Source organism: Arthrobacter sp. SIMBA_036 (assembly GCF_046535135.1).
GTDB lineage: Bacteria > Actinomycetota > Actinomycetes > Actinomycetales > Micrococcaceae > Arthrobacter.
The window spans coordinates 114225-170040 of sequence record NZ_JAWRXG010000012.1; the positions used below are offsets into that span (position 1 = coordinate 114225).

Below are 55816 nucleotides of genomic sequence, written 5' to 3' on the forward strand. Positions count from 1 at the left end.
GAGCCTGCTTTCCTCCGGGTTGTGGATGGTGGCCGACGAGTTCGATGTTGTCCGGTCCGTTGAAGCCGTGGCTTCCGAGTCACTCACGATGCTCGCCGCCTCCCGATAGATGTTGTTGTGACTACTAGCCTAACGATTTTCGGAGGCGCTTGGTGCACGGACCTTACCGCCACCATGACACGATGGTGAGTTGTGAACGGGCGGAGCAGCGAAAGACAAACTGGGCAGAGGTGGGGACAAGTCCTCCTCCTGTCCTTGGTGGCACTCCTCGTTCTGGGCACGGGAATGGTTCTGGTTCCGCGTGAATCCGCCGCTCCCGCACCACTCTCCTTCTCCGCTACTGCGCGCATCAGCGCGTTGACGGACGCCGTGCGGCTTCGTGAGTCATCGGCACGTTTAGCCCTCACCGGGAGCCCCGCCGGTGGAGGGAGCGACGCGAAAGAGGTCGCGCTAAAAGATGTTGTGACTTTGCTGACAACCCATGCCAGCGCCCTCCTTGGCCCGGATGGAGACTTGCCGGATGGAGTCAAGCCGGATGGGCGTTCGCCGAGCGGAGCTTCGACGGGCACTGCCACTGGCCCAGGTGCCCCCGCTGCTACCACGGCGGACCTCGTGTCGGACCTGGCCGCCAGCGGCCGACGTCGGATGGACGACGCACGCAAGGCCGACGGCGGGATCGCGCGGCTGTTGGCCGCCGTCGGATCCGCGCAGCTACTGGAGTCCGGCAAACTGGCTACCCTTTGGCAGTTGCCGGCCCCGTCCCTGGCGCCATCGTCGTCGACGTCGTTGTCGACGGCGGCGCCCAATGAACCGTCCAGCAGCCCAACCGCCATGGCTTCCTGCCCGTCGGCCACTCCCCCGGCCGAGTCCGCCCATGCGTCCACAGCTGCAGCCTTGGCGGCCAGCGTGGCTGCGGGCCACCGGGCCGTCTACCTGTACCAGGTCGCCCTCAAACGCTTAGGCGGAGCCGATGCGTCATCGGCCGCAAAAGGCTTGCAGGACCACGAATCACAACTCAAACAGGCTGAAGACTTGACCCGCGCGGAGTGCACCGAGGTTCCCATGCCGGAGGCTGGCTACCGCCTTGACGCAGGGTTCAGCAGGGACCCTGCGGCGTCCCTGGGCGCGCTGGAAATTGGGTCCCTGACCGCCTGGGGTGACCTGGTCGCTTTGTCTTCCGGGCCAGCCCGGGATTGGGCCCTGGAAAACTTGCTGGAGACCGCACGGCGAGGACAGCAATGGGGAGCGGCCCTGCCTGAGTTGCCGGGGATAAACCTCCAGCCGGGTTCCTTGCCCACGTTGCCGACAACCTCTGCAAGCCCGTCGCGGTAGGCAGACTCCGGGAGAGACGGGCAAAGATAAGCAAGGGTAAGCGAAAGTAGGCGAGCCTAGCCATGCTGGCCTTGAGGGCTGGCTGGTGCTTGGCTTGATGCATGGCCTCCATCGAAACCACCGCTAAGCATGAGAACGAGCCCCATCGGGATGATTTGGCGCACAGGTTGAACTGGCTGCGTGCCGGCGTCCTCGGCGCCAACGACGGTATCGTTTCCGTCGCCTCCATCCTGGTAGGCGTTGCTGGCGCCACCACGAACACGGGAAACATCTTGGCGGCCGGTGTAGCCGGCTTGGTGGGTGGCGCAATCTCCATGGCTTTGGGCGAATATGTTTCGGTCAGCAGCCAAAGCGATACCCAAAGAGCGCTGATCGAGAAGGAGCGCCGTGAACTCGCCGAGCAACCCGAGGAGGAGCTCGACGAGTTGACGGCCATCTACGAGAGCAAGGGCCTCAGCCCCAAAACAGCCCGCGCCGTGGCAGAGGAACTCACGGAACACGATGCCTTGGCGGCCCACCTCTCAGCGGAACTCAACATCCATGAGGACGACATCGTCAGTCCTTGGAGCGCCGCGTTCGCTTCTGCAGTGGCGTTCACCTTGGGGGCGGTGCTGCCTTTGCTTGCCATGCTCCTGCCACCAGCCGGTATGCGCGTCCCGCTCACATTCGCCGCGGTTTTGATCGCACTGGCTATCACTGGCGCTGTCGGCGCCTGGATCGGCGGGGCACCTCGGCTGCGGGCTGCGGTCCGCGTTGTTCTCGGCGGGGCTTTGGCCCTGGCCGCGACGTTCTCCATCGGAACCCTGCTGGGGGCCAGCGGCGTTTTCTAAGGGCTGTGCGCTGGCCCGGAGTTAGGCTGATCGCGTGAACCTTCGAGTGATCGTGCCCATTCCTGGTGATTTGCATGCCCGCTACAACCGGAGCTCTGCTGGACGGGACTGGTTGGCCAGCCTGCCAGGGCTGATCGCCGGGGCGCTGGATCGCTGGGATCTCAGCATAGACCTCGTCCCCGGCCAAGAGCCGTGGAATGGCCACGGCTCACTCGTAGTTCCGGTGGTCCGCCAAGGCGGTCAACGCGCTGCCTTGAAAATTGCCTTTCCGCACGAGGAAGCGATGGCGGAAAAGCACGCGCTGGCACTGTGGGAAGGACGCGGAGCAGTACGGCTCCTGGCATCGGAAGCCTCAGACTGCTCGGCCGTGCTCGAACGGCTTGACGCCTCGCGCCGGCTCCAAGACACGACCCTGGATGAGGCCCGGGACGTTTGGGGCGCCATTATGCGCCAGCTCTCCATTGAGCCGGATCACCGCCCTGAGTGGGCTGACCTGGATCACGTTGCGGCCACTGCCGAGCGATGGAGCGATGAGTTGCCCGCGGATTGGGAGCGCTTGGACCGGCCGTTTCCCAGGTGGCTTCTCGAAGCGGCGCTGGAAGTGTGCCAGACGCGGGGAGCCGTGGGACGCCGCTCAGGCAGGGACGTGCTCGTTCACACGGACCTTCATTTCATGAACATCCTCGCCACGATGCCTGATGAGCAAGCGCGGCGAGGCGCGTACCTGGCCATCGACCCGCAGCCCCAAATCGGTGAGGCAGAGTTCGCGGTGGCTCCGATTTTGTGGAACCGGATCCGGGAGCTGCCGCGGAACAGTCCTGAGGAGGGTCTCTTGGAGCGCTGCCACGACTTCAGTGTGGCCGCGGGCCTGGACCCCGAAACGGCCCGGCAGTGGACCATTGCCCGGGAAGTGGAAAATGCTGTGGCTTATGCCGGGAAGGCCGGACACGAGGCAGACTTAGCCCGTTCGCTCTGGGTGGCCAGCACATTGGCAGGCAAGACCCTGGACGGGCTTCCGCCGGCCCACGCCCTGCCCGCCCCGGGCGAGGCAGCCTGACCAAACCCGAGGCAGGCCAAACGGCACCAGGATGCCGCCCAACACGTCACTTGGCGACGTTGTCGTTCCAGACGTCAAGGCCAAGTTTGATGATCAGCGCAGCGACCACGATCAAAAACACGATCCGGACAAACTTGCTCCCCTGGGACACCGCCGCCCTGGCGCCCAAATAGCCCCCGGCCATGTTGGCAAGCCCTAGGACCAGCCCCACACCCCACATCAAAGCGCCGTGGGGCAGGAAGAAAATCAGGGCACCGGCGTTAGTGGCCATGTTGACGATTTTGGCCTTGGCGCTGGCCTCCAGGAACGCGTACCCCATGGCCGAAACCAAGGCAATAACCAGGAAGGAACCGGTGCCCGGCCCGATCATTCCGTCATAGAAACCGATCACCGCCCCAATGAGACACGCCACGACATAATGCCTGTGGCCCTCGTGGCGCAACGCTGTGAGCTCGCCGGCGCTGGGCCGAAGGGCAGTGAAAATGGCGACGGCGATCAGGGCCACCACAATGATGGGCTTAAACACGCTCGCGGGCAGCGAAGCGGCCAGGATGGCTCCACAGAAGCTGCCGGCCAACGCGATAACGGCCATCGGAACTGCAGTCTTCAGGTCCGGGCCCACCCGGCGATAGTACGTGGCGGCACTGGTGGTGGTGCCAAAAATCGACCCCATTTTGTTCGTCGCCAGAGCCTGGACGGGCGTGATGCCAGGAACCAACAGCAGGGCGGGGAGCTGGATCAGCCCCCCGCCTCCTACCACGGCGTCAACCCATCCGGCTGCGAATCCTGCCACCACGATGAGGATGAGGGTGGTCAGCTCGATTGATTCGAAGCCGGAAATCAACGGCTTCGAACGGCGTTGACCACGTAGTCCACGGCCTTGTCTACGGCAACGTTCTCGGCTTCGCCGGTGCGGCGGTCCTTGACCTCCACCACACCGTCCACGAGCCCACGCCCAACAGCCAGGATGGTCGGCACACCGACCAGCTCGGCATCACCGAACTTTACCCCGGGTGATACCTTCGGGCGGTCATCGTAAATGACGTCGAGTCCTGCTGCCTCCAGCTCGGCGGAAATCTTCTCAGCCGCCGCAAAGATTTCCTCACCGCGGCCCACTGCCACAACGTGGACGTCCGCAGGGGCGACCGTCCGGGGCCATACGAGGCCGCGATCGTCATGGTTTGCTTCAGCCAAGGCGGCTACCGCGCGCGTTACACCGACGCCGTAGGAGCCCATGGTGACCACCACTTGCTTGCCGTTCTGGTCCAGTACCTTCAAGTCCAGGGCCTCCGCGTACTTGCGGCCCAGCTGGAAGATGTGGCCCATTTCGATGCCGCGGGCGGTTTCCAACGGACCGGAGCCGTCAGGCGCGGGATCCCCTGCCCGGACTTCGGTGCATTCGATGACGCCATCCCACGTGAAGTCACGGCCAGCCACCAACCCAAAGACGTGCTTGCCCCCAGCATTGGCGCCGGTGACCCAGCTGGTACCGGAGACAACCCGGGGGTCCACCAGGTAAAGCACCTTGGACGAGCCTTCAAGGCCCAGAACAGGTTCGGCCAAGGACAGGCCGGGGCCGATGTAGCCCTTGACGAGCCAAGGCAGCTTCTTTAGGTCTTCTTCGTTGGCAGCTTCCAGCCCGATTTCACCGGCAATCGGCAAGAAGGAACCGATGTTGGCCTCTACCCGCTTGAGATCCACCGCACGGTCGCCCGGCACGCCGATAACAACGATCTGGCGCTCACCGGTGGGCAGCGTCACGGCAAGAACCACATTCTTGAGCGTGTCAGCAGCGGCCCAAGCGCCGCCGTCGGACTCGCTGCGCGGAGCCAGGCGGTTCGCCGCATCCACCAGGGTATCGATGGTCGGGGTGTTCGGAGTGTCCATCACCTGGGCGGCGGGCGCGTTGGTGAAGTCGATCTCCGGCGGAACAACAGTGGTGACCGCCTCGACGTTGGCATAGTAGCCACCGGCTGAACGGACGAAGGTATCCTCACCGATCTCGGTCGGGAACAGGAATTCCTCGCTCTTGGATCCACCCATGGCGCCCGCCGTGGCAGCCACGGGAATAACTTCCAGGCCGAGGCGCTCGAAGATCTTCACATAAGCGGCACGGTGGGCAGCGTAGCTGGCGTCCAGGCCGGCGTCGTCGATGTCGAACGAGTAGGAGTCCTTCATGATGAACTCGCGTCCGCGCAGGAGGCCTGCCCGGGGACGGGCTTCGTCGCGGTACTTGTTCTGGATCTGGTAAAGGCTCAGCGGCAGGTCCTTGTAGGACGAGTACAGGTCTTTCACCAGGAGCGTGAACATTTCCTCATGCGTGGGGGCAAGGAGGTAGTCCGCACCCTTGCGGTCCTGCAGACGGAAAAGACCTTCGCCGTACTCGGTCCACCGATTGGTGGCCTCGTAAGGTTCGCGCGGCAGCAACGCCGGGAAGTGGACTTCCTGGGCCCCGATGGCGGCCATTTCCTGGCGGATGATCTCCTCGACCTTCCGCAGGACGCTCAGGCCCAAGGGAAGCCACGTGTAGATGCCGGGCGCGGCGCGGCGAATATAGCCGGCCCGGACCAGGAGCTTGTGGCTTGCGACCTCGGCGTCGACGGGATCTTCGCGCAAGGTGCGCAGGAACAGCTGGGAAAGACGAAGGACCACGTGTTCGTATCCGTTTCTATGGCAAATGTGGCGAAATCAACTGCCTACCAATCTACCGGTTCCGCACGTGGCGCAGACGCCGGCAACAACAGAAGAGCCACGCCGTCGCGTCTGGAAGCCCCTGGCCGCTTCCGGCTGGTCATCCTGCGATGGCGTGGCTCAGCGGCCGATCGGCCGCAGGCTCTGTCGTGTGACTAGTCTTCCGTTCCCTCCAGCGGAACGGAATCACCTGCGACTGGGATGCGTTGGTTACTGCCGAGCTCCAGGATGGTGTGGCTGCCCGCGGCACCCTTCAAGGTCATTGTCATGAATCCCCCATCAACCATCCGCGCCCCAACGACACGGCTTGGGACGAACTTATGTGATTGCGGCCACATTTTCAAGAAGACGATTTCTCGCTGGCTCAACGTCGTCGCATTCCCCTTGACCGTTGCCGCTGGCAGGCATATCTTTTTAATTCATCAGGTGATGAATTACGTGCATTCACGGAGGCCGGCATGTCCCACATCGCACACCACAACGTCCGACCAGCCGAAGCGGCCCCAGGAGCCGGCGTTGGACAGAAGGAAGCCATCGCCGTAGCTGGCCTCCATATCTCGCGCGGACGCACCAAGATCCTCCGCGGGCTGGATTTCACCGTCGACGCCGGGCAGATCACCGGACTTCTCGGCCCGTCGGGAAGCGGCAAGACCACTCTTATGCGCGCCATCGTAGGGGTCCAAAGGATCACCGCCGGATCCATCGATGTGCTCGGCCTTCCGGCAGGGAGCGCCCCGCTCAGGAACGACGTCGGCTACGTCACCCAAGGCGCCAGCGTCTACGGCGACCTCAGCGTCGAAGCCAACGTCAAGTACTTCGGAGCGATGCACGGGGCAACGTCCGCCGATGCTGCCGAGGCGATTGCCGCCGTCGGGCTGGAGTCATTCGCGAAACAGAAAGCGGCGGACCTTTCCGGAGGCCAATTCAGCCGCGTTTCCTTGGCCTGCGCATTGGTTTCCCATCCCAAGCTGCTGGTGCTCGACGAACCCACGGTGGGACTGGACCCGGTTCTTCGCGCCGAACTCTGGGAACGCTTCACCGCCATGGCGGCTGACGGGACCACGCTTTTGGTCTCAAGCCACGTCATGGAGGAAGCATCGCACTGTTCATCATTGCTGCTCCTTCGGGACGGGTTGCTCCTGGCTCACCTGACACCGGCCGAGCTCGCTGAGCGTGGCAGAAGCGATGACCTGGAGAAGGCATTCCTGACCATGATCAAAACCTCCGACCGAACCAACCTCGATGATGGGCACAACGAAAGTCCGGTGGCACGATGAACCCCCGAATGACCCTGGCAACCACCACCCGCGTCTTGGGACAACTCCGGCACGATCACCGCAGCGTGGCACTCATCCTCGTGGTGCCAGCCTTGCTGCTGACTGCCGTCTACTTCCTGTACGAAAACGAGACCCTTCCGCCCGGCGTGCCACGGACATTCGACCGGGTCGGCCTGATGATGCTGGCAATCTTCCCGTTCGTCGTGATGTTCCTGGTCACCTCGATCACCATGCTGCGTGAACGGACGTCCGGCACCCTGGAACGCCTTCTGACGACGCCCATCCACAAGGCAGATCTGCTCTTCGGCTACGCGCTCGCGTTTTCCATCATGGCGGCACTGCAGTCCGTGGTGGCCACCGCCGTGGCCTACTGGGTTTTCAACTTGGATATCCAAGGCAGCCCAGGGCTGGTTGTACTGATCGCGGTGATCAACGCGGTCCTTGGCGTCGCGCTCGGCCTGTTTTGCTCGGCGTTCGCACGCACGGAGTTCCAAGCCGTCCAATTCATGCCAGTGGTGGTGGTGCCCCAGATCCTCCTCTGCGGCCTTTTCGTGGCCCGGGACCACATGAACGACGTCCTGGACGCGATCTCCGGGGTTCTTCCCTTGACGTTCTCGGTAGATGCGCTGAAGGAGATCGCAACCAATTCCGAGGCGACTTCCTCCATGTGGCAAGACACGCTGGTCATGGCCGGAATCGTGCTCGTGGTGCTCGTCCTCGCATCCCTGACCCTGCGTCGGCAAACCAAGTGAGCTTCCAGGGGGTCCGACGAGGCCGTCGCAGCGCCGGCGATCACTCCCGTGACGACATCCTTGCTGCCGCGCGCAAGTTGTTCGCCGAGCAGGGCTTTGACGGCACCAGCCTCCGACAAGTAGCGCGGGAAGCCGCCGTCGATCCGGCCATGGTGCACCACTTCTTCAAGGGGAAGGACGAGTTGTTCGCCTCCAGCGTCGAGTTGCCGGCGGACCCGGCGGTGTTCCTTGCCGACGTCGAAACCTCCAGCCCAAGCAGGCGCGCGGAGGCGATCGTCCGGGCGGTGCTGCTCCTCTGGGAGGGCCCGGCGCACCATGGCCTCATCGCGTTTGTCCGCGGAACGCTGGGCTCCACGGCGAAGACGGCCCTCATGCGGGAGATGGTGAACAGGACCATCCTGACGCGCTTGATGGTGGGGCTTCCAGGCCCTGCCCAAGAGGTGAGGATGCGCGGCAACCTCGTGGCCACGCAGGTGGTGGGCCTGATGCTAGTCCGCTATGTGGTGCGCTTGGAGCCGATCGCCTCCGCAACGCAAGAGGAAGTGATCCGCATGGTGGCCCCAAACATCCAGCGGTACCTCACCGGCGACCTCGACTCCCCCATGTAGCCCGCTTCTCCCATGTAGCCCGCTTCCCCCATGTAGCCCGATGGGCCTAGAAGAGCACCGTCGCGAAGGTACCAACTTGTTCGAAACCAACTCGCTCGTATGCGGCCCGTGCTTTGGCGTTGTAATCGTTCACGTACAGGCTCGTCACCGGGGCGAACGTACGGGAGAGATTCACGACGGCGGCCATGTACCCGGCGCTCCGGCCGTGGCCACGTAATCCGGGATTCATCCATACACCCTGAACTTGGGTGACGTCCGGAGTCACAGCACCGAGCTCGGCTTTGAAGACCACGGTGCCGTCCTGGATATGTACCAACGAGTGCCCTTGCCTGATGAGGCCTGCCACCCGTCGACTGTAAAACTCCTGGCCACCGAGAAACGGCGAGTAGCCGACTTCCTCCTCGAACATCGCCGCACAGGCCGGCAGGAGGCGGTCAAAATCCTCCATGGTAGCAACGGTCAGCGCCGGGTTCGCGCCGATGGCCGGGCTTCCCGATATGGCAAGGAGTGGCTGGCATGACCGGACCTCGTGCGCCGGGTGGCCCAACTGTTCGAAAACGGAGTACAGGGCCAGCACCGACTCAGCGGCCCCGAAGATCGAGGCATAGCGTCGGCCTGTCTGATGGGCCGCGGCTGCCACATGCCGCGCCAACGCCGGGTCCAGCTGGATCGGAACCAAGTTGGCCCCTGCCCAGCAGGCGCCCAGAAGGTTTCCGTCGTCGAACACTCCAAAAATACTTGCGCCGGCGCTGGTTGGAGCCGCCGTCCCGGTACTGTCCAGTTGCGCCAGGATGAAGACGTTCGCCACCGGATCTTCCTGGGCAAGAGCGCGAAGAGCCGGGGTGTCGGCACTGCCGAGCACCCTGACTCCCAAGCCGGTCCCGTTACGAGACGCTAACCACGGGGCCACCTTTGACAGCATCTTCGCCACCGGCCTCCCCAATCTCTTCAGCGATGCGCATGGCTTCTTCGATCAGTGTCTCAACAATCTGGCTCTCGGGCACAGTCTTGATGACTTCGCCCTTGACGAAAATCTGGCCTTTGCCATTTCCGGAGGCGACACCGAGATCAGCTTCACGTGCTTCGCCAGGACCGTTGACAACGCAGCCCATGACAGCGACCCGGAGCGGGACCTCCATGCCTTCCAAACCGGCGGTCACCTGCTCGGCCAACGTGTACACGTCAACCTGCGCGCGGCCACAGGACGGGCAAGAGACGATTTCAAGCTTGCGTGGGCGCAGGTTCAAGGACTGCAGGATCTGGTTGCCAACCTTGATTTCCTCCACCGGCGGAGCTGAGAGCGAAACACGGATGGTGTCGCCGATTCCGCGGGAGAGCAACGCACCGAAGGCGGTGGCGGATTTGATGGTGCCTTGGAACGCCGGCCCCGCTTCCGTGACGCCCAAGTGCAGGGGCCAATCGCCCTTTTCGGCGAGCATCTCGTAAGCGGCCACCATGATCACGGGGTCGTTGTGCTTGACGGAAATCTTGAAATCGTGGAAGCCGTGCTCTTCGAAGAGCGAGGCTTCCCAGACGGCTGATTCAACCAGGGCTTCCGGAGTGGCCTTGCCGTATTTCTTCATGATGCCCGGCTCCAGGGAACCGGCATTGACGCCGATCCGGATGGAGGTGCCGTGATCCTTGGCTGCGGCCGCTATCTCTTTGACTTGGTCATCGAATTTACGGATGTTTCCCGGATTCACGCGGACGGCCGCGCATCCGGCTTCGATGGCGGCAAAGACGTACTTCGGCTGGAAGTGGATGTCCGCAATGACCGGGATCTGGGATTTGCGCGCGATGATCGGCAACGCTTCGGCATCGTCGGCAGAGGGACACGCAACGCGGACAATGTCGCAACCCGAAGCCGTCAGTTCGGCGATCTGCTGCAGTGTTGCGTTGATGTCCGTGGTGGGAGTCGTGGTCATGGACTGCACACTGATGGGTGAGTCTGATCCAACGCCAACGGACCCTACCTTGATTTGGCGAGTCTTGCGGCGCGGTGCCAGGACGGGGGGTGGGGCGGCTGGCATTCCCAGGCTGACCGAGGTCACGTGGACTCCTTGGGTTGGGGTGAATCGTTGTGTGGTGAATCGTTGGGGTGAAGAGCCTTTTAGGAAGCGTGCTCAGCCAGAAGGCCGATGACGGGAGACCACTCGGTGGTACGGATGCCGGCAATGACCCCGGCCTCAGCGAACGGATCCTTCATGAGGAGATCGGTAAGGGCGGCTTCGCCTGCAGACTTGAACACCAGGAGCGCTCCGGCACCGTCACCGTACGGGCCACTGGCCAACAGCTGTCCAGCCTCAGCCAAGTCACCGAGCCAAGCACGGTGGGCTGGCCGGGTCTCATCACGGACGGCATCGGATTCTGCGACGTATACGTACTCAACGGCAAAAACAGTCATGGGACTAGCCTATCCCGCCGCTTTAGCCGAAGATGTTCACGGGCTTGACGATATCGGCATAGATCAGCAACGCGCTCATGGCCATCAGTAATGCGGCCACGACGTAGGTTGCCGGCAACAACTTCGCGATGTCGAACGCGCCAGGGTCCGGTTTGCCTCGCCATTTGGCCACACGACGCCGGGCTCCTTCGTACAGCGCTCCGGCCACATGTCCGCCGTCGAGAGGCAGCAACGGCACCAGGTTGAAGATTGCCAAGGCGAAATTGAGGCCGGCCAGCAACCCCACAAGGGTACCGATGCGGGCCTGCAAGGGCACCTGTTCCATGGCCGCTACCTCGCCGGCAACCCGCCCGACACCCACCACGCTGATAGGGCCGTTTGGATCCCGCGGCTCGGCGCTGAACGCCGCTTTCGCGACTCCCACCACCCGGGCCGGCAGATTGAAGATGACGCCGGATATTTGGGCGATGTTCTGCCCCGCCATGGGCAAGACGGACGACGCCGGTTGCGGCACCAAGGCGCTTTGGGCGCCGATCCCGAGGAAGCCGACCTCCTGGTACTTCAGGGCACCACTGGGATCCTGTTCTTGCCGGCCATCGGCACCAACCACTGGCCTGGAAGACAAAACGGGCGTCACGGACGTCGTGACTTCGGAGCCGTTTCGTTCCACCGTGATGGCGACGGCCTTCCCGGCCGACGCCCGGATCCAGCCGGTGAGCTCGTCCCAACTGGTGACCGGCTTACCGTCGAAGGACTTGATGGTGTCATTGGGTTGAAGTCCCGCCGCCGCAGCGGGCGTAAGTTTGCAGTCGCTGGAATTGGGATCCACCGTTTTCCCGGCAGCCACCTGGCACTTGGAGACGTCGGCGATGGTGGTGGTGGCTGTGGCAACACCAAAACCCATCAAAAGCACGGCCAGCAAGACCAAACCGATGAGCATGTTCATGGCGGGGCCGCCCAACATGATGATGATCTTCTTCCACACGGGAAGTTTGTAGAAAACGCGGGCCTCGTCCGCGGGACCAACTTCCTCGTGTGCCATGGAACGCGCTTCGGTAGCGAGCGTTTGAAACATTCCGGTACTCGAAGGCCTGACACCGCCGTCGTCCTTGTTCGGTGGATACATGCCGATCATGGCGACATAACCGCCCAAAGGCAGTGCCTTGAAGCCGTACTCCGTCTCGCCCCGCTTCGTGGACCAGATGGTGGGGCCGAACCCGATCATGTACTTAGTGACGCGCACCCTGAAGAGTTTCGCGGGCACCAGGTGGCCCACCTCGTGAAGGGCAATGGAAATCGCGACGCCGAGGGCGACGAAGACGACTCCGAGGATGAAAAGAAGGAGGGGATTCATACCGATGGGACTGCTTCCATAAAAAGATGCTGCTAACGGGCGCTGGTGGCTAAACGATCATGGGTCCGGGTGCGTGCCCACTTCTCAGCATCCAGCACGGACTCCACTGTTAGCTCCGAGGAACCTGAATGTTCGCTGAGTACGGACTCCACAGTGTCAACGATGTCCGTGAAGCGAATGTGTCCTCCGTGGAAAGCAGTCACGGCTTCCTCGTTGGCAGCATTGAACACTGCCGGATAGGTGCTGCCTTGCTTCGCGGCATCCTTGGCGAGGTCCACTGCGGGAAACGCGACGCTATCCAACGGCTCGAACGTCCAACTCGTGGCTTGGCTCCAATCGCAGGGCGTCGCAGCGCGGGGAACCCGGTCCGGCCAGCCAAGCCCCAAGGCGATCGGCAACCGCATGTCCGGAGGCGAGGCTTGGGCGATAATGGAGCCGTCCACGAACTGGACCATCGAGTGGACCACTGACTGCGGATGGACTACGACGTCGATCCTGTCCAGGGGAACGTCGAACAGCAAATGCGCCTCGATCACTTCCAAGCCCTTGTTGACCAGGCTTGCCGAGTTGGTGGTGACCATGAGGCCCATGTCCCAGGTGGGGTGGGCGAGCGCCTCCTGCGGTGTGACATCGCGAAGCTGTTCCCGCGAACGCCCCCGGAACGGCCCGCCGGAAGCGGTGAGGATCAGTTTGTCCACTTCCCGGGGGGTGCCTGAACGCAGGCACTGGGCGATCGCCGAATGCTCGGAATCAACGGGGACTATTTGCCCGTCATGTGCCGCAGCTTTAACCAGGGAACCGCCCACTATCAGCGATTCCTTGTTGGCCAAGGCCAACGTGGCACGCGTGCCGAGGGCAGCGAGCGTGGGCGCCAGTCCAATGGAACCGGTGATGCCGTTGAGGACGACGTCGCACTCAATGGCCGCGATCTGCGTGGAGGCGTTGGGGCCGACGAAGATCTCCGGGCGGAAGTTGCGCAAACCTGCTTGGCCAGCGGCGGCGTTGATCAGTTGCTCCAAGCTCCCAGCGTCCCCTTCGGCGATGCCGACGGCCTGAGCCCGTGTGTGGACGGCCTGTTGCGCGATGAGTTCGAGGTTGCCGCCGCCAGCGCTCAGGGCAACCACCTCGAAAAGGTGCGGGCTGGCGTCGACGACGTCGATCGCCTGCGTGCCGATGGAACCGGTGGACCCGAGGATGACGATCTTGCGCGGCTGCATAGTCCAAGTATCCCAGCCTCGGCTCAGGGCTGCGAACGCGCCGTTCAAGCCCGACGGCGGCGGCCCTAGGGGCTCTGCCTAGGCTGGCTGTTCCCCAGCAGGAGGCGCCGTGGAACCGCGAACGACCACTTGCGTGGCAAGTTCCACGCGGTGGGAGTCCAATACTTCCCCCCGAGCTTGGCGCAGCACCGACCGCAGCGCCGCACGACCCATTTCCTCCAACGGTTGGGCGACAGAACTCAGCGGAGGGACTGACTCCTCCCCTTGCCTGGTGCCGTCGAATCCAATGAGGCTAATGTCGCGGGGAATGCTCACGCCTTGCCGCACGGCTTCGCTGAGGACACCCAGGGCGATGCTGTCACTTCCCGCAAAAATTGCCGTTGGGCGCTGTTCCAGCTCCAGCAACTGCTGAAATCCCGCCACACCGCTCTCCCGCCGGAATTTCCCGCCGGAAACAATGTACCGGGGCTCCACGGGAAGGCCCCGCGCCATCAGTGCGGCCATGTATCCGTGCAGTCGGGCCTGATTGCACTCGGCCGCCTCTATGCCACCGATATAGGCGATGCGCCGGTGACCCAAATCCAGCAAATGCTCAGTTGCCGCCTTGCCGCCGGCCCAGTTGGTCGTCCCCACGCTCACCACATCTGCCGAGGGTGGATTGAGCGGGTCTATGACGACCACCGGAATGTGACGACGCCGGAACGCGTGCAGTTGCGCTTCACTGAAGGCGGACGTCACAACGATCATGCCGGCCCTGCCTGCATCGGCGATCCGCTGGGCGCGACGTTCCGGGCTTGGGCGGCCGGAGGGGTCCGTCACGCTCACAAGAATCTCGACGTCGGCGCTCGCCGCAAAGGCGAGGATGCCGGCGAGCACCTCGATCGTGTATCCGGAGTCGAGGACGTCGACGACGACCTCCACGACCGGGGTAAGGTCCGCGACGGATCGGCGCTGTACCGGCGATTGATACCCCACCTGTTCGAGCGCAGCCAGCACACGCGCCCTGGTTTTGGGGGCAACATCGTCACGTCCGTTGACGACCTTGGAAACGGTGGGGGCCGAGACGCCGGCTTCGCGGGCGATGGTCGCCAACGTGGCTTTCGTCCCACTAGCTGCAGTGACCATGAGCGTTCGCAATCTTTCGAGAATTTATCGTGGCTTCATTCTGACGAATTCCCAGAACCGGGTCAACAAGACTCGCCGGGCCCGGCGAGTCTTCGAAAAAACCCTTGACGGTGCGCACCAACCCGATTAGTTTAGGTCGTGATCTAATTCGCTTGTTTCGAAATATTTCGAGAATTTGCCAATAGATGCCAGTCCCCTGAAGCGACTTTCAATTGGAGAAGCAATGAAGCAATCCCAAACATCCCGGCGCTCCTTTCTCGCCCTTGCTGCCCTCGTTCCCCTGGCCGCCGTGACCACCACAGCCTGTGGGACTTCCGGCCCCGGCTCCTCCAGTGGCGGCGGGGCGAGCATGTGGTATTTGACCGGTGAGCCTAACCAGACAATCGAGCAGAAGGCCGTTGACGCTTTCAACTCGGCCAACCCGAACAACAAGATTTCCACCACGTTCTTCCAGAACGATGCTTACAAGACCAAGATCAAGACCGCCATCGGTGCCGGGCAAGCTCCCACCATCATCTATGGCTGGGGCGGCGGCACTCTGAAGGCATACGCCGAGGCCAACCAGGTGGATGACCTAACAAGCTGGTTCGACCAGAACCCGGACGTGAAAAACAAGTTCTTCCCCTCCGTCTTTGGTGCAGCCACGGTCAACGGCAAGATCTACGCCATACCCAACCAATACATTGCCCCCATTGTCCTCTTCTACAACAAGGAGCTCTTCGCCAAAGCCGGCGTTCAGCCTCCCAAAACGTGGGACGACATCATGTCGCTGGTCAAGACCTTCAATGGCATGGGAGTGGCACCATTCGCGTTGGGAGGCCAGTCGCGATGGACATCAATGATGTGGCTGGAGTACCTGTTGGACCGCATCGGCGGCGCGGGCGTGTTCAAGGCCATTTTCGAAGGCAAACCCAACGCATGGATGGACCCGGCAGTGATCGAGACCGGCACCAAAATTCAGGAACTCGTTTCGGCCGATGGATTCATCAAGGGCTTCTCCTCCATCACCGCAGACTCCAACGCCGATCAAGCACTTCTGTTCACTGGCAAGGCAGCAATGATGCTGCACGGTTCCTGGACCTATGGCTCCATGAAAAAGGACGGGCAGAACTTCGTCCAGAACGGAAAGCTGGGCTTCGTCAACTTCCCGACCGTCGCCGGCGGCAAGGGCGACCCCAAGAATGGCGTGGGAAACCCGGCCCAATACATGTCCATCTCGTCCAAGGCCAGCGATGCGGAGAAGGAGTCAGCCAAGAAGTTCTTCAAGGATGGGATCCTGACCGACACGGTCCTCACGGCCTACGTCAACACCGGTTCCGTTCCCATCGTCAACGGCATCGAGGACAAGCTCAGCACTTCGGCGGACAAGGATTTCCTCAACTTCGTCTACGACATGGCCAAGAACGCTCCCAACTTCCAACAGTCTTGGGACCAGGCGCTGAGTCCGACTGCCGCTGAGGCGTTGCTGAACAACATCGATCAACTCTTCCTGAAAGCAATCACGCCGCAGCAATTCGCCCAAAACATGAATGCCACCCTGGGCAAATGAGTAACGCTGTCTCCACTGCAGAAAAGTCCTCCATGGCGGCCGCAGGCGGGCCCGTCCGCACTCGCGGGTACAAAGTTGGCGGCCTTGCCTGGCTGACGTTGCCCGCCCTGGTCGTCTTCATGGTGTTCGCCATCGTTCCACTCGTTGGTGTGATCATCCTCAGTTTCACCAGCTGGGACGGTATCGGCGCTATCGGCTCGGCCGGCCTAAGCAATTGGCTCTCCGTTTTTTCGGATCCGGGCCTCTACAACTCCCTGGGGCTGACCTTCCTCATCATGATCGCTTCATGGCTGGTCCAGACCCCCATCAGCCTGCTGCTGGGAGTCTTCACCGCCGGAAGCCAGCGCTACCGCGCGGCGTTGGCAGTCCTGTATTTCCTTCCGTTGCTCCTCTCTTCTGCTGCCGTAGCCATTGCCTACAAGGCATTGCTCGACCCAAATTTCGGTCTGGCCACGGGCTTGGGGCTGCCGCTCCTCGCCCAGGACTGGCTGGGCGTCCCGCAACTCGCCGTAGGCCTGGTCATCTTCGTCATTGCCTGGCAGTTCGTGCCCTTCCACACGCTCATCTACCAAGGTGGCGTCCGCCAGATCCCGAAGTCCCTGTATGAGGCTGCGCAAATTGACGGGGCAGGAACAGTCAAGCAATTCTTCAGCATCACGCTGCCGCAGCTGAAGTACACCATCATCACTTCCTCAACCCTGATGGTGGTCGGATCCCTGACGTATTTCGACCTAATCTTCGTCCTCACCGGCGGAGGCCCCGGGAACTCCACCCGGATCCTCGCCTTGGACATGTACCTGCGGGGGTTCCGGGCCAACCTGATGGGGCCGGCAAGCGTCATTGCCGTTGTCCTCGTCGTCATAGGCCTTGTCCTGGCCCTGTTCCTGCAGCGCCTTGGAGGCAAGGACAAGCAGAGCAGCCAATTGGAAGGTTTGTAGGATGAGCACCACCCTCACCAGCGCCAAAGAAACCACGCCCACCCCGCCGGCCACAACCCGGCAGGGCCTCGGATTCCGGATGCGGCGGCTGAACATTGTCGGAGGCCTCGGCGGCTGGATGTGGCTCGCCATCATCATCATTCCGGTTTACTACATCGTCATCACCAGCTTGAAGACGCAATCAGGCTACTTCGGCCAGAACCCGCTGGCGCCGCCGTCGTCTCCCACCCTGGAAAATTATCAACTGGTGCTGGATTCGGACTTCGCCAGGTACTTCCTCAACAGTGTCATCGTCACGGCAGGTTCCGTGATCCCCACGGTGCTGGTCTCCTTCATGGCAGCTTTCGCGATCGTCCGAGGCAAGGGCCGATTCCTCAAGCTGGTGAACGGCGTGTTCCTCATGGGCCTGGCAATCCCCCTCCAGGCCACCATCATCCCGATCTACCTGATGATCATCCGGTTCAACTTGTACGACAGCCTTCTGGCGCTCATGCTCCCCTCGATCGCTTTCGCCATTCCGTTGACGGTTCTGATCCTGTCCAACTTCATTCGCGACGTACCAAACGAGCTCTTTGAATCAATGCGTCTGGACGGCTGTAGTGAGTGGCAGACCCTGTGGCGGCTGGCGTTGCCGCTGACCAGGCCCGCAATTGTCACCGTGGCTATCTACAACGGGCTTCAGGTGTGGAACGGGTTCCTCCTCCCCCTCGTGCTGACCCAAAGCCCTGGGCTTCGCGTCCTGCCCCTAGGGTTGTGGACATTCCAAGGCGAGTTCAGCGTCAACATCCCGGCAGTGCTCGCCTCAGTTGTCCTCAGCACCCTGCCCATCCTGGTGCTTTATGTCCTCGGCCGCCGTCAGCTACTGAGTGGCCTGACGGCCGGTTTCAGCAAGTAGTGGCGCCAATAAGAAAGGAGCATGTGATGACTGAATCCAAACACCTCCGTGTCGGCATGGTGGGCTACTCATTCATGGGCGCCGCGCACTCCCATGCTTGGCGCACCGCTCCCCGCTTCTTCGACCTTCCGCTGACACCGCACCTTGCCGCCGTAGCCGGCCGGAACGAAGAAGCCGTCTGGGCGGCGGCCGCCAAGTACGGCTGGGACTCTGTGGAAACGGATTGGCGACGCTTGATTGAGCGGGACGACATCGATCTCATCGATATCTGCACGCCCGGTAACACGCACGCTGAGATCGCGATCGCCGCCCTTGAAGCGGGAAAGCACGTCCTGTGCGAAAAGCCCTTGGCTAACTCCGTTGCCGAAGCTGAGAAAATGACCGCCGTGGCCGAGGCCGCAGCAGCACGGGGCGTGTTGTCCATGTGCGGTTTCAGCTATCGTCGGACTCCGGCGCTGGCCCTTGCCAAGCGGATGGTCGACGACGGCCGCCTGGGTCAGATCCGGCACGTCCGGGCCCAATACCTGCAGGATTGGTTAAGCGACGCCGACGCGCCGTTGACCTGGCGCATGGACAAGTCGAAATCAGGTTCGGGTTCACTGGGCGATATCGGTGCACACAGCATCGACGCCGCCCAATGGATCACCGGGCTGAACATCTCCGGAGTCTCCGCACTGATGGAAACGTTCGTCAAAGAGCGCCCGGTGGGCGGTGACTTCGTGGGACTTGGTGGACGTGGGGGCACGGACGGCCCCAAAGGCCCGGTGACGGTGGACGACGCCGCGTTGTTCACGGCCCGCTTTGAGGCACCGGACGACGCCGGGGCTGCCGGAGGCTCGGGCAGCCCGGCCTCGGGCACCACAGGCTCGGGCACCGCGGGCTCGCCCGCGTCCTCCGGCACAACGCCCACGGGGCCCATCGGCATCTTCGAAGCGACCCGCTTCGCCTTGGGCCGCAAGAACGCCATGCGCCTGGAACTCAATGGCACCAAGGGATCCATCGCTTTCGATTTCGAGGACATGAACTCCTTGCAGTTCTACGAATCCTCGTTGGAACCGGACGCCGGCTTCCGGAAGATCATGGTCACTGAGCCGTCCCACCCTTACACGGGTAACTGGTGGCCTACTGGCCATGGCCTGGGTTATGAGCACGGATTCACGCACCAGGTGGTGGATCTCGTCACTGCCATCGGCGCGGGCGAGCAGCCCTCGCCGTCGTTCGCTGATGCTTTGCAGGTGCAAAAAGTGCTCGCAGCCGTTGAGGCGAGCGCGGAAAACTCAAGTCGCTGGCAGACCGTCTGAAAGGAGACATCATGAACAGACCCATCACGCTCTTCACGGGTCAATGGGCCGATCTTCCCTTCGAGGAAGTGGCACGGCTCGCAGGCGAGTGGGGCTTCGACGGCTTGGAGATCGCTTGTTGGGGCGATCACCTGGATCCGCAGCTCGTTGTTGATGACGACACCTACCTTCAGGGCAAGCTCGACATCCTGGAGAAGTACGAATTGAAGGTCCATGCCATCGCGAACCATCTCACCGGGCAGGCCGTCTGCGACGATCCCATTGATGAGCGGCATCAGGACATTCTCCCGCCCTCCGTGTGGGGTGACGGTAGCCCTGAAGGGGTGCGGCAGCGTGCGGCCGAGGCGATGAAGACAACTGCCCGGGCTGCGGCACGGCTCGGAGTGGAGACCGTCACCGGATTTTCCGGCTCGTCCATTTGGAAGTGCGTCGCCATGTTCCCGCCTGCCTCCGACGCCATGATCGAGCGGGGTTACCAAGACTTCGCCGAGCGCTGGAACCCCATCCTGGATGTCTTTGACGAGGTTGGTGTTCGTTTTGCCTTGGAAGTCCACCCGTCGGAAATCGCCTACGACTACTGGACAACCAAGCAAACCTTGGAAGCCATCGGCCACAGGGAATCATTCGGAGTGAATTTCGACCCCTCCCATTTCATCTGGCAGGACCTGGATCCCGTGATGTTCCTCCAGGACTTCGCGGACAAGATCTTCCACGTCCACGTCAAGGAGTCCGTCCGCCAACTCAACGGACGCAACGGCCGCCTCGGGTCCCACCTACCGTGGGCAGATCCCCGGCGTGGCTGGGACTTCGTCACGGCCGGGCATGGCGATGTGAACTGGGAACCGATTTTCCGCACGCTGAACGCGATCGGATATGCAGGTCCCACCAGCATCGAATGGGAGGACGCAGGAATGGACCGCTTGGTCGGCGCTCCCCAGGCGTTGGACATGGTCCGCAAATTGGCAGCTATCCAACCTCCCGCCGCGGCTTTTGACGCCGCTTTCGCTAGTCGTTGAACTGACGCGCACATAGCCCTGACTCACACCTGAGACGCCCCGAAACGAAGGAAGCAATGACAAGCAACAGCAAGACAGCACTGGTGGTTCGCGGCGGCTGGGACGGACACCAGCCGGTGGAAGCCACCGAACTGTTCCTCCCCTACCTGCGTGAGAACCGTTACGAGGTTCGTGTGGAAGAGTCGCCCAAGATCTACGCCGACGCCGACTACATGGCCGGCGTGGACCTCATTGTGCAGTGCATGACGATGTCCATTATCGAAAAGGACGAGTTCGAGGGGCTCCGCACCGCCGTCGAAAACGGCACGGGCCTTGCAGGCTGGCACGGCGGCATCGCCGATTCCTACCGCAACAACTCGGACTACCTCCACTTGATCGGCGGCCAATTCGCCTGCCACCCGGGCAAGCACCCTGACGAGCTGACGGGTGAGCAGTCGGACAACTACGTTCCGTACACCGTGAATATGCTGCCCGCGGCCGCCGAACACCCCATCACCCGGGGAATAGGCGACTTCGATCTCGTCACCGAGCAGTACTGGGTGTTATCAGACGACTACATCGACGTTCTGGCCACCACCACCCAAAAGGTCCGTGAATGGGACCCATGGAACCGCGAAGTCACCTCACCGGCCATCTGGACCCGGCAATGGGGCAAAGGCAAGATCTTCGTCTCCACCCCCGGACATCGCGTGGAAATCCTCCAGGACCAGAACGTACGCACCATCATCGAAAGGGGAATGCTATGGGCAACGCGCTAAAGGCAGACCAGCCCGTGAACGTGGGCATTATCGGTTGCGGGGCCATCATCGCCCAGTACCTCACCAACTTCCGCCGCCTGGATTCCATCAACTTGGTGGCAGTGGCGGACTTGGACCCGGCCCGTGCCAAGGCAGTTGCGGATTCCTACGACGGCGTTCGCCCGCTTTCTGTGGATGATCTCCTTGCAGCGGACGATGTGGACCTCGTCCTGAACCTCACCATCCCGGCCGCGCATGCCGACGTCGCCCTCAAGGCCATCGCCGCCGGCAAGTCCGTCTACGGTGAGAAGCCATTGGCAGCCACCACGGCGGAAGCCAGGAAGGTCCTCGATGCAGCTGCGGCGGCCGGAGTGGTGGTTGGTTGCGCTCCTGACACTGTTCTGGGTACCGGCATCCAGACGGCCCGCAAGGCGATCGACGACGGCCTGATCGGGGCACCGGTTTCGGCCACCGCCACCATGGCGACTCCGGGACACGAACGCTGGCATCCGAACCCCGATTTCTATTACCAGCCCGGCGGCGGGCCACTCTTGGACATGGGCCCGTATTACGTCTCGGCACTCGTCACACTGCTGGGACCGGTGGTGTCGGTGATCGGCGCAGCAAGCCACACCCGTAACGAGCGGACCATCGGCTCGGGTCCGCGGGAGGGCCAGAAAGTCCCCGTTGACATCGATTCCCACGTCACGGGCGTCCTGGTCCATCAATCGGGGGCACTGTCCACCCTGTTCATGAGCTTCGACGCCGTCAAGACCAAGAGCCCCAATATCGAGGTCCACGGCGAGACCGGTTCGCTGGTGGTCCCGGATCCAAACTATTTCGACGGCGAAGTTCAGCTGTTCGCCCTCGGCGCCGAGGACTGGGAGACACTCCCCGTCTCCGCGGGCTACGTGGATTCGGGACGAGGTTTCGGCATTGCCGACCTTGCGGCCACCCCTCCCGGCGAAGAACCTCGTGCCGGTGGCCAGCTGGCGTTCCACGCCCTTGAGGTCATGGAGTCCGTCTTGGAATCGGCGCGAACAGGCCAAGCCGTAACCATCCAGAGCACAGCGCCGCGGCCCGCAGCCGTTGAACTGACGGAACTCCCGACGACGGTACGCGCCTAGCCCTTCGCGTCCCCGCCGAGGTGTCGGTTAATGCCAGTTAATGCCAGTCTTCCAGCACTTTATGGGCACTAAATGGCATCTCGGCGGCGCGAGCGGGCCTTAGGGTGACAGTTGCCCGGCCCGGAGAAGTACCGATTGGGCGTGCTTGAGGATGGGACCATCGATCATCTGGCCCTTGAATTGGAACACGCCAGTACCGGCTGCGGATGCTGCCGCCAGTAACTCGGTTGCGTGAGCCACTGCCTCCGGAGCCGGGGCGTAAGCTTCCCGCACCACCGCTACTTGCTTCGGATGGATGCACGCCTTCGCGCCGAAGCCACTGGCAACGGCATCCCGGGACTCCTCGGCCAGACCTTCTAGGTCCGGGATGTTCACATACACGGAGTCGATAGCTTCCTTGCCTGCGGCCTTGGCGGCGAGCAGCACAGCGGAGCGTGAATTCAGGGCCACAGCCCGGTACCCGCCGTCGTCGTTCCTGCTGGAGAGGCCACCGAGGGAAGCGAGCAGGTCCTCCGCCCCCCACATCAGTCCAACCACGTTGGGTTCGGCCGCAATAGCCGGAGCGTTCACAACCCCGGCAGCCGTCTCACAAAGAGCTATCACCTGGTACTCCGCCAAAGCACGGAGCTGCTCCGCACCCTCGGCCTTGGCCAACATAACGGTCCGGTAAGGAGTCTTGGCCAGCAATTCGAGATCCTGTGCGAACTCGGGCGTCCCCACTGGATTGACGCGGACTATGGTCCTGCCTGGTTCCAAACCACCGTCGCCGACTTGCTCGAGGATCGCTTGCCGGGCAGCGGATTTATCGCCCGGAGCGACTGCGTCCTCAAGGTCCAGAATCACGGCATCGGCACGGTCGGCCGCCTTCCCGAATCGCTCTGGCCGGTCCGCTGGGCAAAACAAGAGGGCCGGGCCCATAGTGAAAGGCAAGGCTGCCGCCGGGGACGTCGAGTCGGGAGAAAGCATGGGTTTCCTAGCTGCTGGAGTGTCAGGGAAAAAAAGTTCAGGATTGGGCTGCGTGCGCTTCCTTGGTCCACATGAGGCAGGTGCGCTTGGCCAAGGCAACAACGGTCCCATCCTGGTTGCGACCGGTGTGCTCCATGGTCACCACACCTTGGCCCGGCCGGGACGATGACAACCGTTTCCCGGTAATCACCGTCTCCGTGTACAGGGTATCCCCGTGGAACAGCGGGTGCGGAAAGCTGACATCGGTTAGGCCCAACTGCGCAATGATCGTCCCTTGCGTCAGCTGGGTGACCGACTGGCCCACCATGGTGGACAGCGTGAACATGGAATTCATGAGCCGTTGCCCGAACGGTTGCGACGAGCTCCAAGCAGCGTCCAAATGTAGTGCTTGTGTGTTCATGGTCAAGGTGGTGAAAAGGACATTGTCCGTTTCCGTGACCGTACGCCCGGGCTTATGAGCGTAGATCACGCCCTCCTCAAGCTCATCGAAATACAACCCGCGCTGCTCGACAACGCGGGTCATACCGTGAGCTCCTGGTCTTCTTCGAACAACTCGGCACCGGTGGCAGCCACGACGTCGTCGAGGGTCACGTTTGGGGCCAACTCGCGGAGGACCAGCCTCGGGTTGCCGGCATCCTTCACGACGTCGATCACCGCAAGGTCCGTGATGATTCTGTCCACGCACCCCTTTCCCGTCAGCGGCAAGGTACAGTCCTGCACGATTTTCGGTCTGCCGTTTCGGTCCACGTGGTCCATCATGACGATGACCTTCTTGGCCCCGAACACCAGATCCATGGCCCCGCCCATGCCTTTGACCATCTTTCCGGGGATCATCCAGTTGGCAAGGTCCCCGTTGGCGGCAACCTCCATGGCTCCCAGCACGGCAACATCGACATGGCCGCCGCGGATCATGCCGAAGGACGTGGCGGAGTCGAAGAACGCAGCTCCCGCGTTCGTGGTCACGGTTTCCTTCCCCGCGTTGATCAGGTCCGGGTCCACTTTGTCCTCGGCCGGGTAGGGTCCTACCCCGAGGATGCCGTTCTCCGAGTGAAGAATGACCTCCACACCGTCCGGGATGTAATTGGGAATCAAGGTGGGCATTCCGATTCCGAGGTTCACGTACTGCCCGTTGGTGAGTTCCCGGGCAACGCGGGCGGCCAGCTCGTTCCGGGTCCAGCCTTTGGTTTCGTGCTGTTCGACGTCGGCACGCCGGTACTCGTGCCGGACGGCTTCGGGGCGGGGCGGAATGTCTTGGTAGCTGTGGTCGTTCACAGTGCCACCGTCCTCTTCTCGATCCGCTTCTCCGTGGCCGGAGCAACCACTACCCGCTGGACGAAGATACCGGGCGTGTGGATTTGGCCGGGATCCAACTCCCCCGGCTCCACCAGTTCCTCCACCTCAGCGATGGTGGTGGTAGCGGCCATGGCGCAGAGCGGGTTGAAGTTCATGGCTGCCGCATGGAACACAAGGTTGCCGTGCCGATCCCCCTTCCAGGCATGGACCAGCCCAAAATCCGGGGTCAAGGACTCCTCCAAGACGTAGTCTGCCTCATTGAATGACCGCACCTCCTTCGGTGCGGAGGCAATGGCGACATTCCCGTCGGCGTCGTACTTTTGCGGTAGGCCGCCTTCGGACACCTGGGTTCCCACACCGGCCTTTGTGTAGAACGCGGGTATGCCCGCGCCGCCAGCGCGGAGCTTCTCAGCCAACGTTCCCTGCGGGGTCAGGACCACCTCCAACTCCCCCGCCAAGTACTGCCGGGCGAATTCCTTGTTCTCGCCAACATACGAGCTGATGGTGCGGCGGATGCGACCGTCTTTGAGGAGGATCCCCAGCCCCCAGTCGTCCACACCGCAGTTGTTGCTGACAGTTTCGAGATCCGTGGTGCCCTGCTGGTGGAGAGCATCGATGAGTGAGACCGGAATACCACACAAGCCGAAACCCCCGACGGCGAGTGACGCGCCATCGGTGATGTCCACCACCGCCTCGGCGGCACTGGCAACAACCTTGTCAATCATCCGTGATCCTTCCCCTACGGTTACAGACCCAACTCGCGGGCGATCAGCATCAACTGGACCTCGGTGGTGCCTTCCCCGATCTCAAGGATCTTCGAATCACGGTAATGCCGGGCAACCGTGAACTCGTTGATGAAGCCATAGCCACCGAACACTTGGGTAGCGTCCCGTGCGTTGTCCATGGCCGCCTCGCCTGCGACCATCTTAGCGATGGCCGCCTCGGTCTTGAACGGCTTACCTGCCAACATCCTGGCCGCCGCATCGTAGTAGGCCAGGCGGGCTGTGTGCGCCCTGGCCTGCATGCGGGCGATCTTGAACTGGATGGCTTGGTACTTGCCGATGTTCTGTCCGAACGCGCTGCGTTCCTTGGCGTACTTCACGGACAAGTCCACGCAGCCTTGGGCTGCGCCAGTAGCCAAAGCAGCAATGGCAATCCGGCCCTCGTCCAGGATGGAGAGGAAGTTTGCGTAACCGCGGCCGCGCTGGCCTAGGAGGTTCGCTTCTGGAACCCGGACGTTGTCCAAGGTCAGGGGGTGGGTGTCCGAGGCATTCCAGCCCACCTTGTTATAGGGCTTTTCGGCCCGGAATCCCGGCGTCTCGGTGGGTACGAGGATGGTGGAAATTTCCTTCTTGATGCTACCGTCGGCGCGCTCCTGCTGCCCGGTGACGGCTGTTACGGTCACCAACGTGGTGATGTCAGTGCCGGAGTTGGTGATGAACTCCTTGTTCCCGTTGATGACCCACTCGCTGTTTTCGAGCCGGGCCTGGGTTTTGGTGCCCCCGGCGTCAGAACCCGCTTCGCGCTCCGTGAGGCCGAACCCGGCCAAGGACCGTGCCGACGCCAGCTCTGGCAGCCAGCGTTCCTTTTGTTCCTGGGTACCGAAACGGTACACAGGCATGGCCCCCAGTGATACCCCGGCTTCAAGGGTGATGGCGACTGACTGGTCCACCCGGCCCAACTGCTCCAGGGCCAGCGCGAGGGCGAAGTAATCGCCACCCATGCCACCGAATTCTTCGGGGAAGGGCAGCCCGAACAGGCCCATCTCGCCCATCTGTTTGACCACTTCGTAGGGGAAGCTGTGCTCTTCGTCGTGTTTGGTGGACACGGGGGCAACTACTTCGTCTGCGAATTCACGGACGGAGTCACTCAGGTCTTGGTATTCCTCGGACAACTCAAAAGAGCTCATGGCTGGACTTCCTTATTCTCAGCAGAAACGGGTTGATGAATCGTGGCGAGCACTTGATCGGCTTTGACCAGGTCCCCGCGTTTGCTGGTCAGGTGAACCGTTCCGGCCACCGATGCCACCAGTTGGTGCTCCATCTTCATGGCTTCGACGGCCAGGAGCACTTGGCCTTCGGTGACGGAATCACCGTCCGCCACGGACACGGACACCACGGTTCCGGGCATCGGCGAGCGCACCTCGGGATCGGCAGCACCTTCTTCGCGTTCAATGCCAGCAAGCATCCGCCGTAAACGCTCGGCCCGGTTGAGGACCTCGAACCGGCAGGACCAGCCGTTGTTGCCCAGGAAAATCTCTTCCACTTCACCAGTCACACGGTGTTTGGTACCCACAGCGTAGGCAGCCGCACCGCCGTCGAACTCCAGCCGGATACCATCGCCTGTGCGCTCTGCGATCGAGACCCGGTACCGGGGTTCGATCGGTGCCGAGAGGCTGCCGGTCAGGGCATTGGCCACGATCGCTATAAGGCTGCCGTGCGCCTCGGTGATGGACACAGTGGCTGCGTCGCCACCGGGCAAGCCCAGGGTCACCCTCCATGCCCCGGCGCCACCCAGCCGCCATGAGTCAGGTGGTGCCCACGCGTTGCCGGCCTTCGTTGTTCCGCTGCGTTCCAACCACAGCGTGACTGCGGCGGCAATGAGCTCGTGAGTGCCCGCGTGCCGGAACTTCATCGCCGTCAGTTTGCGCTCGATCAAGCCGGTATCGAGTTCTCCGGCGCGGACTTGCGGATCGTTGATCAACAACCGGAGATATTCGACGTTGGTGTCGATGCCCAGCAGCGTATACCTGCCCAGAGCATCGTCCAGCGTGTCCAACGCGGCGGCGCGGTCCGCACCCCAAGCAATGACCTTCGCGAGCATCGGGTCATAGTCGCCGGTGATGTCCAGGTCCTCCCGCATGGCGGAGTCGATGCGGACATTTCCATGGGACGCTTGGACGCCGGACACCCCTGGATCCGGGGCACCGTGTTCGGCGAGCGCCACGATTCGCCCCATGGACGGCATGAAGTTCCGCTCGGGCACCTCAGCGTAAACCCGTGCCTCCACAGCGTGGCCCTTAAGTTCGACGTCGGACTGCGCCACGGTGAGCACCTCGCCGGCGGCGATCCGCACCTGCCACTCAACGAGGTCGACGCCGGTCACCATCTCCGTGACGGGGTGCTCCACCTGAAGGCGGGTATTCATCTCCATGAAAAAGAACTCGTCGGGGTGCTCATCCGAAACCAGGAATTCCACGGTCCCAGCGCCCGTGTAGTTGACCGAACGGGCTGCGTTGCAGGCGGCCTCGCCCATGCGGGCCCGCTGTGCCCGGCCGTCGGGCAGCGACTCGAACAACGCAGATGGCGCCTCCTCAATGACCTTTTGGTGCCGGCGCTGCAAGGAACACTCGCGCTCGCCAAGGTGGAGGACGTTGCCGTGCTTATCTGCCAGGATCTGCACCTCGATGTGCCGCGGCGCGGAGATCAGTCGCTCCAGAAAGAGGGTGTCATCGCCGAATGCTGAGGCCGCAACGCGCCGCGCGGTGCTCAGCGTACTGGCCATGTCCTCAGCCCGCTCGACCACATGCATGCCCTTGCCGCCGCCACCCGCCGACGGCTTGATCAGCAGGGGAAAGCCCACTTCCGGAGCGGCCTCGATCAACAGCTGGTCCGTCAGTCCGGGCTTTGAAATTCCGGGGGTGCACGGCACGCCGTGGGCCATCACGTGGTTCTTGGAGCGGATCTTGTCCCCCATCACCTCAATGGCGCCAATCCCCGGCCCGATGAACGTGATGCCCGCAGCGTCCAGCGCCTTGGCGAACTCCACGTTCTCGGAAAGGAACCCGTAGCCGGGGTGGACGGCTTCGGCCCCGCTTCGCCGACAAGCATCAACAATGGCGTCGATCCTCAAGTAGCTCTCGGCCGGAGTGGTTCCGCCGATGGCAACGGCGGTGTCCGCCAGTGCCACGTGTTTGGCATCTTTATCCACGTCCGAGTAGACAGCCACGGAGCGGATACCCATGGCTTTCAGCGTGCGGATGACGCGGCAGGCGATTTCACCGCGGTTGGCGACAAGGACCGCACTGAAGGCGGTCTTCACAATTGGTGGCACTGTTGTGGTTGGTGACAGCGTCATGATCACATCCTGAAGAGGCCGAAGGAGGTCTCGGGCAATGGTTGGCGGGAGACGACGTCCAGAGCCATTCCGAGGACGCGGCGGGTGTCCGCTGGGTCGATGATGCCGTCGTCCCAGAGCCGGGCCGTGGAGTAGTACGGGCTTCCCTGATCCTCATACTGCTGCTTGATGGGGGCCTTGAAGGCTTCTTCGTCCTCCGCGGACCATTCCTGGCCGGCGGCCTCGTACTGGTCGCGCTTCACCGTGGCGAGGACACTGGAGGCTTGGTTTCCGCCCATCACGGAAATACGGGCAGCAGGCCACATCCACAAGAACCGTGGCGAGTAAGCGCGGCCGCACATCGAGTAATTGCCTGCACCGAACGAGCCGCCAATCACCACCGTCAATTTCGGCACCCGCGCCGTGGCCACGGCGGTGACCATTTTGGCCCCATTCTTCGCGATGCCGCCTTGCTCGTAGTCCTTGCCAACCATGAAGCCGGACAGGTTCTGCAAGAAGATCAAGGGAATGCCGCGCTGGTCGCAAAGTTCGATGAAGTGGGCGCCTTTGAGGGACGACTCGCTGAAGAGAACGCCGTTGTTGGCCACTATGCCCACGGGGTGCCCATGCAGGTGCGCGAATCCGGTCACCAGCGTGGTGCCGTAGTTCTTCTTGAACTCATGGAACTCCGAGCCGTCAACAATCCTCGCGATGACTTCGCGGACGTCATATTGGGCGTTGACATCCGTAGGAACCACGCCATAGATCCCTGCGGGATCGACGACGGGCCGCAGGACGACGTCGAGCATATCCCAGGCCGGCTGCGCTGGCTTCGGCAAGGTAGCCACGATGTCCCTGACGATTTCCAAGGCATGCTGGTCGTTCTCGGCCAAGTGGTCGGTGACTCCCGAGATACGGGAGTGCACATCCCCGCCACCGAGTTCTTCGGCCGTGACTATCTCACCGATGGCTGCTTTCACCAGGGGCGGACCGCCCAGGAAGATCGTGCCCTGGTTCCGGACGATCACGGTCTCGTCGCTCATGGCGGGCACATAAGCACCACCGGCCGTGCAGGAGCCCATGACTGACGCGATTTGGGGAATCTTGGCCGCCGACATCCGCGCCTGATTGAAAAAGATCCGGCCGAAGTGCTCTTTGTCGGGAAAAACCTCGTCCTGCTTGGGCAGGAAGGCTCCCCCGGAATCCACGAGGTAGATACAGGGAAGCTTGTTCTCCATGGCGATTTCCTGTGCCCGGAGGTGCTTCTTGACCGTCATGGGATAGTACGTGCCGCCCTTGACGGTGGCGTCATTTGAGATGACCAGGACATGCCTGCCGTGAACCAGGCCGATTCCTGCGATGACCCCGGCTCCCGGCGAATCGTCGTTGTACATGCCGTTTGCCGCAAGCGGTGCAATCTCCAGGAATGGGCTGCCCTCATCCAGCAGGTAATCGATCCGTTCGCGCGGAAGGAGTTTTCCGCGGGCAACATGCCGCTCCCGCGACTTGGCCGGGCCGCCGAGAGCCGCCGTCGCCAAACGCTCTTTCAGCTCCCTCACCAGGTTCAGTTGCCCTTCCCGGTTAGTTTCGAACGTGCCGCTGGCCGCCCCTGCAAAGCTGGAAATCGTCTCCATTGACCCCTGTCCCATTCCGGTCCCGGACCGTGCTCCAAGTAGCACCCCAGTGGGATTTAGGTTAGTGGCTATTAACTGAAATGTCCAGCGTCTTGTGATGCCCGGCACAGCGGCCTGAAGGCCACCGTGTCGCCCTTTGACGATTTCGCTGAGAGCTAAAAATGGAGCGGACCAAGCGGCGTGAGGCCCACGGAATCGCCAGGCGATGGACAGCCCAGGGAGCTGAAAACCCCCGCGCTTTCGCCTTTTCGCGCTGCTCGCCTTCGGACGGGCCGGGGACTGTCCCATGCTGCAGCAGCGAACGCAAGTCACACGAAACGGGCCATTATCGGGGGCAAGACTTGGCTCACCCCTGCTGTTAGATTCCATTTGTCCAATGAATGGATAAGTGCATTGTTCTATTTCTGGGGGGAGGTAAGAACCATGGAGAACCAACTGGCTCAGATTGAGCAGCTTGAAGAACTTGACGCACCCGGATGGGGTGAGTGGGTTGCCGGGATCGGCGTAGGCGCAGTTGTTGGCGGTGGCCTCATTTACGGCGGCATCGCCATCGGCGTCGCAATCACCTGATATTCAATGGCGAGTCCGGACTGTCCATATAAGGCCTTTGGGGAGGTGAAAATGGAAACCACTCTTGATGTAGACAACGAATTCATGACCCTCGTAGCCGGAATCGAACCACTGGAGTCGCTCGACGCGGCTTGGAACTGGGGAGAATTCTTCGGCGGAGTAGCGATCGGAGTTGGTGCTGCAGGCGTCGTCGCAGGCGGCATCGGCATCGGCGTTGCCATCACCTAGGAATGACCGTCCCTGTGGGGGCGGCCATGATGCTTCCGCCCCCACAGGCACACCCTGAAGACCAAGACCGCAATTCATCACGGTCCACTGACATCAAAGTGCAGAAAAGAGTGACGACTCGAATGACACAAGGTAAGGCTGCCATCCCCCTCATAGCCATACTTGGAGCCCTCGTGGCAACGCTGGGCGGATTGACCGCGATGCTTGCGGTCAACGGTACCCAGCCGATCCTCCTCGGAATTTCTTTGGCGGTATGCCTCATCCTGCTGATAGTGCTGGGCATTTTCATTGGACTGCTGCGGAAGCGGAGTTAGTGGCAATGACAACGCAACCGGTCGTTTCCGTGAAGGACCTGGAAAAAAGATACGGCCGGAAAACAGGAATCACAGGAATTACCCTCACCATTGGCCGGGGTGAATGCGTCGGTCTTCTGGGACCGAACGGGGCTGGAAAGTCAACCCTTTTGAAAACCCTGTGTGGATTGATCAAGCCCAGCGCAGGGCACGTCCGCATCTTGGGCCAGGATCCGTGTTCCGTCACGAAGCCGGGCAAGACAATGGGCTTTGTTTTCGATCCCGCCGGCCTCGCGCCGGATCTCACGGTCAGGGAGTGCCTCACCATCGAGGCGCTGGGCCAAAAACTGGACGGAACCGCCGTCGCCAACGCCACGGCGGACTTTGAGCTATCCGAATTCGCGGGCCGTCGCGTGCGGAAGCTGTCCACAGGCCAGCGGCAGAGAACAGCCCTGGCAGCTGCGATGATGGGTGACCCGGAGATCTTGGTCCTCGACGAGCCCATGAACGGTTTGGACATTGAATCGACGCGTTGGCTTCGCAGGAAGATCGAAGCGCGAACAGCCCGGAACAAGACGACCCTGATCTCCAGCCACAATCTCTCAGAGATACGGCGCCTGGCGGAGCGGGCTATCGTGGTTCGCCGCAGCCTGCGGTTCGACGGCGCCATTCCCGGCATGGATGACGCGGAACTGGAACGCTGGTATCTGTCGCTGGTCGGCGACGATCCCGACACCGCCGCCAGGGACACCGCAGGGGTGGCTGAGCGCTCATGATTCGTTCTGAGGTTTTCCGCATGTCCCGGGGTTGGTCGCTGCCCGTTCTGCTTCTCAGCGCATTCGCCATGAATGTCCTCGCGGCCTATGGCACCTCCACAGGCATGGACTCCACAGGGCTGTCATTGCCGGGCGGCTCAGAGAAGGCCACTGCTTCCCTGGTGGGCCTCGGGTTCGGAGCGAGCCTGTTTTCTATGATTTTTGGAATCATCTGTGTCACTCGCGACTTCGGCAACTCCTCCATCGGACGGAGCGCCTTCCTCTCCGGCGGCCCACTGCGCTTGCTGACCCTGCGTGCCTTCGCCTTGCTGCTTCCCGCCATCGCTTTCGCCATCGCAGGAACCCTGTCCGTGGTGGCCGTAGCAATGATGAGCCTTTCGTCGAAGGGCGGCCAATTCATCCTCGATACCGACGGAAGGACCACTCTGGCGGGAGTCTTTTTCACGATTGTCTTTGCGGCCTATCTTGGCCAGTTTGTCGCCTGGCAGGGACGGAAGTCCCTGCCCGTGGTCATCGCTTTGGTCGCATGGACCTTGGTCCTCGAGCCCAACCTCGTGAACCTTCTACCAGTGGTTGGCAAGTTCCTTCCCGGCGCCGCGGGCCAAGCCATGAGCCTTGATCCTTCGGCCACGTTCGACATGCTTCCGGTAGGTGCCGGCTACGCTACCTACCTGGGGTGGCTTGTGCTTCTTTTCACGGCAGCCGCGATCCGGCTCAAACGAACCGACCTCCTATGAACGGCCAGTACCCTTGGCTGAGCCAGATTCATCTCTCCGATGCCGATGAAGCGGGCCGAGTCCTGGTTAGTAGTGCTGCTGGCCCAGTCCTACGTTTGCCGGACACTTTGGGGCGCATCGTTGAGGAAGCGCAGCGGTCGTTACCGGACATTGACGTCCAAGTGATCGCGGATAGGCTCCGCGCCACCGCCTCAGCAGGGCGGGCCGGAACGGTCACGAAACCCGTGACCGGGGAAGAAGTGCAACTGTTGCTCGATACCTTGGGCAAGAATCCGGCTCTGGCACGGATAGACACACCTTCAACCCGGCGCCTTCAATTCCGCAGACCCTTTTCCATCCAGCTGACCTTGTTGGACCCGTCAAGACTGCTGGGCCGCTTGCCCGGTATTGGACGAATAATCCGTAGCCGCGGCTTCTGGTGGAGCGTCGCCGCCCTCAATGCCGTCGGGGTGGTCGCCGTCGCTGCGCTGCTCCTGGACTCGCAAAGTGCCCTGCACGACACCACCACTGTGGCGGGATACCTCTACTTACTCCTGGCCCTGTATCTGGCTGTTTTTGTTCACGAGCTTTCCCATGCAGCGACCCTGGTTGCCTACGGGGGCACGTCTCGACGTGTGGGCTTCATGCTGTTCTATCTCGTTCCGGCGTTCTTTTGCGATGTCACCGAGGCCTGGAAACTGAAACCCGCCGAACGCGCCAAGGTTGCTCTCGCAGGTATTACCGCCCAAGGCAACCTGGCAGCCGTCGCCGGCATCGGCGCCTTCGTGCTGCCCCGCGACCTCGCCACCCTCGCTGCCACCTTCTGCGCGCTGTGCTTCCTCTACGGTGTGCTTAACCTGATTCCGTTCGTGAAGCTGGATGGCTACATCGCGCTGATCGGGTTTTTGGACAAGCCGAATCTTCGAGCCCGCTGCATGCACGAGTTCCGTGCGTGGACCCGGACGTTGGTTTTCCGCACAGGCCGGGAGCCCGGGCTGCCTTCCACTCCCCTCCGCCTTCTCTTCGGCCTCCTCTGCACTGTGTTCCCGCTCCTTATCCTGATCGGTGTTGTCGCTGCTGCCGGCAGCTACCTCTCTTCCCTTGGCAAGGCTGCCGCGTGGATTCAATTATTCCTGGCAGGCGCCTTGGCCATATGGCTGCTCATGCGGGGAATGGGACACGTGATCGAACTGCGCAAGTCCGGCATCCGCAAGGGCCCTGCCACCGCATATGCCCTCGCCCTCCTCGCTGCCGCCGTGGTTCTCGTGGTAGCAATTCCCTTCCCGAACAACGTCCGCGCCGGACTCTATACCGACGCCAACGGTCCAAAGCTTGTATTACTCGGCGGCTCCACCGGTTCTGCGGGCGGGACAGTGGACCTCTTTGGTCCCGGGCTCGTGACCGGCAGCAGTATCGGAAAAGCAACCGCAATCGGAGCGCCAGCCCCCTGCACGGTTCCGTTGGCCGCGACGGTGGCCGTGAAGGAGTCGGACCTGACCCGAGAAGCGCTCTGCGTTCGCCTTGACTATGCCGGCGCGGCACCGCGAACCGGCACAGCCGTGTGGGAAGTTCCAGGTCAGACCATGGCCCAATGGGCGGGAAATATCGTGGGCAGGGTGATGGGACCATGAGCCATCCCCGGTTTACCGTCATTTGCCCCGCCTACAACCGCTCAACAGCGATCGCCCCAACCATTGAAAGCGTCCTGGGCCAAAGCAACGGCAACTTCGACCTTCTTGTTGGCTCTGATGGTTCCACAGACGATACGGACGACGTCGTTCACGGCTTCGCCCGAGCTGACCGGCGCGTGAAGCTGCTACGTTATCCGCACACGGGTGATCCGGGTCTGGTCCGGCGCCAATTGAGCCTCGGCATCCGCGATGGGTACGTGGCCTACATCGACCACGACGACCTGTGGCGGGGGGACCATCTCGCGGTCCTTGGCAAGGCACTCGACGGCGGTTCAGAGTTCGTGGCCAGTGGCGCTACCTACCAACGGGAGGACGGACAGTCCACCTTCCTTCGCGGCCGAAACCTCCTGTGGCATCCGGACATTGCCACCATCGATCCCTACGCGGAGCCAAGCCGCGTGGCCCACCGTCCCGGGCTGTTGGAGCGGGCTGGAGGTTGGTGCCGCGCGGGAGCCGGTCTTGAGGACTGGGACCTCTGGTGGCGGATGACCTGCCAGGGAGCTGCCCTGCAGCCCGTCGATGAACCAACTGCGGTTGTTTCCATTTCCGGGTCGACCCGGCGGCATTCACTGGACTACACGATGGTCACGGCGCTGGCCAGCACCTCCAGCGAGAACGCAGCCGTTTCATTGCTCGATGAGTGGCACCGGAACATTCCGGCTGATGAACTCACCGAAGACTTTCGTCGGTGGGCTGCGGAGATCGAGGACGACCCGCTAACCATGATGCCGCTCACCGTGGCTGGCTCCAGACCGGATGCAGAGTCGCACGTTACGGGTGGGATGTCCGGGTTCTCCGGTGGCACATCCGGAGCTCCAGGTGCGGCCTTCGCCTTGGGCGTGTTTCCGGGCGGCAAGGACGGCTGGCTGGTGGGCCTTGCGGCGCCAGTAGTCAGCGGCAGCCACCGCCGAGCCATTGGGGCGATTCTTAGCCACCGATTCCCTGGAGCTGTGGCCCACATGCGATCTGCGTTGGTGCGGAGACTTCAAGAAATTCAGACCTAAAGACATGGAAATGCACATATTCAGGAGGGGTAACCATGAGTGAAGATTTGACGCAGGAGGCCGCGTTTTCAGAACGGCTGCGTTTGTGGCTTGAAGGAACACGGCCTGCCCCGGGAGTCCATGATGCACTCGTGGTGGGGGCCGTTAGCGATGAGGCGATGACGTCGCTTCCCGGATCTGAAGAGTCCTTGGTGTTCGTCGAGGAATCCCACATCGAAGCCGTGCAGGCACTAACCCGCTCAAGGGTTGTTGGTTACAACGGTGAATTCTCGACGAACGGCGGAGAGATCGGAATCGGGACCAATTTCGTAGTCCAGCTTGAAGGCTATGCAACGGCCCCCTACGTTGCGATCTCTTGCCCGACGGCCTTCTCCATCGAAGAAGACGCTGACCGTGAGGCCGTGGCAGCAGATGCCTCGACGGCCTTCCAAACCGGGGTGTTTCCGCGGTTCCTGCTGACCCAGCTCGTCACAGTCGTGGACCAGGAATTCTGGCACAGCTGTGGCCAACTGGGCAATGATCCCGCGCGGCTGTTTGTCCCTGCGGCAGCGTCGCCGGTGCTCTCGGGACCGGCGGGGGGCGGCGTTGAAGTAAATGACGGCGCGTACACCACTCACTCCCCGGTTGCCGGTGAGGAGAACGCGAAAATGCTGAGGGAAAACAGCGGGATCGGGCGCTTTCTCGGGGCAGCAAAGGTGCTTCGAGCCGCACAAAGCCGGTTCCCGGCTGACGCCCGGATTTCGGGCTTCGGGTCCTCGTTGGTCGACGGCGACCCCTCAGCGGAACGGTCCCGCCGGGATAGCGTGTTCGTCATCGTTGCCGACGAAAAGTATTTCGTGACGGAGCTACGCACGGGACGGCTGAACAAGGTTCCCAAGGACGTCGCCCAGGCCGTGGAAACTGTTCTTTCAGGTGTTGAGCTTGGTGCGGAACTGCAGGGCAGGCTCGGGCTGAAGCTTTCGGGCAAGGATCTTGCCCCCTCCGCGCAGATTGCCCGGAGCAAAGAGCTGCAAATGCTGTTCAGCCATCTGGGCATCGACGTTAGCCCCGGCATGGACGCCGTAGCGCCCCCTGCAGTTGCAGTCCCCGTGAATCCCGCACTGACCATCGTTCCGGTCATCATCACATGAGCGGCCCCCACGCAACCCTTTACACCGGGAGGGGCGCCGAGCTCTACCATGAGATCGTCCAATCGGACACCTCTGAACTGCGAGAGATCATCCACAGACTCAGGGGCAAGGACGCCCGTGTACTTGAACTGGCGGCAGGTTCCGGCCGGATAACGCTGGCTCTCCTGCCCTTCGTCCGATCCATCACGGCCGTGGACAACTCAGCGGAGCTCCTGCGCATACTCAGCGAGGAACTTGCACGGCCAAACCGCAAGAACACTGCGTCAAAGGCGAACGTCGTCCTTGCTGACATCCTGAGCTTGGAGCCGGGTGGCCACTTTGACTGCGTCGTCCTCGGGACCACTTCATTCTGTCTCTTCGACGCCGACCAGCGCCGCTCGCTCCTTGCCGACATCCGCCAATGGTTAAACCCAGGGGGCGAGCTCTTGCTCTCGTTGCGCATTCCCGATTTAGGCGGACAGAACAGATACGTGCATGAAATTTCGCCGAACCTGGCAATCGAGGAGAGGTTCGACGCCGTCCGCGGAACGTTCTCCTCGACGTTGATCGAACGATCAGATGACGGGCAGGCAATCGCGGAGTATTCGGTGACGACACATCTTTTGACCGAAAGCGATCTAAGGACTGAACTGCGCGAGGCGGGATTGGTCCTCGAGGACGCGGTCGACGTCGGGCCGCGGAACCGGGTCGGTGCGATCGGCGACTACAAACTTTTCAGGGCCCACTCTCCTGGGCCAGACGCGATGGGGAAAACCACAGATGTCCAGCGGTGAGTACTTCGAGTTTTACGTCCCGTCCAAGGATTGGGGCAATGCCGAAGCAACGGCTGCTCGGGGCAACACCATCACCTTTGCGGATGGGACAGAGGCTTTGTGCGGCATCAGTGGCCTCTGGAATGCAAGCTTGGGCTACGGCAACGTGGCGGTAGCAGAAGCGATCAACGAAGCGAACCTCAACGCGGCCACCCTGCCGATCTTCCGCCGCGGCAGTGCCTACTCGCGCGAAGCTGCTACCCGCTTGCTGGAGTTCGCCCTTCCCCATGAGTACTCTTCGGTCTTCTACGCCACCTCCGGCAGCTCTGCGCTCGATGCCGTGGTCAAGCTCAGCCGGCAGTTCCACGACATCAACTCAAATCCCAAACGCCGCAGGATCGTCAGTTTCACCGCCAGCTACCACGGAGTGACCATGGGCGCGATGGCTGTCACGGGCTCCTATCTTTTCCAGGACGTCTACCAGGTGGATCAACGGCTTAACATCAAGATTCCCTACGATGACCTCGCGGCCTTGGACATTGTGATGAAGAGGTTCGGTTCGGAAATTGCCGCGGTGATCATGGAACCCGTTCTGGGTTCCGGCGCGCTACCGGTGCCACAAGACATCGTCGACGCCGTGTACGCCTACCGGGAATCCGAAGGGTTCCTTATTGTTGCCGATGAGGTTGCCACCGGCTTCCACCGGACGGGCCCACGATTTGCCAGCCATGACTGGATTCAGCCCGATGTCCTTGTCCTCAGCAAGGCCCTCACCAACGGAACATGTGCCGCGTCGGCGTTGCTCCTGGGTGACCGTGTTGTGGACGCGTTCGACCAAGCACAGCAGGTGTTCTGGCACGGAGAGACCCAAGCCGGGTCCCCGCAGTCCTGTGCCGCCATTGTGGCGACTTTGGATGAAATCGAACGCCTCGACATAGCTACCTCAGCAGCCCGCGTGGGCAGGAGGCTTGCGGCCTTTGTTTCCGGGCTGGAGAGCCTTTCACCGCGGGTCAAAGGGTTCGGCCGCGGATCATTCCGCGCTGTGCAGCTCTTCGACGAGGCAGGAGAGCTCATCGGGACGGACAAAGTCTTCGAACTCGTCAGCGAGTGCCGACGGCGAGGCGCCGTCGTCCAGCCTTCTCCGGGGGCGGTGCAGTTCGTGCCGGCGCTGAACTATCCCGACGCGGAGTTGGACGTGCTGTTCGACCGGATCCAAGGTGTCGTAACGGACTACCTGGCCGGGCAATTCGCGTGATTTCCGCCCTGGTTCAAAGGCCGGCCACTCCCGCACAGATTGCCGGAGCGGGGTCGGCCGTCCGGCTGGCGCAGGCTTTTCGTTCCACCAGGACCGTACTGGTGGCTGACCCGGCTTTGAGCGACCGACTGGAAATCCTCGACCCGGGCGGCTTCCTGTGGGTCGAGGACGCTGGGTTGCCAGCCGGTATTGAGACGGCGTCAAAGCTCGCGCGGCGGTTGGACCAGTCCGGCGTGGAACGCCTTCTTGCGGTCGGCGGCGGCAACACCATGGACGTCGCAAAGCTCGCTGTAGCGATGGCGTCCGATCCATCCGTGGAGCCGTTCCTGCGGCGCATAGGCGACCGAAACGGCGTCGCAATCCTCCCCCGGCCGCTCGCGGGCCACATAGAGTTTGGCGTGATCCCGAGCACGTTTGGTACGGGTTCCGAGGTCAACGCCGGCGCCTGCTACGAATCGCCCCGCAGTGACGACGGCGACCCCTGGCCGGGCAGGGCAAAGAACTTGGTCCTGCTGGAGGGCTTGAGCACGTCCATGGTCGCCTACGACCCCGGGTTCCTTGAGGCACCACCGTGGCTCGCGGCAGAGGGCCTGCTCGAACCGGCTGTCCGGCTCCTAACCTCAATGGTGGAAGGCGGGTCCGCGCTGGGTTACTCCGAGGCACAGGGGCGCTGGCTGCTCGGAGCCGCTGGTGCGAACCTCCTGGCCGGGACAGAGAGCGGTTTCCGATTGTCCAGCCAACAGCGTCTGGATGCGGCCCTGCTGAGTGCGGAGTCGCACGCTGGTTGGTCATTACGCGGCCGTGGCCCGGCGCCGTCGTCGCTGTGGTTCTTGGCGAATGAGTTGTCCATGGCCCTGGGAATCCGGAAGAACCAAGCATCCATCCTCCTGCTGGGGCCGTGGCTCGCCGCCGTCGCCGGAGGTAACACCGTCTGGGGTGATGGGCAAAAGCTTGAGGAGCTCTGGCCCCTGGTTGCCAACGGCGTTGCACGTGCCGCGAGCGTCGCTCGGTTGGGGCCGGATCACGCCCTCGGCTCCGGAGGCAGGCTTTCCGAAGGAAAGCGTCCTGGAAGCGATGCTTCGGGAAAGGGGACTTCGGGCGGCGGCAGCCTCGTACCCGCAGACCTCGTTCCCCCAAGCCCTATTCAGTCAGACCTCGCCGATGCCTTGGCCAGGAACACCCTGCGCCGATTCGGCCGCGGCCGTCCCATGAAAAAGGAATTGGCACGTGAGCAACTGTCGGAGATGTTTGCAGCCGGTATCCGGGCCGCCGGCCTGACTGACTTAAGGATTGATCCTTATGGGAGTTGATTACCTCCAGACACTGAACCCTGCCCTCGGCTTGGCACGCAGTGTTCGGGTTCTGCCCCCGGACGGAACGAATAGCCTGCTGTGGACGGTCGCCGTCGATATCGGTCAGGAACGTCCGGACGAATCGAACGCCGGCATCGATATGAGTTGGGTGGGTGCGGCAGGCGTCAGGCGCGCCCCGACGTTCGCCCGGGCGGCCGGCGAAGCGGTGGAGCGCCGAGCGCTCATCCCGCACCCTGGGCTGCCCAACGGTGCCGGACTTCCCATCGCGCCCCGCGGTGTGAGCTGGGCAGACATCTCAGCCCTACCCAACGTGGACGTTTATGCAGCAACAAGATACGACGGCGACGGCAGAGAAAGAGCGGTGGCTGTACCTGCGGCGGCGGTGGACTTCCCTCGTGCTGCAACGCCAGGGGCACAGGATCTTTTTGACCCGAGCCCTTCGGGGACCGCTGCGGGCATCAGCCGGGCAACCGCGGAACAGTCGGCTGCCAAGGAGATCATCGAACGCCACGCCGCAATGCGAGGGTGGGACCGGCCCGAAGCAGCACTGCGGTTCGAACTTGCCGATGCAGCGTTCGAACCCATTAGCGGAGCTCCCAGGCCGAGGAGCGCAGGCCCCGACGCCCGGGTGCTTGATGTGGCCAAAGCTGCTGCCTCCCAAGGCGTGGAACTGGAACTGGTCCTCCTCGACGAGTCCCACGGACACGCGGTGTGGATGGCCGTTGCCATCGACACAAAGCACGGGGTTGTGGGCGCGGGACTAGGGCTGGAACATGACCGGTTCCTCGGCGTGCTGCGTGCCGTTCAAGAGTCCCTGCAAATCAGGTCCTTGCTCATCAACTTAAAAGATTCCGAGGGCGAGAGGCCCATGGCGCCGCCGATCACCAGTGAGATGGCCCGGGCTCGCTACTGGGCAGCCGATGCCAGTATCACGGCAATCCGTACATGGCTGGATCGCATCCCCCGCGCAAGCCACTCCCTCGTCTCCGATGCGGAGGCTAGCGCCGCAGACGGACAGCAAGGAGCTTGGCCGGACATCTTGGCTGGATACACGCTGATCGATCTGACACCGCGGCTGCCACAAGCGATCAGGGAAATGGGTTGGTGTGCGGTGAAGATCTTCTGCGATACTCTCCAGCCCCTTCGGATGTCCGAGGCGTTGGAGTGGAACGTGCTTGGTGCGGCTGCCGCCGGGAACGGGCTACCAGGCAACCCGCTTCCGCACCCTTTCATTTAGCCCCTTTCATTTAGCTCCGTCTCCCGGCCGGGGTGGGAACTGGGCACCCCGGGTGCCACCGGCTAGGATCGTCCTCGGGCAGGAGCGGATGTGGATTCGCAGGGCCGGCGGGAACCTTGACGGTGTCCTGCCAGCCGGCCCGTGGTGGGCCAAGGAGGAGAAAGTGACTGGAGTGCCGGAAGCACGCACTGCGGGCATCCGCGCCACGGCAACCCAAAGGAGCCAGGCAAAGGAAGTCCGACGCCTGGCTTTGTTGTCCGCTGCGGCGGGTCTTTTTGCCGAAAACGGCTTTAGCCGGGTTTCGCTCGAAGATCTCGGAGCGGCAGCTGGAGTGAGTGGGCCGGCTGTGTACCGCCACTTTCCGGGCAAGCAGGCAGTCCTCGGCGAACTCCTCTTGAGCGTAAGCCGGGACCTGCTCGACGGCGGGCTCCGGGTTGCAGCTGAAACCTCCGACCCAAAAGATGCCCTGCGGGCCTTGGTTCAATTTCAAGTCGACTTCGCCCTGACCCACCCGGACGTCATTCGGGTTCAGGACCGCGATTTCGGAAGCCTGACCGACGCGGACCAAGCCGAGGTCAGGTCCCTGCAGCGCAGTTACGTGGAGACCTGGGTAGAGGTGCTGGCAAGGATCCACCCGGACTCGGACATTTCCGGGCTCCGGGTTCGTGCCCACGCCGCTTTTGGCCTCATCAATTCCACGCCGCACTCGGTCCGCCACCATGGGCGAAAGATCGCGGCCAAGACGGCACGGCCCATCCTGGAGCAGATGGCGTACTCGGCCCTCACCGCTGATGCCCTCACCGCTGATGAACAGGACGACGACGGCGAAGGGCACTGACGCCGCCGGGGATCTCACCCGTTCTGCACATCCTAGGACTCACAGGGCCAGCTACAGGGCTGTTTTGGGTGCTCCCGAAGTTTAGGGTTGAAAGACCGACCATTCGTTGCACCAACATTGCTCTGCACCGTTCACTGCACTGGACGTTCATTGCTCTGCACCGTTCACTGCACTGAACCGTTCACTGCATTTGGCCGGACGCCGGACAACAGGCCCTTGGCTAGGGCAGCTACAAGCGAGGAGTTCACGATGAGGATTGCCGTCACCGGGGGAAGCGGAAAATTGGGCAGGAGCGTCGTCAGGCGACTCGTCCAAGATGGCCACGACGTACTGAATCTGGATCGCGTGGGAACTCGCGGACCGGGTTACGTGAACGTGGACCTCCGCAACTACGGACAGGTCCTGGACGTGATCCTTGGCCTCGACGACAGGCACAACGGCATCGATGCCATTGTGCACCTTGCAGCAATTCCCGCCCCGGGGCTCGCTCCTGACGCCGCGATTTTCGAGAACAACATGCTCTCCACGTACAACGTGTTCCAGGCGGCCCGCAGGGCCGGGATCACCAAGGTTGTATACGCCTCCAGCGAGACCGTCCTCGGGCTGCCCTTCGACGTCGAACCGCCGTACATCCCTGTGGACGAGGAGTATGCAGCACGGCCCGAGAGCACCTACTCACTGGTGAAGCACCTTGAAGAGCAGATGGCCATCCAACTGACGCGGTGGGACCCGAACCTGAGCATCACGGCGCTGAGGTTCTCCAACGTCATGGACCCGGAAGACTATGAGGCCTTCCCGTCCTTTGATTCGGACCCGACTCTGCGCAAATGGAACCTCTGGGGTTATATCGACGCGCGTGACGGTGCACTTGCCGTGGTCCAGGCCCTGGAACAGGGGACACCTGGTTTCGAAACCTTCATCATTGCCGCGTCAGATACCGTGATGACCCGCAGCAGTGCCGCGCTGGCCGCCGAAGTGTTTCCCGGCGTCGAGGTGGTCAAGGAGTTGGGCGAACACGAAACGATGCTGTCGATCGACAAGGCGCGCAAGGTGCTGGGTTTTGAACCCCAGCACAGCTGGCGGGATGTCCACCCGAACCGGACCACCCCCACCGAAGACTGAGGCGGTCCGGCGCGAAGCTGGCAGGCTAGATCATGGTCAACACCATGGCCGGGTCGGCCAGGATGGTGCCGAGATCAGCCAGGAACCGGGAGCCCTGTTCCCCGTCGACCAGGCGATGGTCGAAGGACAGGCTAAGGGACATGACCTGGCGGACCACGACCTGGTCCTCCACAACCCAAGGCGCTTTCCGGACGCTTCCCAAGGCAAGGATCGCAGCTTCGCCGGGATTGAGGATGGGAGTCCCCGCATCGATGCCGAAGACGCCGATGTTGGTGATGGAGATGGTGCCGCCGGAGAGGTCCGCCGGTTGGGTTTTTCCGGAACGGGCCGTGTCCGTCAGGTCAGTCAGTGCCGCGGAGAGTTCCCGCAGCGTCAGGCGGTCCGCATCCTTGATGTTCGGAACCGTGAGGCCTCGCGGCGTCGCGGCGGCAATACCCAGATTCACGTAGTTGAATTGGATGATTTCCTGGTTGGCCTCATCCCACCGTGAGTTCAACGACGGGTTATTCTGCAACGCGACCAGCAATGCCTTGGCTGCGAGGGTCAGGGGCGTCAGCTTGTAGCCCTCAAAGGCCTTACTGCCCTTCAGGCGGGCCAAAAGCTCCATGGTCGCCGTGACATCAACTGTGAGGAACTCGGTTACGTGCGGGGCAGTGAAAGCGCTCTGCACCATTGCTGCGGCGGTGAATTTGCGGACACCCTGGATGGGCGTCCGCGTCTCCCGCTCGCCCTGCCTGGCGGGAGAGGCTTGGGTGGCCGTTCCCTGCCCGGTTTTCTGCGAGGCTTCAGCGTCCGTGTACTGCTGGATGTCTTCCCGGGTGATGAGGCCGCCGGGCCCGGAACCCTGCACCGCGCTTAAATCGATGCCCAAATCGCGGGCGAGCTTGCGAACCGGCGGCGTGGAGCGCGGGCGCTCGGCACCCGCTGATTCCAAGGCAACTGTGGGTTCGACTCGGGCTGGTATTTCGACTCGGGCTGGTACTTCGGCTCGGGCTGGCACAGGCACTTGCGTTGGCACCGAAGCCGACACCGGCGACTGGGCTGGGGCCACCTGTCCCCGGGCCCTCCGCGTAGGACGCCCGGTGTTTTCCAGGACTGCACCGTATCCCACCAGGTTCGGCTCGCGTTTGGCTGCCGCGGTGGGCACTTCGCCGCCGTCGCCGTCGTCGTGTTCGTTGGTGTCAGCTTGGGCGGAGCCGCCCTCAGCGGAATCCACTTCGAAGGAGACAATGGGCTTGCCGACCTCCACCACTGTTCCCGGTTGCTCGTGGAGTGCGGCCACCACACCGGCGAACGGTGAGGGCAGTTCCACTACCGCCTTGGCTGTCTCCACCTCCGCGATGACCTGGTTGAGGGTAACCGTGTCCCCTACGGCCACCTTCCAACTCAGGATTTCCGACTCGGTCAGACCTTCTCCCAAGTCCGGCAGCCTGAATTCCTTGATCATGGTGGCGCTCATCCTTCCAAACCGCTCAATGAATTGGGGCGCCCCAGCGCCCGGTCAACGCCGTCCAAAATCCTGTCCAGGTCCGGCAAATGGTGCATTTCCAGCTTCGAGTACGGATACGGGACGTCGAAGCCGGTGATGCGGACAGGTGCGGACTCGAGGTAATTGAAACAGCGCTCCGTGATGCTCGCCGCAATTTCCGCGCCCAGGCCGCCCGATTGCCCCGCTTCATGGGTAATGACCAATCGACCGGTCTTGCGCACCGATGCCTCAACCAGCGGGTAATCAACAGGTGCCAAGGACCGCAGGTCAATGACTTCAACGGAAATGCCTTCATCGGCTGCGGCAAGCGCGGCGTCCTTGGCTGTCTTGACCAGCGGGCCGTAGGCGACCAACGTCACGTCCTTGCCGGCGCTTACGACGGCGGCCCGCTCAAAGGACAGGGCGCGGGAAAGGTCCAAAGCCTCATCCACATCCCCCTTGTCGTGGTATCTCCGCTTGGGCTCGAAGTAGAGAACCGGATCATCGGAGGCGATGGCCTGCTGGATCATCGTGTACGCATCCTGCGGGTTGGACACTGCCACCACGCGCAGTCCGGACGTGTGGGTGAAGTAGGCTTCCGGAGATTCCGAGTGATGTTCCGGTGAACCGATCCCTCCCCCAAATGGGACGCGTATGGTGATCGGCATCTTGACGCGGCCTTGGGTACGGTAATGCATCTTGGCGACCTGGCTGACGATCTGGTCAAACGCGGGGTAGATGAAACCGTCAAACTGTATCTCGCATACCGGTCGGAATCCTCGGTACGCCAGCCCGACCGCAGCACCGATGATGCCGGACTCCGCCAAGGGAGTGTCGATGACACGGTGCTTGCCGAAGTCTTTCTGGAGACCATCGGTCACCCTGAATACCCCGCCCAGGGAGCCAATGTCTTCGCCCAAGAGAACCACTTTGGGATCGTCCTCGAGCGATTTGCGCAGGCCGGCGTTGATGGCGCGGGCGAATGTGAGCTTGGACATCAGCGTCCACCTTCCTGGACTGGCTGGGCTGCATCGCCCTGGCCGAAACTGTTCAAATACCGCGTGTAGTGGTCTTTTTGGCGTTCAATCCAGGAGTTGGGCGTGCTGTAGACGTGGTCGAAGACCTCCAGCGGCTTGGGGTCCGGCATTCCTATGCAGCTGGAACGGAACTCAGCGGCAACGGCGTCGGCCTTGGCCTTAACCTTTGCTTCCACGCTGTCCGTCAGCAGCCCCTTGGTTTCCAGGAGCTTGCGCAGCCGAACAATCGGGTCCTTGGCAGCCCAGTCCTCCAACTCGATCGGATCCCGGTACCGGGTGGGATCGTCAGCGGTGGTGTGCGGACCCATCCGGTAGGTAACGGCCTCAATGAACGTGGGGCCACCACCCTTCCTCGCCCTATCCAGGGCAACGCGGGTCGCGGCCATCACGGCCAACACATCGTTGCCGTCAACGCGCATGCTGGGAATGCCGAAGCCGTTGGGCCGGTCGGCCAATTCGATGTGCGATTGGATGCGGACAGGTTCCGATATGGCCCAGTGGTTGTTTTGGCAGAAAAATACCACTGGAGCCTGGTAGCTGGCAGCGAAAACCATGGCTTCGCTGACGTCGCCCTCACTCGTGGCGCCGTCTCCGAAGTACGCGATCACAGCGGTAGTGGCGCCCTCGAGCTGGACTCCCATGGCATATCCGGCAGCGTGCAGGCTCTGCGAGCCAATGATGATTTGGGGCGTTGCCATATTGATGCGCTGGGGATCCCAACCGTAGGACGAGTTGCCTCGCCATACCCTGCTGATTTCGCTCAAATGCGCACCGCGTACGTAAGCCACACCGCTTTCGCGGTAGCTGGGAAAGACGAAGTCGTCGTCGTGCAGTGAACGGCTGGAACCGATCTGGGCCGCTTCCTGGCCGAGGAGTGGCGGCCAAAGGGCCAACTCCCCCTGCCGCTGAAGGGCTGTGGCCTCGGCGTCGATACGCCTGATGACCGTCATGTCCTCGTACAGGCCACACAGCTGTTCATCCCCAACGTCCTTGACCCAGACGTCGAACTCCGGATGACTGATGCGTTCGCCCTTCGGTGAGACCAGCTGAAGCAGCTCGCCACCGGTCCGCAGTGGATTCCGAGCGTCATTGCCTGGGGTTTCCGGGGTCGGAGCGTACCCTTGCGCCCGATTGCCCGCCTGATCCGTTAACACAGGTGATCGCACCCTTCCGGTTCGGTTTTGCCGGCGTTGGCGGGACTTGTGATCCTGCCGCAGATCGGCCCTCCGGCGCCTTCACCGGAGTTATTTGTGACCCTACTCACAACCAGCATCGGGTACAACTACCGATGGAAAAATTGATCATCACGCACGGTAATGGATGCCTCCACCGTGCTAATCTTGCGCATTATGCAACCTTTGGATGGCACTGATACCCGGCTCCTTTCAGCCATGGCCAAAGACCCTCGGGGGACGGTGGTGGCCCTGGCGCAGAAGCTTGGGCTGTCCCGAAACACCGTCCAGGCCCGCATGGCACAGTTGGAGAAGAAACACGCCTTCCTATCCTTCGAACGACGGATCAATCCGGCAGCCCTCGGCTATCCCCTGACCGCATTCATTTCTGTACACGTCCAGCAGCAAAAGCTGGCCTCGCTGGCCCAGGACCTGGCCGACATCCCGGAAATTCTCGAAGGGTTCGGGCTTACCGGATCCGCGGATTTGCTGCTGCGCGTGGTCGCCTTGGATGCCGAAGACCTCTTCCGCATCAACGGGAAGATCCTTGCCTGCGATGGAGTGGACCGCACGGATACGGCGCTGGCCATGCGTGAGATGATCCCTTACCGCGTTCAACCCCTGTTAGGGCGAGGCTCGCAGGCCTGAGGTCGCCAAGGAAACAGAATAAATCCGGCTTCCACCCATCCACCGCGATCAATGGTCCGAATCACTGCTGAGAGTCCCGTCCGGGGCTCAGCAGAAATGGCCGGTCAACCGGCCGTCATGGGAAGGTTTGGACCAATGCGCACGTCGCCCAACCGCTTGATCGCCACCGTCTTCGGAGCCGTCTACCTCTTGGTAGGTTTGCTCGGGTTTTTCGTCACATCCGGAACCGGCTTCTTCGCAACCAAGGGTGCCACCTTGATCATTTTTGATGTGAACCCGCTCCACAACATCATTCACTTGGCTATCGGTGCGGCACTCCTCTACTCCGGAATGAACGGCGTTACCGCCGCCAAGTCGGTCAACACAACTATCGGCGGGGTCTACCTCCTGGTGGGCATCCTCGGCCTGTTCCTCGTGGGAACCTCACTGAACATCATTGCCCTGAACGGCGCGGACAACGTGCTGCACCTTGCAAGCGCCGTCCTCCTTCTCGGAGTCGCCCTGTCACAGGACAAAGCAACAGTCGCAACAGCCCGCGCCTGATCAGCCGCACCACCAGAGAACCGGAAGGGAGCGGCACCATGGAGTACCAACGCCCAACAGTCAAAGCGGCAGTATTGCTTTTCATCTACTTCGCGGCCATGGCGGCCGGGCTGGTTGAGTTCTCCCTGGCTGCCGGATACCTCACTGGGCAATCCGCCCCCACTCCCGGCCTCGTCGTTGCCTGTGCGGCAACCCTGTTGGCAGGGCTGTGCTTCCTGATGTGGGCCCTCTGGGGGCTCCATCGGAACGCATTGGTCCTGACCCGTTACGCCGCACCGGCATTGACCCTTGCCGCCGTCGGCCATGTCGCCGCCATAGCGACTGGCTTGGGCTCTGTTCCCAAGTTCATGAGCGTCAGTGATCTTGCTGCGTTCGGGTTGGTGCTCATGGCACTTGCCGGCACAGGGTGGCTCCGGCGGCAACACAAGACCAACGACGGCGGTGCAGGCGCACCGCCGCGGAGTGGGCGACTCCTGGCAGCGGCGTTCGGCGCCGCCGTCGTTGTTTCGTCCGTGGCGACGCCCGGGTTGGCCGCATCTTTGGCGGGACAGCATGCTGTTCCCCATGGAGAGCACGGCCAAGCTCCGGCACCGGCACAGAACACGAATCTCACCCTGAATCAGGGACATCACCACTAGCGACGGCCCCTGTCCGGCGCACCGCCAGCCCCGCCTTCTCTTGATGGCGGCCGCGGTTCGTGGATCATGGACCCATGGATCCTATTGAGGCGCTCGAAGAAATTTCCTTTTGGCTCGAACGGAGCCAGGCCCCGTCGTTCAAGGTCCAGGCCTTCCGCAAAGCGGCAGATGCGATACATCAACTCGCCCCGGAAGAACTGCGGAGATTGGTCGACGCCGGGCGGGTGACCAGTCTTAAAGGCGTGGGCGCCCGCAGCGGTGAGGTCATCACCCAGGCTATGGCCGACGCCGTTCCGGACTACCTGGCCGACCTGCGGGAGCGCGGCAAGGAAGCACTGGCCGCTGGTGGCGGTACTTTGCGGACAGCGCTGCGCGGGGACCTGCACAGCCACAGCAATTGGTCCGACGGCGGCTCACCCATCGAAGCCATGGTCGCCGCAGCCCGCACACTGGGCCGGGAATACCTCGCGCTCACGGACCACTCCCCCAACCTCACCATCGCCAACGGGCTGAGCGTCGAGCGGCTGGAGAAGCAGCTTGGCATCGTGGAAGGGATCAACGCATCGCTGGAGGACATTCGGCTGCTTAAGGGCATCGAAGTGGACATCCTCGAGGACGGCACCCTGGATCAAACGCCGGAAATGCTGGCCCGCCTGGATGTCGTGGTCGCCAGCGTGCATTCCAAGCTGCGCGCGGACAGGCAAACCATGACCCAGCGGATGTTGGGTGGCATCCGGGATCCACACACCAATGTGCTGGGCCATTGCACCGGGCGGCTCGTCCAGGGATCCCGGGGTACACGGCCGGAGTCGGAGTTCGATGCCGCCAAGGTGTTCACCGAGTGCGCCGAATGGGGTGTCGCCGTCGAAATTAATTCACGGCCCGAGCGGCAGGACCCACCCGATAACCTGATAAAACTAGCGCTCGACGCCGGGTGCCTCTTCAGCATCGACAGCGACGCCCATGCTCCCGGTCAGCTCGACTTCCTTCAATACGGCGCCGAGCGGGCAGAGGCGCTTGGAGTGCCCAAGGAACGGATTGTCACCACCTGGCCGCTGGAGCAGCTCACGGAATGGCTCAGCCTCAAAAAGTAGCCCGATCGCTAGTCGATGGCCGCCATCAGCTCCACCACGCGCTCCAGGAACGCGTCCACCTGGGCTTCCTCATAGCCGTCGGCGCCACGGGCCGCGCGGAATACGGCCCTGCGCACGGTATCCACGCTCAGGGTCTGATCGTTTTCGAGGTAGCCGACCAATTCTGCGCACAAAGCGTCAACGTCCTGGACGTTGTAACTGCGGGCCCGCTTGTGTGACGGGCGGCGGAACCGTTCGCCGTCGGGCCTGTGGAGCCTGCCTCGCAGGATTCCCGATAGCTTGCCGATCTGGCGCAGCCAGGCTTCTTCGCCCTCTTTCCCGATCAGGTCGTCGCGTTCCCGGCGGGCCAAGGCGTCCTCCAGTCGATCCAGGGCTGCATCGACGGTGTGGGCGTCGTAACCACCCTTGACGGGGTCGAAGGCAACCGCACGGACGTCTGCACTGGCAACGTGGCCGGGGGCGCCTACTGGATTCTCGAACGACGTTTTGGCGCGGCTGAGGAAGTCATCCACTTGTTTGGCGTTGTAGCCGTATTTGCTGCGCTCCACGCGATTGAAAGTTGCGGGAATCTGGCGTCGAATATCCACGGACACTAATTATCCTTCATCGGGTTCTCATACGCCGCTGAGCAGCGCGAACAAAACATAAGCTACGGGGGCCGCAAAAACAATGGAGTCCAACCGGTCCATGACGCCCCCGTGGCCTGGCAGGATGCTGCTCATGTCCTTGACCCCCAATTCCCTCTTGACCATGGACTCAGCAAGGTCCCCCGCAGTTGCGGCGGCGACCATGCCAAGGGCCAGCACCAAGCCAACCCACCAAGGTTTGTCGAGAAGGAAAATACAAGCAAGGACACCAATCACCATGGCACCACCCACGGATCCCGCGAAGCCTTCCCAGGACTTCTTGGGGCTGATCTTAGGCGCCATGGGGTGCTTCCCGATCGAAGCACCCACGATGTAGCCGAAAGTGTCGTTTGAAACCACGAGCAGCAGGAGAGTCGCGATCTGCCAAGCACCTTGCGGTATACCGCTCGGCCACAAGCCGATCGGCGTCGCACCTCCGGTGGCATGGAGCGGCAGTGCTGCGAAACTGATCAGGAAAGGGACCCACGCCAAGGTGAAAACCCCGGCGAAAACACTCCGCGGCGCCCCTGCGGCACTCTCCACCGAACGCCAAACGAGCACTGCTACGGAGCAGGCCGTCATGGTAAACAGCAGGCCTTCCAAGCCCCCGAAGTAGGCCGAGACCGGCATCACCAGTGTCCCTACCATAACCGGGATGATCGGTAGCCGGGTGCCTTGGGCCTGCAGGGCCCGGAAGACTTCCCACACCCCAAATACTGCGAAGGCCGTGGTCACCAGGACGAAGCCCAGGGGAAGGAACAGCAATCCACCCAGGACCGCCACGAGCATGGCGAGTCCGACGCCGATGGCCGCCGGAAGATTCCGGCCCGCCTTCGGCGTGGGGTTCTCCCGTGGCCGCTTGGCACGCCGGGGCCTATCGCGTGTCGGGGCCCGCTCTGCGGGCGCCGGCTCAGCCTGGTTCATCAGACCTCGAGCAGCTCGGCTTCCTTGCGCTTGAGCAGCTCGTCGATGCTGTCGACGTGCTGCTTGGTCAGGGCGTCAAGTTCCTTCTCGCCGCGGGCGCCGTCGTCCTCGCCCGCTTCGCCGTCCTTAACAAGCTTGTCCAAGGTGTCCTTGGCTTTGCGGCGGATGCTGCGGATGGAGACCTTGGCGTCCTCACCCTTGCCCTTGACGATCTTCACGTATTCCTTGCGGCGCTCTTTGGTGAGCTCAGGGATTGTCACGCGGATAACGTTGCCGTCGTTGGACGGGTTGGCGCCAACCTCAGAGTCACTCAGGGCCTTTTCGATGTCCCGCAGCGCGGTCTTGTCGTAGGGGGTGATCAAGATGGTCCGTGCATCCGGAACGCCGAAGGAGGCCAACTGCTGGAGCGGGGTGGGCGTGCCGTAGTACTCAACAATGACCTTGTTGTAGAGACCGGGGTTGGCCCGACCCGTGCGGATCGTCGCGAAGTCATCCTTGGCGACCTCCACCGCCTTGTCCATCTTCTCGGCGGCTTCGAGCAAAGTCTCTTCGATCACGGGTGTCTCCTCAAAATTAGTCGCCGCCTGGCTGGAAGCGGCACTGCACATTAAAGCGCCGCCACGAGGGGCGGACGGTCCTAGAAATATCCTAGCCCTTGCTAGGGGCTTACCCGGGTTCCCAGCGTTTCGCCCAGGATGGCGCGGGTGACGTTGCCCTCGCCTTCCATGCCGAAGACCACCATGGAAAGGTTGTTGTCCTTGCACATGGTCATCGCGGTCTGGTCCATGACCCTGATATCGCGGCGCAACGCTTCGTCGTAACTGAGGACATCGAGTTTTTCTGCTGCTGGATCCTTCTTGGGATCCGCTGTGTAGACGCCGTCCACGCCGCTCTTGGCCATGAGGACCTCGTCAGCGTGCACCTCGAGGGCGCGCTGGGCGGCCACGGTGTCGGTGGAGAAGTAAGGCAAACCGGCGCCTGCGCCGAAGATGACCACGCGGCCTTTTTCCATGTGGCGGATGGCACGGCGCGGAATGTACGCCTCGGCTACCTGGCCCATGGTGATGGCGCTTTGGACCCGGGTCTCAACACCGGCTTGTTCCAGGAAGTCCTGCAGGGCGAGGCAGTTCATGACCGTGCCCAGCATGCCCATGTAGTCAGCGCGTGAGCGGTCCATGCCGCTCTGGGACAGTTCGGCACCGCGGAAGAAGTTACCCCCGCCGACGACGATTGCCACCTCGACGTCGGACACGGCCGCGGCGATCTGCTTGGCGATGGCCCGGACGGTTTCGGGGTCGACGCCGAGCTTGCCGCCACCGATTACTTCGCCGGAAAGTTTCAGAAGTACACGTCGCCGGGTCTTCTCGGGGTGGATTGCAGTGTTGACGGTTTCCATGGTGCCTCCCGTTGGTGGACTCTGGCTAGGTTATCGTGCTGATGGCCCGGGTAGTTATTGACCGGACGGTTGCATGAAAAAGGGGCGGCCACCGAAGTGACCACCCCTTCTCATAACGTGCTAGTTTCCGACGCGGAAACGGGATACTGCGGTTGCTTTGACGCCGGCTTCTTCGAGGACCTGTGCAACGGTCTTCTTGGAATCCTTGGCGAACGCCTGGTCAACCAGGACTTCACCCTTGTAGAAGCCAGTTACGCGGCCTTCGACGATCTTCGGAAGTGCTGCTTCGGGCTTGCCTTCAGCCTTGGCGGTCTCTTCTGCGATACGGCGCTCGGACTCAACCAATTCAGCCGGAACATCCTCGCGGGTGAGGTAGTTCGGCGCCATGGCTGCAACGTGGACAGCGACATCGTGCGCAGCAGTGGTAGCGGCTTCACCTTCGCCGTCGACTGCGAACAAAACGCCAACCTGGGCCGGGAGGTCCTTGGAGGTCTTGTGCAGGTAGGCATCAACGGTGGTGCCCTCGACGCGTGAAATGCGGCGAACGACGACCTTCTCGCCCAGAACGGCGCCTTCTTCGATGACAACCTCGGACAACGGCTTTCCGTCAACCTCGGTGGCCAGCAGGGTTTCGAGGTCGGCAGCGCCGGACTCGACAGCCACGTTGAGGACCTTGTCCGCCAGCTGGATGAACTTGTCAGCCTTCGCAACGAAGTCGGTTTCGCAGTTGACCTCGATCATGACGCCCACGCCACCATTGACCTTGGCAGCAACCAGGCCTTCTGCGGTGGAGCGGCCCTCGCGCTTGGTAGCGCCCTTGAGGCCCTTGATGCGGATGATCTCGATGGCCTTCTCGGCGTCACCGTTGGCTTCGTCGAGAGCCTTCTTGACGTCCATCATGCCAGCGCCGGTGCGCTCGCGCAGGGCCTTGATGTCAGCAGCAGTGTAGTTCGCCATGGGAACCCCTCTGTCTAGAAATTTGTGTGTTTACGGACTGACAGGACGGCTGCCCACAAGGTGAGCTGCCATCCTGTCAGTTGCCCCTGAAGCCATTACCGGCACCAGGGAAGGTCAAGATTTACTTCGCGGCTTCGGCTTCGCCAGCGCCGGCTTCGGTCGCGGGAGCTTCTGCTGCGGGTGCTTCTGCGGCAGGTGCCTCGGCCGGAGCTTCTTCAGCCTTGCTGCCTTCAAGGAGCTCGCGCTCCCATTCAGCCAGCGGCTCTTCCGGAGCTTCGGTGGTGCCCGTTGCGCGCTGGTTACGGGCGATGAGGCCCTCAGCAACGGCGTCGGCAACAACGCGGGTCAGCAGGTTGACGGAGCGGATGGCGTCGTCGTTACCCGGGATCGGGAAGTCGACTTCGTCGGGATCGCAGTTGGTGTCCAGGATGGCAACAACCGGGATGTTCAGCTTCTTGGCCTCGTCAACGGCGAGGTGTTCCTTCTTGGTGTCAACAACCCAGAGGACCGAGGGGGCCTTGGTCAGGTTGCGGATACCGCCGAGGTTGGTCTCGAGCTTGGTGAGTTCACGCTTGAGGAGCAAGAGCTCCTTCTTGGTGTAACCGGAGCCTGCGACGTCCTCGAAGTTGATCTCTTCGAGTTCCTTCATGCGCTGGATGCGCTTGGCAACGGTCTGGAAGTTGGTGAGCATACCGCCCAACCAACGCTGGTTGACGTAGGGCTGGCCAACGCGGGTAGCCTGCTCGGCAATTGCTTCCTGAGCCTGCTTCTTGGTGCCGACGAACAGGACGGTGCCGCCGTGGGCGACAGTAGCCTTGACGAACTCGAAAGCGCGGTCAATGTAGGACAGCGACTGCTGGAGGTCGATGATGTAGATGCCGTTGCGCTCCGTGAAGATGAAGCGCTTCATCTTCGGGTTCCAACGACGGGTCTGGTGTCCAAAGTGGACGCCGCTGTCAAGCAGCTGGCGCATAGTTACGACGGGCATGCCGACGCTCCTTCCGGCAGGTCATTCATGAGAGCGCCCATGGGGCTGCTCTTACCCTGCCAATAGTTGACGGTTGTTTAGCCTTACCCGGACGGGCGCGGCTCCTGGCATCCATTGCACTTCCCATCCGGATAACCGGACCGCAGGAGGCGCAATCCTCCGCAGCCTGAAGTTTGTTGGCTTCGCTCGTGGAGGGCTGGATACGCGTAGTCAGTTCGGCGCCCTCGCATATCTGAATGAGACACGATCCTGAACAAGCTTGAGGGCACAGCAAACTGCTCCAACAAGTGTACTACAGCGACCCCCTCCATCTGACCGCGCGACCCTTGGCGTTGTCCACATAGCCAAGGGTCGGGATCGCGGTGCGGGCGCCTAGGCGGAAGGCTTGTCAGATGCTCCTCTTGAAGCCTCTACTGTCCGCATTCCTCGCCATTGCCATCACGGCGGGCCCGTCCAGTCCGGTGCACCCTCCGGGGGAACATTGGAGTTGGCCACTCTCGCCCAAACCTGCGGTTCTGCGGACCTTTGATCCGCCGGACAAACCGTGGCTGAGCGGGCACCGCGGCGTGGATCTGGGGCAAGTGCTCGACGGCGAACCCGTCACCGCGCCTGCGGACGGCGTGGTGACGTTTGCCGGCGTCGTCGTCGATCGGTCAGTCCTTACCATTGACCACGGCAATGGCCTCAAGAGCAGTTTTGAGCCAGTGACCAGTAATCTCAAGCCTGGCGATCCTGTCAGCAAAGGACAGCTAATAGGTTCCACTGAGCCGGTTTCCGGGCACTGCGGCAGCAGTCCATGCCTGCATTGGGGGGTGAGACGCGGCGATGAGTACGTCAATCCTTTGGACTTGGTGCAGGACATGCGCCCCTCCATACTGCTGCCGCTGGGATGATCCAGCCGGGGCCTTGGATTTCGCCGTTACGTCAGACAATCGCGGAAACGCCGGTGATGGCTCGCCCTGTCACCAAGGTATTGATCTCGTGGGTGCCTTCGTAGGAGTAGATGGCCTCGGCGTCGGCGAAGACCTTCGCCATCCCATAGTCCGTGACGATGCCGTTGCCGCCAAGGATGCTGCGTCCGAGGGCTACGCTTTCACGCATGCGAGCGGTAGCAAATGCCTTTGCAAGGGCTGACTGCTCGTCCTTGGCAACGCCGGCATCCTCAAGCTGGGCGAGGCGAACCATCATCCCGGTGGAGGCCACCGTGTGACCGAGAATTTGCACCAGTTGGTTTTGCACGA

58 protein-coding genes (2 of these 58 only partly in view) are annotated in these 55816 nt (G+C 62.3%); 32 read left to right on the plus strand and 26 right to left on the minus strand.

What is annotated here, in order from left to right; all coding sequences use genetic code 11:
• Nucleotides 1–87, minus strand: partial view of a ribosome maturation factor RimP gene (gene rimP, locus SB659_RS16375; RefSeq protein ID WP_284979963.1) — the beginning only. It extends 525 nt beyond the left edge of the window; only the first 87 of its 612 coding nucleotides appear in the window; the start codon lies at nt 85–87; its stop codon lies beyond the left edge, outside the window.
• A 171-nt stretch (nt 88–258) separates the two neighbouring features.
• Here rimP and SB659_RS16380 point away from each other — a divergent pair, with 171 nt between their 5' ends.
• The 3 genes from SB659_RS16380 (at nt 259) to SB659_RS16390 (ending at nt 3219) form a co-directional block, all read left to right on the plus strand.
• Nucleotides 259–1332 carry a DUF4439 domain-containing protein gene (locus SB659_RS16380; protein ID WP_410551085.1) on the plus strand — a complete coding sequence of 358 codons (1074 nt, stop codon included), beginning with the start codon at nt 259–261 and terminating at the stop codon, nt 1330–1332.
• Between the two features lie 101 nt (nt 1333–1433).
• The gene (locus SB659_RS16385; protein ID WP_284979961.1) at nt 1434–2162 is read left to right on the plus strand and encodes a VIT family protein; all 729 of its coding nucleotides are present in this window, start codon (nt 1434–1436) and stop codon (nt 2160–2162) included.
• Nucleotides 2163–2196: 34 nt separating this feature from the next.
• Nucleotides 2197–3219, plus strand: a complete 1023-nt coding sequence (locus SB659_RS16390) for an aminoglycoside phosphotransferase family protein (RefSeq protein WP_410551086.1) — start codon at nt 2197–2199, stop codon at nt 3217–3219.
• 46 nt (nt 3220–3265) lie between these two features.
• Here the strand turns inward: SB659_RS16390 and SB659_RS16395 are convergent, their stop codons facing one another.
• Entirely contained in the window at nt 3266–4063 is a 798-nt protein-coding gene (locus SB659_RS16395) for a sulfite exporter TauE/SafE family protein (protein WP_410551087.1), read from the minus strand.
• Nucleotides 4060–5871, minus strand: coding sequence for a proline--tRNA ligase (locus SB659_RS16400; RefSeq protein ID WP_284979958.1), 1812 nt, complete (start codon nt 5869–5871; stop codon nt 4060–4062). Before SB659_RS16400 ends, SB659_RS16395 begins: the two co-directional genes overlap by 4 nt.
• Before the next feature lie 497 nt (nt 5872–6368).
• Between SB659_RS16400 and SB659_RS16405 the strand changes: the two genes are divergently transcribed.
• The 3 genes from SB659_RS16405 to SB659_RS16415 are packed head-to-tail and all read left to right on the plus strand — an operon-like array spanning nt 6369 to nt 8547.
• Nucleotides 6369–7187: an ABC transporter ATP-binding protein gene (locus tag SB659_RS16405; RefSeq protein ID WP_284979957.1), complete on the plus strand. Its 819-nt coding sequence runs from the start codon at nt 6369–6371 to the stop codon at nt 7185–7187.
• A gap of 8 nt (nt 7188–7195) precedes the next feature.
• Nucleotides 7196–7939 (plus strand): ABC transporter permease, encoded by a 744-nt coding sequence (locus SB659_RS16410; protein WP_284979956.1) that lies wholly within the window; start codon nt 7196–7198, stop codon nt 7937–7939.
• On the plus strand, nt 7936–8547 hold the full coding sequence (locus SB659_RS16415) for a TetR/AcrR family transcriptional regulator (protein WP_284979955.1): 612 nt from the start codon (nt 7936–7938) through the stop codon (nt 8545–8547). Before SB659_RS16410 ends, SB659_RS16415 begins: the two co-directional genes overlap by 4 nt.
• A gap of 46 nt (nt 8548–8593) precedes the next feature.
• Here SB659_RS16415 and SB659_RS16420 read toward each other — a convergent pair whose 3' ends face one another.
• The 6 genes from SB659_RS16420 to SB659_RS16445 form a co-directional block, all read right to left on the minus strand.
• Nucleotides 8594–9469 carry a GNAT family N-acetyltransferase gene (locus SB659_RS16420; RefSeq protein ID WP_410551127.1) on the minus strand — a complete coding sequence of 292 codons (876 nt, stop codon included), beginning with the start codon at nt 9467–9469 and terminating at the stop codon, nt 8594–8596.
• A complete protein-coding gene (ispG, locus tag SB659_RS16425; protein WP_284976573.1) occupies nt 9432–10598 on the minus strand; it encodes a flavodoxin-dependent (E)-4-hydroxy-3-methylbut-2-enyl-diphosphate synthase in 1167 nt (388 codons plus the stop codon). The genes SB659_RS16420 and ispG overlap by 38 nt, the downstream gene beginning before the upstream one ends.
• A 59-nt stretch (nt 10599–10657) precedes the next feature.
• Nucleotides 10658–10951 carry a YciI family protein gene (locus SB659_RS16430; RefSeq protein ID WP_410551088.1) on the minus strand — a complete coding sequence of 98 codons (294 nt, stop codon included), beginning with the start codon at nt 10949–10951 and terminating at the stop codon, nt 10658–10660.
• 22 nt (nt 10952–10973) lie between these two features.
• A complete protein-coding gene (locus SB659_RS16435) occupies nt 10974–12305 on the minus strand; it encodes a M50 family metallopeptidase (protein ID WP_410551089.1) in 1332 nt (443 codons plus the stop codon).
• 32 nt (nt 12306–12337) lie between these two features.
• Nucleotides 12338–13522 carry a 1-deoxy-D-xylulose-5-phosphate reductoisomerase gene (dxr, locus tag SB659_RS16440; RefSeq protein ID WP_410551090.1) on the minus strand — a complete coding sequence of 395 codons (1185 nt, stop codon included), beginning with the start codon at nt 13520–13522 and terminating at the stop codon, nt 12338–12340.
• A gap of 78 nt (nt 13523–13600) precedes the next feature.
• A complete protein-coding gene (locus tag SB659_RS16445) occupies nt 13601–14647 on the minus strand; it encodes a LacI family DNA-binding transcriptional regulator (RefSeq protein ID WP_284979951.1) in 1047 nt (348 codons plus the stop codon).
• Between the two features lie 223 nt (nt 14648–14870).
• Between SB659_RS16445 and SB659_RS16450 the strand changes: the two genes are divergently transcribed.
• From SB659_RS16450 to SB659_RS16480, 7 genes are read left to right on the plus strand one after another with little or no spacing between them, the layout of a single operon-like run.
• Nucleotides 14871–16196 carry an extracellular solute-binding protein gene (locus SB659_RS16450; protein WP_410551091.1) on the plus strand — a complete coding sequence of 442 codons (1326 nt, stop codon included), beginning with the start codon at nt 14871–14873 and terminating at the stop codon, nt 16194–16196.
• Entirely contained in the window at nt 16193–17134 is a 942-nt protein-coding gene (locus SB659_RS16455) for a carbohydrate ABC transporter permease (protein ID WP_410551092.1), read from the plus strand. The genes SB659_RS16450 and SB659_RS16455 overlap by 4 nt, the downstream gene beginning before the upstream one ends.
• A 1-nt stretch (nt 17135) precedes the next feature.
• Nucleotides 17136–18029, plus strand: coding sequence for a carbohydrate ABC transporter permease (locus tag SB659_RS16460; protein WP_410551093.1), 894 nt, complete (start codon nt 17136–17138; stop codon nt 18027–18029).
• 26 nt (nt 18030–18055) lie between these two features.
• Nucleotides 18056–19330, plus strand: coding sequence for a Gfo/Idh/MocA family protein (locus SB659_RS16465; protein WP_410551094.1), 1275 nt, complete (start codon nt 18056–18058; stop codon nt 19328–19330).
• An 11-nt stretch (nt 19331–19341) separates the two neighbouring features.
• Entirely contained in the window at nt 19342–20346 is a 1005-nt protein-coding gene (locus SB659_RS16470; protein WP_284979947.1) for a sugar phosphate isomerase/epimerase family protein, read from the plus strand.
• A gap of 56 nt (nt 20347–20402) precedes the next feature.
• Nucleotides 20403–21104, plus strand: coding sequence for a ThuA domain-containing protein (locus SB659_RS16475; RefSeq protein WP_410551095.1), 702 nt, complete (start codon nt 20403–20405; stop codon nt 21102–21104).
• Nucleotides 21089–22210: a Gfo/Idh/MocA family protein gene (locus SB659_RS16480; RefSeq protein ID WP_410551096.1), complete on the plus strand. Its 1122-nt coding sequence runs from the start codon at nt 21089–21091 to the stop codon at nt 22208–22210. The genes SB659_RS16475 and SB659_RS16480 overlap by 16 nt, the downstream gene beginning before the upstream one ends.
• A 99-nt stretch (nt 22211–22309) precedes the next feature.
• Here the strand turns inward: SB659_RS16480 and SB659_RS16485 are convergent, their stop codons facing one another.
• Genes SB659_RS16485 through SB659_RS16515 form a run of 7 tightly spaced genes read right to left on the minus strand, consistent with a single transcriptional unit; the run spans nt 22310 to nt 30159 of the window.
• The gene (locus SB659_RS16485; protein ID WP_284979944.1) at nt 22310–23176 is read right to left on the minus strand and encodes an HpcH/HpaI aldolase/citrate lyase family protein; all 867 of its coding nucleotides are present in this window, start codon (nt 23174–23176) and stop codon (nt 22310–22312) included.
• A gap of 37 nt (nt 23177–23213) precedes the next feature.
• Nucleotides 23214–23699, minus strand: coding sequence for a MaoC family dehydratase (locus SB659_RS16490; protein ID WP_284979943.1), 486 nt, complete (start codon nt 23697–23699; stop codon nt 23214–23216).
• Nucleotides 23696–24448 carry a CoA transferase subunit B gene (locus tag SB659_RS16495; RefSeq protein WP_410551097.1) on the minus strand — a complete coding sequence of 251 codons (753 nt, stop codon included), beginning with the start codon at nt 24446–24448 and terminating at the stop codon, nt 23696–23698. Before SB659_RS16495 ends, SB659_RS16490 begins: the two co-directional genes overlap by 4 nt.
• Nucleotides 24445–25194, minus strand: coding sequence for a CoA transferase subunit A (locus SB659_RS16500; RefSeq protein ID WP_410551098.1), 750 nt, complete (start codon nt 25192–25194; stop codon nt 24445–24447). The genes SB659_RS16495 and SB659_RS16500 overlap by 4 nt, the downstream gene beginning before the upstream one ends.
• 20 nt (nt 25195–25214) lie before the next feature.
• On the minus strand, nt 25215–26378 hold the full coding sequence (locus tag SB659_RS16505; RefSeq protein WP_284979940.1) for an acyl-CoA dehydrogenase family protein: 1164 nt from the start codon (nt 26376–26378) through the stop codon (nt 25215–25217).
• On the minus strand, nt 26375–28546 hold the full coding sequence (locus SB659_RS16510) for an acetyl/propionyl/methylcrotonyl-CoA carboxylase subunit alpha (protein ID WP_410551099.1): 2172 nt from the start codon (nt 28544–28546) through the stop codon (nt 26375–26377). The genes SB659_RS16505 and SB659_RS16510 overlap by 4 nt, the downstream gene beginning before the upstream one ends.
• Before the next feature lie 2 nt (nt 28547–28548).
• Entirely contained in the window at nt 28549–30159 is a 1611-nt protein-coding gene (locus SB659_RS16515) for a carboxyl transferase domain-containing protein (RefSeq protein WP_410551100.1), read from the minus strand.
• 423 nt (nt 30160–30582) lie between these two features.
• Between SB659_RS16515 and SB659_RS16520 the strand changes: the two genes are divergently transcribed.
• From SB659_RS16520 to SB659_RS16585, 14 genes are all read left to right on the plus strand, one after another.
• The gene (locus SB659_RS16520) at nt 30583–30729 is read left to right on the plus strand and encodes a hypothetical protein (protein ID WP_284976555.1); all 147 of its coding nucleotides are present in this window, start codon (nt 30583–30585) and stop codon (nt 30727–30729) included.
• A 51-nt stretch (nt 30730–30780) separates the two neighbouring features.
• A complete protein-coding gene (locus tag SB659_RS16525; protein WP_284976554.1) occupies nt 30781–30957 on the plus strand; it encodes a hypothetical protein in 177 nt (58 codons plus the stop codon).
• A gap of 122 nt (nt 30958–31079) precedes the next feature.
• The gene (locus SB659_RS16530; protein ID WP_284979937.1) at nt 31080–31271 is read left to right on the plus strand and encodes a hypothetical protein; all 192 of its coding nucleotides are present in this window, start codon (nt 31080–31082) and stop codon (nt 31269–31271) included.
• A gap of 5 nt (nt 31272–31276) precedes the next feature.
• On the plus strand, nt 31277–32026 hold the full coding sequence (locus SB659_RS16535; protein WP_410551101.1) for an ABC transporter ATP-binding protein: 750 nt from the start codon (nt 31277–31279) through the stop codon (nt 32024–32026).
• Nucleotides 32027–32046: 20 nt separating this feature from the next.
• Nucleotides 32047–32763, plus strand: coding sequence for a hypothetical protein (locus SB659_RS16540; RefSeq protein ID WP_410551102.1), 717 nt, complete (start codon nt 32047–32049; stop codon nt 32761–32763).
• On the plus strand, nt 32760–34373 hold the full coding sequence (mpaP, locus tag SB659_RS16545) for a daptide biosynthesis intramembrane metalloprotease (RefSeq protein WP_410551103.1): 1614 nt from the start codon (nt 32760–32762) through the stop codon (nt 34371–34373). Before SB659_RS16540 ends, mpaP begins: the two co-directional genes overlap by 4 nt.
• On the plus strand, nt 34370–35437 hold the full coding sequence (locus tag SB659_RS16550; protein ID WP_410551104.1) for a glycosyltransferase family 2 protein: 1068 nt from the start codon (nt 34370–34372) through the stop codon (nt 35435–35437). The genes mpaP and SB659_RS16550 overlap by 4 nt, the downstream gene beginning before the upstream one ends.
• Nucleotides 35438–35472: 35 nt before the next feature.
• Nucleotides 35473–36567: a hypothetical protein gene (locus SB659_RS16555; RefSeq protein WP_410551105.1), complete on the plus strand. Its 1095-nt coding sequence runs from the start codon at nt 35473–35475 to the stop codon at nt 36565–36567.
• On the plus strand, nt 36564–37340 hold the full coding sequence (locus SB659_RS16560) for a class I SAM-dependent methyltransferase (protein WP_410551106.1): 777 nt from the start codon (nt 36564–36566) through the stop codon (nt 37338–37340). Before SB659_RS16555 ends, SB659_RS16560 begins: the two co-directional genes overlap by 4 nt.
• Nucleotides 37327–38574, plus strand: coding sequence for an aminotransferase class III-fold pyridoxal phosphate-dependent enzyme (locus tag SB659_RS16565; RefSeq protein WP_410551107.1), 1248 nt, complete (start codon nt 37327–37329; stop codon nt 38572–38574). The genes SB659_RS16560 and SB659_RS16565 overlap by 14 nt, the downstream gene beginning before the upstream one ends.
• Nucleotides 38571–39884: an iron-containing alcohol dehydrogenase gene (locus SB659_RS16570; RefSeq protein WP_410551108.1), complete on the plus strand. Its 1314-nt coding sequence runs from the start codon at nt 38571–38573 to the stop codon at nt 39882–39884. Before SB659_RS16565 ends, SB659_RS16570 begins: the two co-directional genes overlap by 4 nt.
• Nucleotides 39874–41124: a YcaO-like family protein gene (locus tag SB659_RS16575; protein ID WP_410551109.1), complete on the plus strand. Its 1251-nt coding sequence runs from the start codon at nt 39874–39876 to the stop codon at nt 41122–41124. Before SB659_RS16570 ends, SB659_RS16575 begins: the two co-directional genes overlap by 11 nt.
• A 163-nt stretch (nt 41125–41287) precedes the next feature.
• On the plus strand, nt 41288–41962 hold the full coding sequence (locus SB659_RS16580) for a TetR/AcrR family transcriptional regulator (RefSeq protein ID WP_410551110.1): 675 nt from the start codon (nt 41288–41290) through the stop codon (nt 41960–41962).
• Between the two features lie 249 nt (nt 41963–42211).
• Nucleotides 42212–43084, plus strand: coding sequence for an NAD-dependent epimerase/dehydratase family protein (locus SB659_RS16585; RefSeq protein ID WP_410551111.1), 873 nt, complete (start codon nt 42212–42214; stop codon nt 43082–43084).
• A gap of 25 nt (nt 43085–43109) precedes the next feature.
• Here SB659_RS16585 and SB659_RS16590 read toward each other — a convergent pair whose 3' ends face one another.
• Genes SB659_RS16590 through pdhA form a run of 3 tightly spaced genes read right to left on the minus strand, consistent with a single transcriptional unit; the run spans nt 43110 to nt 46743 of the window.
• Entirely contained in the window at nt 43110–44543 is a 1434-nt protein-coding gene (locus tag SB659_RS16590) for a dihydrolipoamide acetyltransferase family protein (protein ID WP_410551112.1), read from the minus strand.
• Entirely contained in the window at nt 44540–45550 is a 1011-nt protein-coding gene (locus SB659_RS16595) for an alpha-ketoacid dehydrogenase subunit beta (RefSeq protein ID WP_284979921.1), read from the minus strand. The genes SB659_RS16590 and SB659_RS16595 overlap by 4 nt, the downstream gene beginning before the upstream one ends.
• Entirely contained in the window at nt 45550–46743 is a 1194-nt protein-coding gene (pdhA, locus tag SB659_RS16600) for a pyruvate dehydrogenase (acetyl-transferring) E1 component subunit alpha (RefSeq protein WP_410551113.1), read from the minus strand. Before pdhA ends, SB659_RS16595 begins: the two co-directional genes overlap by 1 nt.
• A gap of 195 nt (nt 46744–46938) precedes the next feature.
• Between pdhA and SB659_RS16605 the strand changes: the two genes are divergently transcribed.
• The 4 genes from SB659_RS16605 (at nt 46939) to SB659_RS16620 (ending at nt 49684) form a co-directional block, all read left to right on the plus strand.
• Nucleotides 46939–47409 carry an Lrp/AsnC family transcriptional regulator gene (locus tag SB659_RS16605; protein WP_284976539.1) on the plus strand — a complete coding sequence of 157 codons (471 nt, stop codon included), beginning with the start codon at nt 46939–46941 and terminating at the stop codon, nt 47407–47409.
• Between the two features lie 135 nt (nt 47410–47544).
• Nucleotides 47545–47952, plus strand: a complete 408-nt coding sequence (locus SB659_RS16610) for a DUF4383 domain-containing protein (protein WP_284979920.1) — start codon at nt 47545–47547, stop codon at nt 47950–47952.
• Between the two features lie 38 nt (nt 47953–47990).
• Entirely contained in the window at nt 47991–48590 is a 600-nt protein-coding gene (locus tag SB659_RS16615) for a hypothetical protein (RefSeq protein WP_410551114.1), read from the plus strand.
• Nucleotides 48591–48664: 74 nt separating this feature from the next.
• Nucleotides 48665–49684, plus strand: a complete 1020-nt coding sequence (locus SB659_RS16620; RefSeq protein WP_410551115.1) for a PHP domain-containing protein — start codon at nt 48665–48667, stop codon at nt 49682–49684.
• 8 nt (nt 49685–49692) lie between these two features.
• On the opposite strand, the gene SB659_RS16625 is transcribed toward SB659_RS16620, so the two are convergent.
• From SB659_RS16625 to rpsB, 6 genes are all read right to left on the minus strand, one after another.
• Complete coding sequence (locus SB659_RS16625) at nt 49693–50277, minus strand: DivIVA domain-containing protein (RefSeq protein ID WP_284976535.1); 585 nt, start codon at nt 50275–50277, stop codon at nt 49693–49695.
• A gap of 21 nt (nt 50278–50298) precedes the next feature.
• Nucleotides 50299–51234 carry a phosphatidate cytidylyltransferase gene (locus tag SB659_RS16630; RefSeq protein ID WP_410551116.1) on the minus strand — a complete coding sequence of 312 codons (936 nt, stop codon included), beginning with the start codon at nt 51232–51234 and terminating at the stop codon, nt 50299–50301.
• The gene (frr, locus tag SB659_RS16635) at nt 51234–51791 is read right to left on the minus strand and encodes a ribosome recycling factor (protein ID WP_284976533.1); all 558 of its coding nucleotides are present in this window, start codon (nt 51789–51791) and stop codon (nt 51234–51236) included. Before frr ends, SB659_RS16630 begins: the two co-directional genes overlap by 1 nt.
• Nucleotides 51792–51892: 101 nt before the next feature.
• Nucleotides 51893–52630 (minus strand): UMP kinase, encoded by a 738-nt coding sequence (pyrH, locus tag SB659_RS16640; RefSeq protein ID WP_284976532.1) that lies wholly within the window; start codon nt 52628–52630, stop codon nt 51893–51895.
• Between the two features lie 120 nt (nt 52631–52750).
• Nucleotides 52751–53587: a translation elongation factor Ts gene (gene tsf / locus SB659_RS16645; RefSeq protein WP_284976531.1), complete on the minus strand. Its 837-nt coding sequence runs from the start codon at nt 53585–53587 to the stop codon at nt 52751–52753.
• A 121-nt stretch (nt 53588–53708) separates the two neighbouring features.
• Nucleotides 53709–54575 (minus strand): 30S ribosomal protein S2, encoded by an 867-nt coding sequence (gene rpsB / locus SB659_RS16650; protein WP_284976530.1) that lies wholly within the window; start codon nt 54573–54575, stop codon nt 53709–53711.
• A gap of 392 nt (nt 54576–54967) precedes the next feature.
• Between rpsB and SB659_RS16655 the strand changes: the two genes are divergently transcribed.
• Nucleotides 54968–55468, plus strand: a complete 501-nt coding sequence (locus tag SB659_RS16655; RefSeq protein ID WP_410551117.1) for a M23 family metallopeptidase — start codon at nt 54968–54970, stop codon at nt 55466–55468.
• 31 nt (nt 55469–55499) lie between these two features.
• Here the strand turns inward: SB659_RS16655 and SB659_RS16660 are convergent, their stop codons facing one another.
• Nucleotides 55500–55816: the 3' end of an acyl-CoA dehydrogenase family protein gene (locus SB659_RS16660; RefSeq protein WP_410551118.1), read on the minus strand. It continues 874 nt past the right edge of the window; 317 of the gene's 1191 nt are visible here — the last part of the coding sequence; the start codon falls outside the window, past its right edge; it ends in the stop codon at nt 55500–55502.

Coding starts and splice junctions, on each gene's coding strand:
- SB659_RS16410 (WP_284979956.1), top strand. CDS start 7,196: ATGACCCTGGCAACCACCACCCGCGTCTTGGGACAACTCCGGCACGAT.
- SB659_RS16575 (WP_410551109.1), top strand. CDS start 39,874: ATGGGAGTTGATTACCTCCAGACACTGAACCCTGCCCTCGGCTTGGCA.
- SB659_RS16565 (WP_410551107.1), top strand. CDS start 37,327: ATGTCCAGCGGTGAGTACTTCGAGTTTTACGTCCCGTCCAAGGATTGG.
- SB659_RS16560 (WP_410551106.1), top strand. CDS start 36,564: ATGAGCGGCCCCCACGCAACCCTTTACACCGGGAGGGGCGCCGAGCTC.
- SB659_RS16615 (WP_410551114.1), top strand. CDS start 47,991: ATGGAGTACCAACGCCCAACAGTCAAAGCGGCAGTATTGCTTTTCATC.
- SB659_RS16585 (WP_410551111.1), top strand. CDS start 42,212: ATGAGGATTGCCGTCACCGGGGGAAGCGGAAAATTGGGCAGGAGCGTC.
- SB659_RS16480 (WP_410551096.1), top strand. CDS start 21,089: ATGGGCAACGCGCTAAAGGCAGACCAGCCCGTGAACGTGGGCATTATC.
- SB659_RS16605 (WP_284976539.1), top strand. CDS start 46,939: ATGCAACCTTTGGATGGCACTGATACCCGGCTCCTTTCAGCCATGGCC.
- SB659_RS16500 (WP_410551098.1), bottom strand. CDS start 25,194: ATGATTGACAAGGTTGTTGCCAGTGCCGCCGAGGCGGTGGTGGACATC.
- SB659_RS16630 (WP_410551116.1), bottom strand. CDS start 51,234: ATGAACCAGGCTGAGCCGGCGCCCGCAGAGCGGGCCCCGACACGCGAT.
- SB659_RS16420 (WP_410551127.1), bottom strand. CDS start 9,469: ATGCTGTCAAAGGTGGCCCCGTGGTTAGCGTCTCGTAACGGGACCGGC.
- SB659_RS16460 (WP_410551093.1), top strand. CDS start 17,136: ATGAGCACCACCCTCACCAGCGCCAAAGAAACCACGCCCACCCCGCCG.
- SB659_RS16555 (WP_410551105.1), top strand. CDS start 35,473: ATGAGTGAAGATTTGACGCAGGAGGCCGCGTTTTCAGAACGGCTGCGT.
- SB659_RS16535 (WP_410551101.1), top strand. CDS start 31,277: ATGACAACGCAACCGGTCGTTTCCGTGAAGGACCTGGAAAAAAGATAC.
- SB659_RS16515 (WP_410551100.1), bottom strand. CDS start 30,159: ATGGAGACGATTTCCAGCTTTGCAGGGGCGGCCAGCGGCACGTTCGAA.
- SB659_RS16405 (WP_284979957.1), top strand. CDS start 6,369: ATGTCCCACATCGCACACCACAACGTCCGACCAGCCGAAGCGGCCCCA.
- SB659_RS16525 (WP_284976554.1), top strand. CDS start 30,781: ATGGAAACCACTCTTGATGTAGACAACGAATTCATGACCCTCGTAGCC.
- SB659_RS16465 (WP_410551094.1), top strand. CDS start 18,056: ATGACTGAATCCAAACACCTCCGTGTCGGCATGGTGGGCTACTCATTC.
- dxr (WP_410551090.1), bottom strand. CDS start 13,522: ATGCAGCCGCGCAAGATCGTCATCCTCGGGTCCACCGGTTCCATCGGC.
- SB659_RS16455 (WP_410551092.1), top strand. CDS start 16,193: ATGAGTAACGCTGTCTCCACTGCAGAAAAGTCCTCCATGGCGGCCGCA.
- SB659_RS16445 (WP_284979951.1), bottom strand. CDS start 14,647: ATGGTCACTGCAGCTAGTGGGACGAAAGCCACGTTGGCGACCATCGCC.
- SB659_RS16475 (WP_410551095.1), top strand. CDS start 20,403: ATGACAAGCAACAGCAAGACAGCACTGGTGGTTCGCGGCGGCTGGGAC.
- SB659_RS16620 (WP_410551115.1), top strand. CDS start 48,665: ATGGATCCTATTGAGGCGCTCGAAGAAATTTCCTTTTGGCTCGAACGG.
- tsf (WP_284976531.1), bottom strand. CDS start 53,587: ATGGCGAACTACACTGCTGCTGACATCAAGGCCCTGCGCGAGCGCACC.
- mpaP (WP_410551103.1), top strand. CDS start 32,760: ATGAACGGCCAGTACCCTTGGCTGAGCCAGATTCATCTCTCCGATGCC.
- SB659_RS16590 (WP_410551112.1), bottom strand. CDS start 44,543: ATGAGCGCCACCATGATCAAGGAATTCAGGCTGCCGGACTTGGGAGAA.
- SB659_RS16595 (WP_284979921.1), bottom strand. CDS start 45,550: ATGTCCAAGCTCACATTCGCCCGCGCCATCAACGCCGGCCTGCGCAAA.
- SB659_RS16550 (WP_410551104.1), top strand. CDS start 34,370: ATGAGCCATCCCCGGTTTACCGTCATTTGCCCCGCCTACAACCGCTCA.
- SB659_RS16470 (WP_284979947.1), top strand. CDS start 19,342: ATGAACAGACCCATCACGCTCTTCACGGGTCAATGGGCCGATCTTCCC.
- SB659_RS16530 (WP_284979937.1), top strand. CDS start 31,080: ATGACACAAGGTAAGGCTGCCATCCCCCTCATAGCCATACTTGGAGCC.
- SB659_RS16490 (WP_284979943.1), bottom strand. CDS start 23,699: ATGACCCGCGTTGTCGAGCAGCGCGGGTTGTATTTCGATGAGCTTGAG.
- SB659_RS16385 (WP_284979961.1), top strand. CDS start 1,434: ATGGCCTCCATCGAAACCACCGCTAAGCATGAGAACGAGCCCCATCGG.
- SB659_RS16520 (WP_284976555.1), top strand. CDS start 30,583: ATGGAGAACCAACTGGCTCAGATTGAGCAGCTTGAAGAACTTGACGCA.
- pyrH (WP_284976532.1), bottom strand. CDS start 52,630: ATGGAAACCGTCAACACTGCAATCCACCCCGAGAAGACCCGGCGACGT.
- SB659_RS16435 (WP_410551089.1), bottom strand. CDS start 12,305: ATGAATCCCCTCCTTCTTTTCATCCTCGGAGTCGTCTTCGTCGCCCTC.
- SB659_RS16655 (WP_410551117.1), top strand. CDS start 54,968: ATGCTCCTCTTGAAGCCTCTACTGTCCGCATTCCTCGCCATTGCCATC.
- SB659_RS16485 (WP_284979944.1), bottom strand. CDS start 23,176: ATGCTTTCTCCCGACTCGACGTCCCCGGCGGCAGCCTTGCCTTTCACT.
- SB659_RS16450 (WP_410551091.1), top strand. CDS start 14,871: ATGAAGCAATCCCAAACATCCCGGCGCTCCTTTCTCGCCCTTGCTGCC.
- SB659_RS16610 (WP_284979920.1), top strand. CDS start 47,545: ATGCGCACGTCGCCCAACCGCTTGATCGCCACCGTCTTCGGAGCCGTC.
- SB659_RS16505 (WP_284979940.1), bottom strand. CDS start 26,378: ATGAGCTCTTTTGAGTTGTCCGAGGAATACCAAGACCTGAGTGACTCC.
- SB659_RS16430 (WP_410551088.1), bottom strand. CDS start 10,951: ATGACTGTTTTTGCCGTTGAGTACGTATACGTCGCAGAATCCGATGCC.
- SB659_RS16540 (WP_410551102.1), top strand. CDS start 32,047: ATGTCCCGGGGTTGGTCGCTGCCCGTTCTGCTTCTCAGCGCATTCGCC.
- SB659_RS16510 (WP_410551099.1), bottom strand. CDS start 28,546: ATGACGCTGTCACCAACCACAACAGTGCCACCAATTGTGAAGACCGCC.
- rpsB (WP_284976530.1), bottom strand. CDS start 54,575: ATGCCCGTCGTAACTATGCGCCAGCTGCTTGACAGCGGCGTCCACTTT.